Source organism: Amycolatopsis sp. lyj-109, assembly GCF_046548995.1.
Taxonomy (GTDB): Bacteria; Actinomycetota; Actinomycetes; order Mycobacteriales; family Pseudonocardiaceae; genus Amycolatopsis.
The window spans coordinates 111,848-166,856 of sequence record NZ_JAJPWR010000021.1 but is presented as its reverse complement, the minus strand read 5'-3'; the positions used below and the strand labels follow the sequence as shown (position 1 = coordinate 166,856).

The following is a 55,009-nucleotide window of genomic DNA, read 5'->3' as shown; positions in this document are numbered from 1 at the left end:
TCGTGAGTGGTAATTCGGGTTAGAACCCGAATTACCACTCACGACCACCAGCCACGGCAAACGGTGACCTTGTTCCCCCAGGTCACGCAAACAAGTGTCCCTGCAGTACTAGCACCGGACGGGCTGCGCGACCGGTTCCGGCTTCGGGCTCAGCACCCCGGCGAACACCGCCGCGAGCACGCACAGCACCACCGGCACCGCGAAGGTCACGTTCAACGGCATCCAGCGCGTCAGCCCGCCGATGACGGCCGGGCCCGCCAGCAGCCCGACGTACCCGAGGCCGACCACCCGGGCCATCAACGCGCCCGACGCCCGCGTGTCCAGGTTGCCCGCCGCCGTGAACAGCTGCGGGACACCGCCCGACAGACCCAGGCCGAACAGCGCCCAGCCGACCAGCGACAGCGGTACCCACGGCGCCGCCGCGGCCGTGGTCAGGCCCACCGCCGCCAGGATCGCGCCGTACCGGACGATCGCCGCCGGGCCGGCCCAGGCCGCGACGCGGTCGGTCAGGAACCGGCCGGTCGTCATCGCCACCGCGAACGCGCCGTACGCCAGCGCCGCCGTCGACGCCGAAGTGCCGAGCACCTTCTCCATGTGCAGCGCGGCCCAGTCGTTCGCGACGCCCTCCGACAGCATCAGCGCCAGCGCCAGCAGGCCGAGCAGCCAGACCGTGCGGCCCGGGGGCCTGCGCGTGACGACCGGCTCGGACGCGTCGGAAGAGGCGACGACGGCAGGCACATCAGCAGGTTCCATCAGGAATCGCGCCGACAGCACGGAAAGCAGCACGCACAGCAGGCCCGCGCCGGTCAGCGTCACCCCGGTGGGCACGCCCGCTTTGAGCGTCGCCGCGCCGATGACCGCGGCGATCGCGCCGCCGATCGACCACACCGCGTGGAACGCCGCCATGATCGGGCGCGGGTAGGCCCGTTCCACGACCACCGCGTGGGAGTTCATCCCGACGTCGATCGCACCGTTGCCGAAACCGAAGAAGATCAGCGACAGGCCCAATGCCCACCACGAGTTCGCGAACCCGGGCCCGCACACGCCGAGGCCGACCAGGATCCCGCCGGCCGGCACCAGCCGCCGGTGCCCGAGCCGGTCGACGAGCGGGCCGGCCACCTGCATGCCGGCGAACGCGGCGCCGCCGAGCACCAGCAGCAGCGCGCCCAGCGTGCTGTGCGAGATGCCGGTCGCGCGCTCGACGTTCGGGATGTGCACCACCCACATGCCCATCGCGAACCCGTTGAGGCCGAAGAACATGAAGGTCGCGAACCGGGCGGCGCGCGGGCGGGGCGGGACGGTCATCGGCTCTCCAGGGGGACGGCAACGTGCACCAGCACGCCGCGCTCGGTCAGCGCGGCCCGCAGGTCTTCGGGTGCGCCGGGGTCGGTGATCACGACGTCGGCGCGGTCGGCGGGACAGACGCAGGCGAACGCGGACCGGCCCCACTTGGCGCCGTCGGCGAGCACGATCGCCCGCGCCGAGACGTCGAGGGCGGCCCGCTTGACCTCGGCGTCGTCCAGGTCGAAGGCGGTGAGTCCCGAGCCGAGGTCGAACGCGCAGGGGCTCAGCACGGCGACGTCGAACCGCAGGGCCCGCAGCGACGCGCGCGTCAGCGGGCCGATCAGGGCCTGCTCCCCCGGCCGCGCTTCACCACCGGGCAGCAGCAGCCGGACGCCGGGGACCTCGGCCAGTTCCCGGGCCGCGTGCAGGGACAGCGGCATCACGGTGATCGGGCGCCCGCGCAGCAGCCGCGCCAGCTCCAGCGCCGTCGTGCCGCTGTCGAGGACGACGGTCTCGCCGTCGCGGATCAGCTCGGCCGCCGCGGCGGCGATGGCCCGCTTCGCCGCGATCCCGGCCGTCGCGCGCGCCGCGAACGGCGGCTCGACCCCGGACGGCTTGGCCGCGACCGCGCCGCCGTGCACCCGGCGCAGCACGCCCCGGGACGCCAGGTGGTCGAGGTCGCGGCGGACGGTCATCTCCGACGCCCCGGTCGCTTCGGCCAGCTCGGCGACACCCACCTGGGCGACATCGCGCAACCGCTCCACGATCACCTGCTGCCGCTCTGCGCTCTTCACGCCGTGATGTTCGCAATCCGGGCGCGCTCGCACAACCGGTTTGTTCGTTCGCTCACGCGGCATGTGCGAACCACCACTCTTGCGCAAACCGGCACTGGGGCATGATGGGCGGCGTGCACGCCGCCGAGACCACCGCGACCCCGTGACCGGGGGCTACCTGAAGGGCCGGATCCGCCGCGAAGACATCATCACGGCGGCGGCCGCGGCGTACGGCGAACTCGGTTACCACGGCTCGTCGTTGCGCGAGATCGCCAAGCGCGTCGGGATTTCGCACGCCGGCCTCCTCTATTACTTCCCCACCAAGGAAGCCCTGCTCGCCGCCGTCCTCGAACGCCGCGACGCCGAGGACTCCGAGCGCGAGCAGCTCACCGTGCCACCCGGCCTCGAGGTCCTGCGCCACTTCGTCGCGCTCGCCGAGCACAATGTCCGCCACCCGGGAATCGTCGACCTCTACTCGCGGCTCGCTGCCGAAGCGGTCGCCCCGGACCACCCGGCGCACGAGTACTTCGTCCGCCACTACCGGGCCGCGCGCGACGGCGTCCACGAGTCGTTCGAAGCCCTCGCCGCCCGCGGTGAGCTGCGGGACGGCGTCGAGCCCGCGTTGGCCGCGCTGACGTTCATCGCACTGATGGACGGCCTGCAGGTGCAGTGGCTGACCGTGCCCGGCGACGTCGACCTGGTCGGCTCGCTGCGCTTCTACCTGCAGAACCTGCTCTCCGTCCCGCTCTAAAGGGTTTTCGCATACGGGTCCCATCCCGCCGGCAGCAGCGGCGGGACGTCGACGGTGCTCGCCACCTCCACGGTCTGCCCGCGCGTCATGGATTCGTCGATGGCCAGCATCGCGTCGAGCACGTGGTAGGCCAGCTCGCCGGACGCGCGTTCCGGCGTGCCGGCCCGGATCGCCCGCGCCAGTTCCAGCGCGCCGGTGCCGCGCGAAGCCGCATGTCCTTGTGGCGCCAGCTCTTCCGGCTCGTCCCGGTCGAGCAGGTGCAGCCGGGTCGGCTCGTCGAACCGGTTGGGGTCCGGCAGCACGGCGGTGCCGAGCGTGCCGGTCAGCTCGGCCAGCGCGGGCCGCTTGAGCGCCGAGTCGAAGCTCAGGACCAGCTGGGCCGACGCGCGTTCGAACTCGACGAGCGCGGTGACGGTGGTCGCCACCGACACGGGGAACTCCGTGCCCGCCCGCGGCCCGGAGCCGACCACCCGGGTGTCGCGCGCCCGCCCGCCGGCCCCGGTGACGCGCCGGATCGGACCGAGCAGGTGCACCAGCGCCGTCAGGTAGTACGGGCCCATGTCGAGCAACGGCCCGCCGCCGGGCTGGAAGTAGAACTCCGGCGCCGGGTGCCAGCGTTCCGGGCCCGGCACCTGGAACAGCGCCAGCGCGGTCAGCGGACGCCCGATCCGGCCCGAATCCACGGCCTGCCGCGCGGTCTGCAACGCGGCGCCGAGCACGGTGTCGGGCGCGCTCGCCACGCGCAGGTTCTTCTCCCGGGCGCGATCGAGGAGCTTGCGGCCGGTCTGGCGGTCCAGCGCCAGTGGCTTCTCCGTCCACACGTGCTTGCCCGCCTCGAGCGCGGCGAGCCCGACGTCGGCGTGCGCGGCCGGGACGGTCAGGTTGACGACCAGCTCGACGTCCGGGTCGTCCAGCAGCTCGGCCACGGTGCCCGCGTGCGGGACGCCGTACTCGGCCGCCCGCGCGGCGGCGCGAGCCGTGTCGAGGTCGGCGACGCGCACCACGCGGACGTCCGGGAAGGCGGTGAGGTTCTCGAGGTAGCTGCCGCTGATGACGCCGGTGCCGATGATCCCGACACCGACCGGCCCGCCGGTCACCGGCCCGCGCCGGTCAGGAAGGCGTGGCTGGCGGCGATGGCCTCGAAGAGGTCGCCGTCGAAAGCGTCGAACTCGACCACACGCAGCGCATCCGGCGCGGCGGCCAGGATCTCGGCGAGCGGCACCTGGCCCTGGCCGGCCGGGACCTGGCCGGTGGCGTCGGTGGCGAGCCCGCCGTCCTTGACGTGGATGGCCCGCACCCGGTCGCCGAGCCGCCGCAGCAGGGCGGCCGCGTCTTCGCCGCCCGCGGTGGCCCAGTACGCGTCGACCTCGAGGGCGACCGCCGGGTCGAGCTGCTCGGCGAACACCTCGAAGGCGCTGCGGCCGTCGATCCGGGATTCCAGTTCCCACCAGTGGTTGTGGTAGCCGACGCGGATGCCGTGCTCGGCCGCGAGCTTCGCGGCGGCGTTGAGCGCCGCCGCCGTGGCCGCGATGTCGCCCGCGTCCTGCCACCGCTCGGGCGGCACGAACGGGTCGATCACCAGGCCGATGCCCAGTTCGGTGGCCGCGGCGAACACGGCGTGCTGGTCGGCGCCGAGCAGCTGCGCGTGCGCGGTCGGTGCGGTCAGGCCGTTGGCGGGCAGCCCGGCTCGCAGTGCTTCGGCGTTTTCGAGGACGCCGTACGGCTCGACCTGCGTGAAGCCGATCGCGGCGAGCCGGCGCAGGGTGCCGGCGGGATCGGCCGCGAAGGCGTCGCGGACCGAATACAGCTGCACGGAAGGCACGCTCATCACCGGCTTCTCCACTTCTCCGTGGCGGCCGTCCGCTACGGCTCCTCAATTTCTACCACTTGGTCAAAATTGCCACCAGGGGTTTCCCGGCGGGTCCACCGGACGGCGGCATGCGAGACCGTCCGTGCCCCGGCTCACGCGAACGGGCGTTTTGGCTGCCCCCGAATGGGGCAGTAACGCCAAGAGCAGGCAGCCAGGCCGATCCGGGAGGTGCCGCCAGTGGACAGGGCAGGGGACGAAAGGGACACGGGGGCAGCCGCCGGGCGCCCGGCGGCCCGTCGCGACCTGACGGACCTGTCCGAGGCCGCGCGCGACCTCGACCGGCGGATCGACCAGCACCTCGAGCGGCTGCGCCGCGAACGCGTCCAGCGCGCCGCCGACATCCCCGACCAGCGAGTGCGCCGGCTGGGGTAGCCGAACGGGCCACCTCGCGTTCACCGCGGGAACGCGGCCTACTACTCTGGGTGGCCCCCACGCCGCCCGCCGAAGTCCTGCGAGGTCGCCATGTCCGACACGTCGCCCGCACTGTCCCCGAGCCAGACGCCGGTGGGGGTCGACCCCGCCCGGCCGAGCATCGCGCGGATCTACGACGGGTTCCTCGGCGGCCACAACTTCTACGAAGTCGACCGCGCGGTGATGGAGAAGATCCGCGCGGCGGTCCCGGAAGCGGTGGACATCGCCCGCGGCAACCGCGGGTTCCACAACCGCGCACTGCGGATGCTGGCCAACCAGACGAAGATCCACCAGTACGTCGACTGCGGGTCCGGGCTGCCGACGGCCGAGAACACCCACCAGATCGTGCAGCGCATCGACAAGGACAACACGGTCGTCTACCTCGACAACGACCCGGTGGTCCTCGCCCACGGCCGCGCGCTGCTCGTCGAGAACGACTTCACGCACATGGTCGAGGCGGACATCTTCAAGCCGCAGGAAGTCCTGGGCCACGAAGAAGTCCTGGCGCACGTCGACTTCTCCGAGCCGGTCGCGCTGCTGCAGGTGGGCACGATGCACCACTACGAGGGCGACGGCGTCTTCGAGATCATGCGCGAGTACGTCGACGCGCTGCCGTCCGGCTCGTACGTGGTGCTGTCGCACTTCTTCGATCCCGAGGTGCCGGAGCTGACCGCGATCGCCAAGCGGATCGAGCAGATCCTCGTCCAGGGGCCGCTCGGCGCCGGGCGCTTCCGCACCCGCGCGGAGATCGAAGCCATGATGGCCGGCCTCGAGATCGTCCAGCCGAACGCGACGTCCGGCCCGGGCATGGCGGTCTGCGACGAGTGGTGGCCGGACGGCCCCCGGCTCACGCCGCTCAGCGGCTCGGCCCGGTGCGTCGCCGGGATCGTCGGCTACAAGCCGTAACGCCTCACCGGTCCGGTTCCTCGGCCGGCGCCTCCTCCGTCGGCACGACCCCGTCGCGCACCCACTTCAGCTTGACCTCGAACTGGCCCTGCAGCCCGGTGCGCGCGATCACGGCCCCGGCCTGGGCGTCGAGCTTGACGCCGAACTTGAGCTCGACCTCGTCCGGGCCGAGGTCGCGGAACTGGGCCAGCGCGGCGGAGGCGGCCGCACGGACCTCGCTCAGGGCGTGCTCGAAGGTCGTGGTCGCCTTGCGGAGCACCCCCGAAGGCACCGACGCCTGTTCCAGGCCCGGTTCCCCTTCGACCTCGACGACCACCGAACCGCCGTCGGCCAGCGGGAAACGCACGAACTCCTGCACCGGATCTCCTTCTCTCGCACGGATTCAGCACGGCAGGTCGAGCCATTGCTCCCGGCCGATGCCCCGGCGCACCTGTTCCAGCTCCCCGAGCAGGGTGTCCAGCCGGTCCGGGTGGGCCAGGTACTCCAGCACCGCCTGGTAGAACGCGCTGGTCATCGCCGAAGGCATCAGGTCCGACGCGTCGAAGCACAGGTCGGTGCCGTTGGCCAGGGTCGTCGCGATCCGCTGGGTCACCTCGCTGCGGTAGACGTCCGGGCCGGCAAGACGCTGGTGCACCGAGAACGTCGTCCCGCCGGACGGCCAGATCCGCTGCCCCCGCTCCCCGGCCAGGTAGACCATGAGCCGGCGCGCGGCCGGGGTGTCGTGGAACATCCCGGCGAGGTCGGCCGAGACCTCGGAGCGCGCGGGCTTCCCGGTGCCCGGGAACGGGAAGAACCGGAAGTCCCGGTCGGGCACGGGCGGCCCGGCCGGCCGCGGGATCGCCTGGTAGCCACCGATCGCGAACGAGCCGAGGTGCTCCAGCAGGCAGCCGGGCGGCTCGGCGAACAGGCCACGGCCGGCGTCGGCGAACGAGGTGAGCAGAGCCGCCGTGCTGCCACCCCGCACCGCGCCCGGCGCGAGGACCAGCGTGCCCCAGCTCTGCCACGCGGTGCGCACGACCTCGTCGGTCCAGGCCAGCTCACCGGCCGCCCACGTGCGGTATTCGTCCGGGGCCTGGTGCAGCAGGATGTCCTCGAGCCAGTCGGTGCCCGGGAACCCGGAGTTCGGCGGCGCCCCCATGCCGAGGCACCACGGCTGCTGCCCGGCGGCGGAAAGCCGCCGGGAGGTCGCCACGAGCGCGTCCCAGGTGGCCGGCGGGTCTTCCCGGAACCGGTCCGGGGCGTACCAGACGATGCTCTTCAGATCCGCCTTCACCACGACCGTGTACGTCGTGTTCCCGCCGAGCTGCTGCAGTTTCCGCCAAGGCAGGCTGTACGCGGTGGTCGCGTCCGCGTCGAGGACGCCGTCGAGGGGTTTCAGCTGCCCGGCACGCGCGTAGCCCGCCAGCTCGGCCGGGTTGGACAGCACCGCCACGTCGGGCGGGGTGCCCTGCTGCAGGTCCCCGCGCAGCACCTGGTTCTGCGCACGGGTGCCCTGGTAGCGCGTGGGAATCCCGGTCTCCCGGGTGAACCCGTCGAGGACCCGCAGGAACGCCGTCTGCTCGGCGCCGGTCCACGACCCCAGCACGGTCACCGGCTCCGCGCCGGTCCCGGCGGAGCACCCGGAGATCAGGAGCACGAGGGCCAGCGCCGCACCGGCACCGCGCTTCATCACGGCTCTTTCCTCCCGCGGAACCGGTATTCGTCGAGACGGGGCTGCAGGCCACCGGCCGCGAGGACGCCGATCCCCGCGCCCAGCACCGGGATCCCGTACCCGAGCACACCGTTCCAGCCCGGTTCGGTGAATCCCGGGCCCAGCAACGCCGATTCGTCCACGGCACCCGGAGGTGCGTCCGCGACGGCGGGCGGGACGGGTGTCCCGGCGGAGAACGCGGTCACCGTGTGGCCGCACGCGGCCGCTCCCTCGATCCCGCACTGGGCGGTCAGCACGTGGGCGAGGGTCCACCGGGCCCGGCCGGCGGCGGCCGCGGTGGCCGCGGACCGCGCGTCGACGGTGTGCTCCAGCGCGGCACCGCCGTCCCGGGCGTCGGCTTGGATGCCGAGCAGCAGCGCCGTTCCCGCGCCCAGCAGCACGCACGCCACCGTGGCGGCCAGCAGCGCGGTGTTCACCGTGCGCCGGAACCGCCGGGCGAGGAACCGCTGGGCCCAGACGAGCGTGGCGAGCAGCAGCACCAGCGGAACCGCCCACAGGGCCGTGATCGCGGGACCCAGCCAGTTCGCCCCGAGCTGCTGGTCGAGGGCGGCGCGCTGAGCGGCCTCGAGCGCGTCGAGCTGGGCGAGGATCCCGTTCTCCGGCGCGGTCAGCAGGTCCGACGCGGACTGCAGGTCGCTCGCGGCGAGCGGGCCGCCCGCGTCCTGCCGGAAGTGGGCATCGGCCCGCCCGATGAAGCCGTTGTACGACGGCAGCAGCCCTTCGATCAACCGCAGTGTCTGGCTACCTGCCTCGCCCGCCGCATTGTGCTCGGCGACCTGGGCGAGCTGCTGGCTTGCCCGGGCGATTTCGTCCTCGTACTGCTCGCTGGGGCCGGTCAGGCGCGCTTGCCGGGTCTCGAACGCGGCCACCGCGGCGCGGTGCGCGGCCACGATCGCGTCCTTGGCCAGCGACACCTCGAGCACCGCGGGAGCGGTCCGTTCCCGCACCTCGGCGATGCTGGACCGCACGCCGAGGAAGGTCGCCAGCGCCGTGCCCAGCAGCAGCACGCTTCCCGCCACGAGCCCGAGCCGCAGCCACCACAGGGTCTGCCGGGTGGTGCTGGTCGCCGTCACGAGGCGGCTCCCGGTTCGAACGGTTCACTACAGTGCCCGCACCAGTTCGCCGTCGGGGGTGCTTTATGTCCACAGTGGACGCACTCGCGCGGGACGCCGCCGGGTTCGGGCGGGGTGACCGCGGCCGCGGGTTCCGCCGCGCCGGGGTAGGCCGAGATGGTCGACCCGAGCACCGCGGAGAAGCCGTCGCGCGGGCGCACGGCGTCCTTGATCGTGACGGTGCCGTCGTCGCGCACGTCGATCAACCGGCCCAGGCGCTTGAGGATCTCCGCGTTGCCCAGCTCGGTCGCCAGCCGGACCGCGGTGCCCCATTCACGGGCCGCCACCACCCGGTCGTCGCGCTCGAAGGCGTCCCAGCCGGCCCGGACCGCGCGGCCCAGCTCGGCCTGCCCGGTGACGCGGGCGACGTCGTCGTCCGGCACGCTGGAAAGCGCCAGATCGTCGGTCAGGTAGCCGACGACGGCCTGCTGCTCCGCGACCGGCTCGTCGGCGAACAGCGTGACGGCGCCCAGCAACCGGTCCTCGTACCGGCTCAGCTCCGCCGTCTCGACGTCGAGGCAGAGGTGGTACTCGCGCAGTTCGTCGCCCCAGGCCCCGGTGGGCAGCTCGAGCACCTGGCCTACCTTGTGGCACTGCGCGGTGAGGTCGACTTCGGTCGGGAAGACCTGCTTGACGAACCGCAGCCGGCTGTAGGGCATCGTGGTCATCCGCAACCGGACGTCCGGCACGGTCCGGCCCATCGCCCGCTCGACCAGGCGCCGGAAGTCGCCGGCGAGCTCGGCCTCCTCGAGGACGGCGTCCGCGCTGCCGCGCAGGACCGACGCGATGCGCTGCAGGTCCCGCGGTTCCCAGTCGTCGCCGATGCCCCGGGCGTCACAAGCGAACCGGCCCCGGCACCGGTCGAGGGCGGCGTCCAGCGCCCCCCGGTGGTCGGACTCGTTCTTGCCGTCGGTGAGCAACACCGCGTGCCGGATGGCGGCCGGGGTCTTCCCGAACAGGTCACGGGCCAGATCAAGCCACGTGCTCATCGCCGTGCCACCCCCGGCGATCAGGCCGGACGCCGCGGCCTTCGCCTCGTGCCGGGTCCGCTCGCCGGCCACCGCCAGGGGCGGCTCGGCCGGGTAGACGAGCCGGGCGCGGCTGGTGCATTCGACCACCCCGAACAGCACGCCGTCGCGCAGCGAGCCGATGGCCGCCCGGCAGGCGTGCCGCGCGGCCTCGATCTTCGTCGGCGGCCAGTCCATCGAGCTGGAGCAGTCGACCAGCAGCAGCTCGGCGGTCGGCGGCGGCCCGGCGGCGGGGACACCGGCGTCGCCCACCCGCACGGTGAGCACGACGTCCATCCGGTCGTCCGAGGGCGCCAGGTACTTGTTCTGGCTCAGCTGGAGGGTGAACGACGGGCGGTCCCGCTCGGGCATGCGATCACCTTCTCGTCTTCGGCCGGACGGAGTTCGCGAGGTCGACCAGCACGCCGTGTTCGTTCCGGTCGCGCGCCCGCTCGGCGAGCCGGCGCAGGGACTGTTCCAGCAGTGACCGCAGGCCGCGTTCGGAGACGCGCTCGCCGAGGAGCGCGCCGCCGTCCCAGCCTTCACCGCCGTCGAGCCCGGTCAGCGCGGCTTCGCGGACCAAGGCCTCCAGCCGGTCCCGGGCTTCCTGGTCGAGGTACAGCTCGGGCAGCCGCCGGGCGGCGTCGGCGAAGTCGTCCCGGCTCGGTGGCCCGGACGGCAGGCGCCCGGCCCGGATCCGCACGGCGGCGATCCGCGCGGCGTCGTAGTGGCGCGAGATCGGCGGCACGGCGTCGAGCAGGGCGACCGCGGTGTCGCGGCCGTGCGTGCGCAGGTGGCAGCGGGCCAGGCCGAAGGCGGCGCTGACCTGGCCGTGGTCGCGGTACCACACCGAGCGGTAGCAGCGCTCGGCCTGCTCGGTCTGCCCGCGCAGTTCGGCGCAGAACCCGAGCGCCAGCTTCGGGGCGATCTCGCCGGGCCAGCTGCGGTGCACCCGGTCGAACGCGGCCGTCGCCTGCTCGGTGTCGTCGCGGGCCAGTGCCAGGAGCCCGTGGTGCCACGCCGCCCGCCAGTCACGGGCGGCCTCGGTCCCGAGCTGTTCTTCGGCCTTCGCCAAGGCCGCGGCCGCGGCGCGCGCGTCCCCCAGCGCGACCTGTGCCCGCGTCCTGGCGAACTCGATCTCGACCGACGGCGCGCCGAACATCGCCAGCTTGCCCAGCCAGCGGTCCGGCCCGGGCGCACCCGCGACGGCGATGAACTCGGCCGCGGCGTCCTCGGGGGCGACCCGTGGGATCGGCAGCCGGCCGGCGCCGTCGGCGGCACCCGGCAGACCAAGCTCCAGCCGGCCATCCGGAGATCCCCCCTCCAGGTCACTTTCACGTGAAAGTGCCCCCTTGGCGGGGGTGTTGGCCCAGTGGTCGAGGCCGGGTACCGCGCCGAGGCCGTCGTCGAGCAGTTCCGCGGTGTCCTCGAACAGCGCCGACGGCGCCGGCCGTGGCCGTTCGTCGCGCAGCGAAAGGATTTCCCGGCGCACGCCGTCGAGCTGCTCGGCCATTTCCGACGCCGTGGCGAACCGCCGTTCGAACGGCGCGACGGCGCGTTCGAGCACGCGGTGGAGCGAGTCCAGTCCACCGGCGACCCGGTCCGGGTCGATGTCTTCGGCCGCGGCTTCGAGCAGCACCTGCAGCGTCCGGCCCACGGTGTGCAGGTCCGACCGCACGGTCAGGCCGTGCCGGGCGAGCTCGTGCGCCGGCGCCTGGAACCCTTCGGTGCCGACGCTCGGCCCGGCCGGTTCGTCGAGTGAGCGGGCCGCGCCGAGGTCGATGACCTTGACCCGTTTGTCGCCGTGGATCACGTTCTCCGGCTTCATGTCGCAGTAGAGCAGGCCTTCGCCGTGGAGATAGTCCAGGGCGCCGAGGATCGCCCGGCCGTAGACGATCACGTGCTCGACGCGCGGCGGCGGCCCCTGCTTCAGCAGGTCCCGCAGCGACCGGCCGCCGACGTACTCCATCACCAGGTAGGTGTCCGGTTCACCGCCGCCCGGCGGCACGTGCTCGACGAAGTCGCTGATCCGGACGATGTTCGGGTGGTCGAGCCGGACCAGCACGTCGCGCTCGACCCGCGCCATCGCACGCAGCACGGCGCTGCCGCTGTTGATCACGCCCTTGAGCGCGACGTGCTGGCCGGCGAGCGCGGTGTCGGCGGCCAGGTACACCCAGCCGAGCCCGCCCCGGGCGAAGCAGCCGAGGACGTCGTAGCGGTCGCCGACCCGCTCGCCGCGGTTCAGCTTCGGCAGGAAGGAAAAGGGCTCGCCGCAGTTTTCGCAGAACCCCTTGGCGAACGCCGGTTCGCCGGCGAAGGCGCGGCCGACGGGGTACCCGCAGTGGCCGCAGAACCGGTGCTGCTCGGGGTAGTCCGGGTTGGCGAGGACGAGCTTCTCCGGGTCCGGCACCTCGATCGCAGGCAGCGACTGGAAGTCCGCCTCGCCGCTCCAGAGTTCACCGCTGCGCCCGAGTTCACCACTGCGCCGGGTGCTCTCCGTGGCCGACGCCGCCGGTGGCTCGGCGGGCACCCGGCGGTGGCCGCACACCTCGCAGAACCCGATCGGCCCGACCGGACGGCCGTGGCACCACGCCGTTTCCGCCGTCATGCGCCCTCCAGCCGGCGGCGGACCGCCTGCACATACCGCTCGACCAGCCCGGCGGCGGCTTCCGGCTCGTCCGGCCTCGTGGTCAGCGCCGTCATGGCCGGGCGGTACAGCTCGGCCAGTTCTTCGTCCTCCATCAGGCCCGCATCGGTCGCTTTCGCGTTGTAGCCGCGCAGCCGTCCGTGCAGTTCGTCGTGCCGCGCGGCCAGCGCGTCGAGCTCGGCGTACAACCGCACCAGCGCCCACCGGGCCGCTTCCGCGTCCCGCTCGGTCGCCGCCAGGGCCCGCCGCACGCGGCCCGGTTCGATCCGCTCGCCCGCCGAGCGCAGTGCGGCCAGCCGCAGGCGCAGGTCGGCGGAACTGCCGGGCACCGCCACGCGCGAACCGAGCCGGGCGGCCCGTTCCCGCGTGCGGTCCTCCTCGTGCTCCACCATGTCGACCAGCAACGCCAGCCGGTCCAGCCGGCGCGCGTTCCGCTCGTGCTCCCAGCGCCGGGCCAGGCGCACGCCGGGCGAGTCTGGCCCGCTGAACTGGACCAGCACGGTCGCGCCCTTGTCCACCAGCGGCCGCACCACGTCGGTGAGCACTTCCTCCGGCGCGCGGGCGTCTTCGACGCCGGTCACCGCCACCGCGACGTCCTCCGGGTTGGTCGCCAGCACGGTGAGGACCTCGCCGGTGCTGATGCCGGCGCTGACGTGCTCGGCCACCTCGCCGGCGGTCTTGCCGGTCGCGTCCACGATCGCGGCGAGCCGCTCGCCGGAGACCGGGGATCCCCGGCGTTCGCGCCGCACCTGCGCCAGGAAGCCCTCCCGGACGGCGGAGTCGCGGTCCCCGATCACCACGATCAGCGGGCCGGCCGACGGCCGCGGCGGCTCGCCCACCCACCGGGCGACGTCCGGCACGTGCCGGACGATCACCTCGACCGGGATCAGGTAGGCGAGCCCCGCGCGTTCGTCGGTGTACTCGGTGACCACCATGCCGAGCACCGCGCCGGTCGCCTTGTCGATCACGCCGGCGCCGCTGAACCCGCGCCGCACGCGCTCGCCGGGCAGCGGCGAGTTGAGCTGGATCCACTCCCCGGCGGCGCCGGCCGGACCGGCCAGTTCGGCGTTGTTCACCCAGACGCCGTAGCGGTGCGGAGCCGGGAAGCCGTAGGTGTGGACCACCCGGTCGCGGACGGCACCGAGCCGCACCAAGGGAGCGCCGGGCACGTGGGGGAACGCTTCGACGAGGTCGAGCAGCGCGATGTCACCCCGGCCGTCCTCCGACGGCGGCACCCAGCAGCCGGGCCGCACGGCGGCGAGCGTCTCGGGCATTCCGGCCAGCCCGACGAACCGCACCAGCACGTGCGCCCCCGAAAGCGCTTCCTCCCCCGCGGCCTGCACGACGTGCGCGCAGGTGAGCACCGTGGATTCGCCCAGCAGCATCCCGGCGCCCAGTGCCCGGCCCGACGAGTGCACCAAGCACACTCGCCACGGTTCCGGATCCCCCGCGCGCCCCTCGGCAGAACCGTTGTGCTCCCTCACCGGGTGCGACCTTACGACCCGGCACCGACACTCCGGGGCGGGTTAGCCCGCTTACCCCCGCAGATCACCCGATCGGCCGCCGAACTCCGCGTGGCCGTGGGGAACTCACGAACCCGCGACGACGTTCGGTGAGTGGTGTCAGGCGATCGTGCGCAACCGGCGGAGGGCGAAGAAAACCAGCGCCGCCGCCAGGAGCACGAAGATCCCGGTCTCGATGCCCTGGAACAGCCAGAACCGGTCCCCCGGCTGGTACCGCAGCCAGTTGGTCGCGCCGGGGCCGGCCTCGGTGTCGAGGCAGCCGCCGGGCGGGCACGGGCCGATCTGGGCGTTCGGCAGCACCAGCTCCCCGGCCGCGTTGCGGACACCGAGGTCCATCACCCAGTCGCCCGACGCCGGATTCGGCGTCTGGCTTCCGCCCGGGGCGAACGTGAGGTTCTGCGCGGGCAGATACCGCGGCCGGGCGAAGACCTCGATCGCGACACGGACCACCGCGAACCCGACCAGGGCGATTCCCATGGCGGGCAGGACTTTCCGCCAGTACGTCCCGGCGAAGACGCCCAGCGCGAGCGCGAACAGCGTGTACGCGACCGGGACGATCCCCTGCACGTCGAACGACAGGTAGGTCAGCCGGCCGGCGCTCGCGCCGACCAGCGGCTCGAACCACCAGGACACCCCCAGCGCGTACCCGACCGCGAGCACGGCGGTGATCGCCCCGACCAGGCCGAACTTGGCCAGCGCCCAGTGCAGGCGGCTGACTCCCTGCGTCCACACCAGACGGTGGGTGCCCTGCTCGACCTCCCGCGCGACCAGCGGCGCGCCGAAGAACACGCCGACCAGCACCGGCAGCACCACGAACAGCACGGCGATCAGCATCATGCCGCCGAAATCCTGCTGGAACTGGTGGCTGAGGCTTTCGCAGCGCGAAGTCGCCTCGGTCTGCGTCATCAACGACGCGCTGCCGAACGTGGACCGGCACGCGCCGAGGCCGAGGCTGTCGTACTTCGCGTGCATCGTCAGGCCCGTGGGCACCATGATCGCCGCGAGCGCGGCCAGGGCGGCGAGGGTGAACAGCGCCTGCTTGCGGTGCTGCCGCCAGATCAGCCAGATCACGCCGGCACCTCCCACGCGGACGCGGGGACGCGGGTCTCCGCCTCGGCGAGGTGCGCCAGCACCACGTCTTCCAGGGTCACTTCGTGCTCCGTCCACAGTGGATCGATCGGGCCGTCGCCGCGGCGGACCAGCAGCGTCGACTGGCGTTCGGTGTGGCTCGCGCGGACCACCTCCGCCACGCCGGCGATGGACTCACTGCCGGCCCGCGGGCCGGTCAGCGTGCAGAAGCCGGTGAGCAGGTCGTCGACCGGGCCCGCCAGCCGGACCTGGGAGCGCTGCAGGACGATCAGGTGATCGCAGCTGCGTTCGAGGTCGGCGAGCAGGTGCGAGGACAGCAGGACGGTCGTCTCGCTGTCGGCCACGGCACCCATCAGCGTCTGCATGAACTCGCGGCGCGCGAGCGGGTCGAGGCTGGCGATGGGTTCGTCGAGCAGCAGCAGCCGCGGCCGTTTGGCCAGCGCCAAGGCCAGGGCGACCTGGGCGCGTTGCCCGCCGGACAGCTTGCCCACCGGCTTGTCCGGTGGGATGCCGAGCATGGCCAGCCGGTCGCGGGCCAGCGCGGCGTCCCAGCGGCGGCGGTTGAGCTTGCCGCCCATGATGACGAGCTCCGCCGCGGTGAAGTCGCGGTAGAGCGGAGTGTCCTGCGCGACGAACCCGATGTCTTCGAGCGCGGATCGCGGCGCACGCCCGAAGACGCGCACCTCGCCCGCGTCGGGTTTCAGCAGGCCGACGGCCAGGTGCAGCAGCGTCGTCTTGCCCGCGCCGTTCGGGCCGACCAGCGCGGCGATCCGCCCGGCAGGCACCTCCAGCGCGCAGTCGCGCAACGCCCAGGTGCGGCCGTAGCGCTTGCCCAGCGCCTCGGCTTCCACCGCCAGTTCCATTCCGGACTCCCTACGACAGGTCGTGCGGCACCCGGGTGCCGCGGATCGTGGTCTCGATGAGGGCGGCGATGTCGTCGGGCGACAGCCCCGCGGTTTCGGCGCGCTCCAGCCAGGCCACCAGCTCGTCGCGCAACTGCGCCTGGTGGCCCAGCGAAGGCCCGGCCAGGCTGCCGGTGACGAACGTGCCGACCCCCGGCTTGCCTTCGGCCAGCCCCTCCAGCACGAGCTCGCGGTAGGCCTTGAGCACGGTGTTCGGGTTGATCGCCAGCGCCTCGGCCACGTCACGCACCTTCGGCAGCTGGTCGCCGGGCCGCAGCAGGCCGACGCGCAGCGCCTGCTTCACCTGGACGACGAGCTGCATGTACGTGGCAACCCGGGAACGGCCGTCGAGGACGAACTCGATCACCCTGCCCACCCTCCTATTGTCTTACGACATTAAGACAACACCTGCCGGTGTACGACTGTCAAGGCACTAGGGTCTCGATCGACGGACGCACACCGGCACCGGGAGGCAGGCATGTCGTTGTTGGACGGGCTGAGCAAGGCGATCGCGGGCGGGGCGATCGAGATCGTCGACCTGACCGCTCCCCTGAGCTCGAGCACGCCGATCCTGCGGCTGCCGGAGCCGTTCGCCAACACGATCCCGTTCCGGCTGGAGGAGATCAGCCGCTACGACGAGCGCGGCCCGCGGTGGTACTGGAACGACATCCACACCGGCGAGCACACCGGCACCCACCTGGACGTCCCGGTGCACTGGGTGTCCGGAAAGGACGGTCACGACGTCTCGCAGGTACCACTGAAGACACTGGTGGCGCCGGCGGTCGTGCTCGACTTCTCCGCCCGGGTGGCCGAGGACCCGGACTTCCTGCTCTCGATCGACGACGTCCGCGCCTGGACGGCCGAGCACGGGCCGCTGCCCGACGGCGGCTGGCTGCTCTACCGCACCGGCTGGGACACCCGCAGCGGCGACCAGGAGGAGTTCCTCAACGCCGACGAAGCCGGCTCGCACACCCCCGGCGTCGCACCCGGGTGCGCGCGCTGGCTCGCCGAGGAAACGCCGATCACCGGGCTCGGCGTGGAAACGGTCGGCACCGACGCGGGACAGGCCCCCGGGCTCGAGCCGATGTTCCCCTGCCACGAGCTGCTGCTGGGCGCCGGGAAGCACGGCCTGACGCAGTTGCAGAACCTCGCGGCGCTGCCGCCGACCGGCGTGCTGCTGCTGGTCTCCCCGCTGCCGATCGTCGGCGGCTCGGGCAGCCCCGCCCGCGTGCTGGCCCTGGCCGAGCGGTGAACGTCGCCGAACTGGTCGGCCGGACGTTGGCCGGCCTCGGCGTCGGCACGGCGTTCGGCGTGGTGGGCAGCGGCAACTTCGAGGTGACCAACGCGCTGCGGGCGGGCGGCGTCCGGTTCGTCGCCGCCCGCCACGAGGGCGGCGCGGCGAGCATGGCCGACGCGTACGCCCGGATGAGCGGCAAGGTGTCGGTGCTGTCGCTGCACCAGGGCTGCGGCCTGACCAACGCGGTCACCGGGATCACCGAGGCGGCCAAGAGCCGCACGCCGATGCTGGTGCTCACGGCCGACTCCGCGGCCGCCTCGGTCCTGTCGAACTTCCGCATCGACCAGGACGGCCTGGCCGCGGCGGTCGGCGCGGTGCCGGAGCGCGTGCACTCGCCCGGGAGCGCGGTGGCCGACACGGTGCGGGCGTTCCGCACGGCACGCCAGCAGCGCCGGACGGTGGTGCTGAACCTGCCGCTCGACGTCCAGGCCGCATCGGCGCCCTCCTCGCCTGCTTTGCCCGACATCTCCGGCCCCGCTCCCGTGCGACCGGACGACGCTTCGGTGGCCGCGTTGGCGGATCTCCTGGCGGCCGCCGAGCGGCCGGTGTTCATCGCCGGCCGCGGCGCCCGCTCGAGCCGAGAGCCGTTGCGAGAGTTGGCTTCACGGTGCGGCGCGCTGCTGGCGACGTCCGCCGTGGCGCACGGTCTGTTCCACGACGATCCGTTCGCACTGGGCATCTCGGGCGGCTTCGCGTCCCCGGCGGCGGCCGAGCTGATCGTGGGCGCCGACCTGGTCGTCGGCTGGGGTTGCGCGCTGAACATGTGGACGACCCGCCACGGCAAGCTGCTCAGCCCACACGCGAAGCTGGTCCAGGTCGACGTGGAGCAGGCAGCGCTCGGTGCACACCGCCCGATCGACCTGGGCGTCGTCGGCGACGTCGCCTGCACCGCCGTCGATGTGCTCCCCTTGGCGCCGGAACGCGCGGGTTACCGCACCGACGAGGTGGCGGCCCGGATCGCGGCGGGACGCTGGAACGACGTCGAGCACGAGGACCTGTCCGGCGACGGCCGGATCGACCCGCGCACGCTGAGCAGGCTCCTGGACGAGCTGCTGCCGTCCGAGCGGATCGTCTCGATCGACTCGGGCAATTTCATGGGCTACCCGAGCGCATACCTGTCGGTGCCCGACGAGCAGGGGTTCTGCTTCACCCAGGCGTTCCAGAGCATCGGCCTCGGCCTCGGTACGGCGATCGGAGCGGCCCTGGCCCGCCCGGACCGCCTGCCGGTCCTGGGCACCGGCGACGGCGGCTTCCACATGGCACTGTCCGAACTGGACACCGCGGTCCGCCTGGGCCTGCCCTTGGTGGTGATCGTCTACAACGACGCGGCGTACGGAGCGGAGATCCACCACTTCGGCGACGCGGACATGACCACGGTCCGCTTCCCCGACTCCGACCTGGCGGCCATCGCCCGCGGCTTCGGCTGCACGGGCGTCACGGTGCGCTCGTCCGCGGATCTGCCGGCGGTGCGCGAGTGGCTGGCGGGACCGCGTCCGGCCCCGTTGGTGATCGACGCCAAGATCGCCGACGACGGCGGATCATGGTGGCTGGCGGAGGCATTCCGCCACTGACCCACCCTTGACACGGCTCCGGCGGCCCTGAATGCTGACCGAGTTGTCTTATAGTCGTAGGACAGTGGGGGAACTACTCGAGGAGCTCAGGTGCGACTCTTCCTGGCCGTACTCGCGGCCGCCATGCTGCTCGTCTCACCGGCGGACGCGGCCCAGCCGCGCCCCGACCCGGCGGCTGCCGTGCTGGCGGCGTTCGAGAGCCACGCGATCGTGGCGAAGTCCAGCCCGGACGTGGGAACGTTCGTGTTCGACCTGATCCGCGACCCGAGATTTCCGGGCCGGGTCGACGACATAGCGGTGGAGTGCGGCAACGCGCGTCTCCAGCCGGTGCTGGACGCGTACATCGCCGGGTCGGCGGTCCCGGAGATCAGCCACGTGTGGCGGGACACGACGCAGCCGAGCTGCGGCTTCTCGACGTTTTACGAGCAGCTGTTCGCCTTGGTCCGGCAGGTCAACACGACGTTGCCCGCGTCGCGGAAGATCCGGGTGCTGGCAACGGATCCGCCGATCGACTGGAGCCACGTCCGGTCGCCGGCGGACCTGGAGCCGTTCCTGGACCGGGACGCCTCGATCGTGTCGGTGGTGAAGACACAGGTGCTGCAGAAGAACCGGAAGGCGTTGATGTTGTTCGGCTTGGGTCACTTGACCCACGACGGAGGCAGCGGCGCGGTGGCCCAACTGGAACGCGAGTACCCGGGGGCGGCGTACGTGATCGCGGACCACCGCGGGTTCACGACGGACAACGCGCGCCTCGAGCAGCGGCTGGGTTCGTGGTCGGCTTTGGTGCCGCTGAAGGGTTCGTGGCTGGGATCGTTGGAGACGACGTACTTCCCGGTCAACCGGGACTACCCGCCGGGCACGCGGGGCTATCCGGGGGTGGATGCGTACCTGTACGAAGGCCCGGCGGATCTCTTGCTGCGCGAGCCGTTGTCGGCCCGGGCCGTCCTGGACGCGGACTACCTGGCCGAGCTCCGCCGCCGGGCCACGGCGATAGATGCACCGCCGGATTCGATCGAGTGGCCGGAGACGTTCTTCGAGCGGGAGCGAACGTCGGGAGTCCTGCTGCGCGGCTAATCAGTGTCGCACGGCTGAGGTTCGTCGACAGCGGCCCGCCTCAAGCGCCCCAAGGCGGCCTTGGTTGCGTCAGACGACGCTGTCGGCGAATTCGGGCGGGTGCGCCGAGGCCGATTCGGCGGCCAACTCACCCCCCGGAACGGCCAACTCGCCCCCCGCAGCGGCCAACTCGCCCAGCTCCCCGGCGTGTTGGCCGTTCCGGCCACTGAGTTGGCCGCTGCGGTCGGCGTATTGGCCGCTGCGGCCGGCACGAACCCAAATTCGCCAACAGCGGCGGCGTCACGGCTAACGCGACCAGGATTCCAGCGCGATCAACGTCTTCGTCCCCGTCACCTGGTGGTGCCGGCGGATCTCGTCGATCGTCTTCTGCAGGTGGGCCATGTCCCGGACCCGCAGCCACACCAGCGCGTCCGGGTCGCCCGCGATCGTGAACACCGCCTGGGCCTCCGGCATCCGCGTGGTCGTCCGGAGGATCTCGGCCACCTTCGTGTTGCCCACGAACCGCAGCTCGGTGAACGCCTCGATCCCCCAGCCCAGTTTCGCGTGGTCGACCTGGACCGTGAAGCCGGTGATCACCCCGCTCTCCCGCAGCCGGTCGATGCGCCGCTTGACCGCCGCCGTGGAGAGCGTGACGCGGCCGGCGATGTCGGACAGCGTGCGGCGGGCGTCCTCGCGCAGCAGGCCGAGGATCTCGTGGTCGGTGACGTCGAGCAGCTCTTCGGGCATGCGTCAAAGCCTAAGCTCACGCAAAAATCGGCGTCAAATTCAACCGAAGCGCGAAAAACCTTGCGCGCGGATCAGTAAAGTGACCATGCCTGTTGCGTCGCTGTGGCCCACGTCGCAGTCTGCCCCGAAGCGCACCGAGGCGAAGGGAGCCGCGCCGTGGAGACGTTCACGCTGGAGGACCGCTACCTGCGGGAAGCGGGGACCGTGCACCTGACCGGGGTGCAGGCCCTGGTCCGGCTGCTGTTCGACCGCGTCCGCCACGACCGTGCCCGCGGCGGCGACCCCGCCGTCTTCGTCTCGGGCTACGAGGGCTCGCCGCTGGCCGGCTACGACCTCGAGCTCGGCCGCCGCGCGACGCTGCTGGAGAAGCACGACGTCGTGCACCGGCCCGGCCTCAACGAAGAGCTGGCCGCGACGTCGGTCATGGGCAGCCAGCTCGTCGCCGGGGCCGGCGGGCAGCGGGGCGTCACCGGTTTCTGGTACGGCAAGGCGCCCGGGCTCGACCGCGCCTCCGACGCTCTCCGCCACGCCAACCTGGCCGGCACCGATCCGCGCGGCGGCGCGGTCGCGCTCGTCGGGGACGATCCCAACGCGAAGTCCTCCACCGTTCCCTGCGCGTCCGAGCTCGCCCTCGCCGACCTGGCCATTCCGATCCTCTACCCCACCGATTCCCAGGACGTCCTCGAGCTCGGCATGCACGCGGTCGAGCTGTCGCGCGCGGCCGGGGTGTGGACGTCGCTGAAGGTCGTCGCCAACGTCGCCGACGCGTCCGGCACGGCGACCGTCAGTCCGCAGTGGAGCGCCCCGAAGATCGCCAAGGCCTACCGGCACCGGCCGACGTCACGGCTGCTCGGCACCAGCCTCGCCGAGCTGGAGCGCAGCTTGTTCACCGTCCGGCTGCCCCTGGTCACGGAGTACCTGCGCGCGAGCGAGATCAACCGAATCACGCAACGCGGGCGGGCCGACCGGATCGGCATCGTGTCCGCCGGCAAGTCCTATCTGGACGTCCAGCAGGCGCTGCGCACCCTCGGCCTCGACACCCAGGCGCAGGAGAAGCACGGCATCCGCATCCTCAAGCTCGGCGCGATCCACCCCCTCGAGCCCGCGATCGTCCGCGAGTTCGCGGACGGCCTCGACGAGATCATCGTCGTCGAGGAGAAGCGCGCCTTCGTCGAGACCGCGCTCAAAGAGATCCTCTACGGCCTCCCCGGCGCGCCGAGGATCACCGGCAAGAAGGACCTCGACGGCCGCACGCTGTTCACCGAACTGGGCGAGCTGGACCCGGACGGCGTCGCGGCCGGGCTGGCCCGCCGGCTACCCGAGGACATCCCGTCGGTCGAGGCCTACCGGGGACGCCGGCGCCGCGAGCGCATCGCCGTCCCGCTGCTCGCTCGCACGCCGTATTTCTGCTCGGGCTGCCCGCACAACTCGTCGACGAAGGTCCCGGAAGGCACCCTCGTCGGCGGCGGCATCGGCTGCCACACCATGGCCTTGTTCATGGAGCCCGACCAGGTCGGCACCGTCCTGGGCGTGACGCAGATGGGCGGCGAAGGCACCCAGTGGATCGGCATGGCGCCGTTCGTCGAGGCGGAGCACTTCGTCCAGAACATCGGCGACGGCACGTTCACCCACTCCGGCAGCCTCGCCGTGCGCGCGGCGGTCGCGGCCGGCGTGAACATCACCTACAAGCTGCTCTACAACTCCGCCGTGGCGATGACCGGCGGCCAGGACGCGGTCGGCGCGCTGCCCGTCGAGAAGGTCGCCCAGCTGCTGCTCGTCGAGGGCGCGAAGCGGGTCGTGATCACCAGCGACGCACCGGCGAAACACCGGCGGCTGCCGCCCGGCGTCGAGGTCCGCGACCGCACCGAACTCCTGCGCACGCAAGAGGAACTGGCTGCGATCAAGGGCGTCACCGTGCTGATCCACGAGCAGGAGTGCGCGGCCGAAAAGCGCCGGAAGCGCCGGCGCGGCAAGCAGACCGCCCCCGCGACGCGCGTGGTCGTCAACGAACGCGTCTGCGAAGGCTGCGGCGACTGCGGCACCAAGTCGAACTGCCTGTCCGTGCAGCCGGTGGCGACCGAGTTCGGCCGCAAGACCGCGATCCACCAGTCGTCGTGCAACGTCGACTACTCCTGCCTCGCCGGGGACTGCCCGTCGTTCGTCACCGTGGTGCCGTCCGGCCGGAAGCAGCGCCGGAAGGCCGCCGAGCTCGCCGCCGACGCCGTCCCGGCGGCGCCGGAGACCGCCGCGAAGGACTTCACCGTGCGGATCACCGGGATCGGCGGCACCGGTGTGGTCACCGTGACGCAGATCCTCGCCACCGCCGCGGTGCTCGACGGACGGCACGTCCGCACGCTCGACCAGACCGGGCTCGCGCAGAAGGGCGGCGCGGTCGTCTCCGACCTCAAGGTGACGGCGGAACTCGTCGAACAGGCCCCGAAGCTCGCCGCCGGCGAGTGCGACCTCTACCTCGCCTGCGACGCGCTGGTCGGGGCGGACGCGGCGAACCTCGGGGTCGCCGATCCGGCCCGCACGACCGCCGTCGTCTCCACCACCGAGGTCCCGACCGGCCGGATGGTCGTCGACACGACGGTGTCCTTCCCGGACGCCGGCAGCGTGCTCGCGCCCATCGAAACCGCCGCGTCGCGCACGGTTTCGCTGGACGCGCGCGGCCTGGCCGAGGAGTTCTTCGACGACGACCAGTTCGCCAACGTGCTGCAGCTCGGCGCGGCCTACCAGACCGGCGCGATCCCGCTGCCCGCGTCGGTGATCGAACGCGCCATCGAACTGAACGGCACCCAGGTCGCCGCGAACCTGCAGGCGTTCCGGCGCGGCCGCCTGCTCGTGGCCGAGCCCGCGGTGGAAGCCCCGAAGGCCGTGACGGCCACCAAGCCCGGCGCCGCGCGGGCCCTGGTGCACGCCGAGCCCGGTTCCGAGCTGGCGCGGCTGCTCGACATCCGGATCCCCGACCTGGTCGCCTACCAGGACAAGGCCTACGCCCGCGCCTACGCGGAGTTCGTCGAGCGGGTGCGGGTGCTGGAGGGCGGGCCGACCGAGATCACCGAGGCCGTCGCGAAGCACCTGTACAAGCTGATGGCGTACAAGGACGAGTACGAGGTCGCCCGGCTGTCGCTGGACCCGGCGTTCACGGACGGCCTCGAAGAGCAGTTCGGCGCGGGCACGCGGTACGCCTACCGGCTGCACCCGCCGGTGCTGCGGGCGCTCGGGATGAAGCGCAAGATCAGCCTCGGCCCGTGGTTCCGCCCGGCGTTCCGGCTGCTCCACGCGCTGCGCCGGGTGCGCGGGACCCGCTTCGACCCGTTCGGCCGCGCCGAGGTCCGGCGGGTGGAGCGCGAGCTGATCGAGGACTACCGCAGCGTGGTCCTGCAGGCGTTCCGCACCGAGGACCGGGCACGGGCGCTGGCGCTGGCCGAGCTGCCCGATCTCGTCCGCGGCTACGAGGACGTCAAGCTGGCCGCCGTGGCCCGGTACCGCGAGCGGCAGGCCGAAGTCCTCACGCCCGCAGGTAGCTGAGCATCGCCTGGGCGCCGTCGGAGACGCGCAGCTTCGTGCTGACGTCCCCGGCGTGCTGCCGGGCCGCGGCGGTGCCGATGCCGAGCAGCCGTCCGATCGTCGGCACCGAATGGCCCTCGGCCAGCAACGCCACGACCTCGCGCTCGCGGGCGGTCAGCGTCGCCACGGGGTCGCCGGGCCGGGGCCGGGACAGCTGGACCGCCACCACGTCGCGGTCCAGGACGGTGCCGCCGGCCGCGACGCGCCGCAGCGCGTCGAGGAACTCCTCGGGTCTGCCGACGCGCTCCTTGAGCAGGTACCCCGCTCCCCCGCCGCCGGCGGCCAGGAGGTCGCCCGCGTAGCCGTCTTCGACGAACGCCGACAGCGCGAGGATCGCCAGACCGGGGACCCGGCGCCGGGCCTCGAGGGCGGCTTGCAGCCCTTCGTCGGTGTACGTCGGCGGCATCCGGACGTCGACGACGGCCAGGTCCGGTTCCTCGCTCTCCACCGACGCCACCAGGTCGCCGGGGTGGTCGACGGCGGCGGTGACCTCGAACCCCTCGCTGCGCAGGAGCAGCACCAGCCCCTCCCGCAGCAGGGCGTCGTCCTCCGCGATCACGATCCGCACGACGGCTGCCTCCTCGCGTCCACGTCGCCCCCTGCCTGGATGCACGGATACGCGAGGGAAAGCGTTCAGCTCTGGCCGGACCAGCCGCTCAGCCGGGTCAGCAGCCGTTCCAGGACCTCGGGGTCCGCGGCCACCGGATCGCCGGAGACGGGCTCGTCGACGAGCGTCCGGCGGTCCTGGCGCCGGGGCAGGCGCACCTGCCGCGCGCTCATCCCGCCCGGCAGCGCCAGTTCGCACCAGGTGGTGCGGCCGCCGCCCTCGGCGGGCTCGACGCCCAGCCGCTCGCCGGGCCGCGCCTGCGGGTCCGGCCGGCCGGGGATGTCGTCGTCCACCTCGATCGAGAGCACGTCGGCCCGTAGCCGCAGCCTCACCGTCACGAAGGCGGGGGCCTTCGGGTTTCCGGCTTCGACCACGGCTCCGACCAGCCGTTTCGCGGTGGCGGTCACCTGCTCCAGCATCGGCAGCAGGGACCAGTCGGTGAGAATCAGGCGGACGAACAGCTCGGTGACCGGCAGTGCGCTGGGCTGCGCGACGAGCCGGATGTCGTCCATCTGGGAGGTGTGCGCGCTCAAACCCGACCTTCCTCGCCCAGGTGCGACCCGTGCCGCACCGCGTCAGTCCGCCCGCCGCGGCACGCTACCGCCCTGGCCGGTCGGGACCGCCGTCGGGGCCACGGGTGCGAGGTCGGCGCGCCGGCCGCGCGCACTCCGCCGCGGCCGGGCGCCTGGTGCCGGTCAGACCCGGGCCGCAACCCACAGTTCGTCGATGGCACGTTCCGCCGCCGCGAGGCTCTCCTCGGCGAGCGGGACGAGGTCGGCCATCGCCGGGCGCACCGGCGCCAGCGTCAGCTCCGCCGTGATGAAGCGCGGCTCCAGCCCGGTGAGGGAGACGCCGTGGGGCAGCCACTGCTGGGCGTGGTCCCAGCCTTCGCGGGGCGTGCCTTCGCCGTAGCCGCCGCCCCGGCTGGCCAGCACGACGAACTCGCGGCCGCCGAGCAGGCCGGCGTAGGTCTCGGTGTCGACCGAGAGCCCCGGGGCGATGAGGTGGTCGACCCAGGTCTTGACGCTGCTCGGCGGCCCGAAGTTGTACAGCGGCAGGCCCAGCAGGACGGTGTCGGCCGCCTTCACCTCGCCGACGATCTCGAGGGTCCGCGCCCAGGCCGCCGCCTGCTCCGGCGTGTGCTCCTCGGCCGGCGTCCGGTCGGCCAGCGCGCCCGCCGCGTCGAGGTGCGGGAGGGGGTGCGCGCCCAGGTCGCGGTAGGTGACCGTGCCGTCCGGGTGCGCGGAGCGCCACGCCGCCGCGGCCCGCGCGCTGAGCCGGCGGCTCACCGAGGCCTCGCCCTGGATGCTCGAGTCGATGTGCAGGAGATGAGCCATGTCGTTAGCCGCCCATAGATCGTTGGTGTAAGACAAACTATTGATACCACATCGACCATTGGGTTGCCCATATACTGGGCGCATGACCCAGCTCCCGGTCGTCAACCAGCCCCCGCACCGCTGCGGCGCGCTGGTCGACCACCTCGCGCGCCGGCTTCGGCTGCGCAGCGAATCGGTGCTGGCCCCGCTCGGCCTCCGGCCGCGTCACCTGATCACCCTCACGGTGCTGCGCGATGGCGGCGGCAGCTCGCAACAGCACCTGGCGAAGACGCTGGAGATGGACAGCACGAACGTGGTGACCCTGCTCAACGAGCTGGAGACCGAGAACCTGATCGAGCGGCGCCGGTCACCCGTGGACCGCCGCCGGCACCTGGTCGAGCTGACGGATGTGGGCGCGAAGCTGCTGGCGCGCGCAGAATTCGCCTTGACAGCGGTCGAGGACGAGGTGTTCAGCGGGCTGAGCGACGATCAGCGCGAGACGCTCTACACGCTTTTGCAGCAGGCGACGAGCAAGACGGGCGTGGAAGCCTGCCGGGAGACGCCACCCTGCTGAGGTCGGGCGACGTCCGGCGTCAGAGGGGCTCTTGGTACAGGGCCAGGACCCGCTGCAGCTGCGCTATCCGCCGCTGAGCGTCCTCCAGCTGACTTTCGAGCTTCTCCCGCCGGCGGCGCTCGTATTCGGCCCGGGTGAAGTGCAGCTCCATGAAGTCGACGACGCGGCCCAGCTGCTGCCGGCTGTCCTTCGACTCGGCGGCGACGAGCTCGACCTGCTCTTCGGCCTGGCGTCTGGCCTCGTTGATCTCGGCCAGCTCGGCTTTCATGTTCTCGATGTGCTCGCGTTCGCGGTCGTGCAGGACGTGCAGGTCCTGCTCGCGCCGGACATCGCCCGGCGAGACCACCGCTCCGGCGGCTGTCCGGCCGGCGCGCAACCGCTCCAGGTCGGCCTCCAGCTGCCGGCACTTGGTCTCCTCGCGGGCCAGCCGCGCCGCCAGGTCCTGCTCCCGCCGCCGCAGGTCGGACACTTCCTGGCGCGCCTCGACGAGGCGGTCGCCCAGGTCACGGGAGACGTCGTCGAAGTCGTTCCGGACGACGACCAGATCGAGCTCCTGCGGGGTTTCCAGCCGTGCCCGGGCTCGCTGCCACGGCTCGAGAGCGTCGCTGGGCAACCCGCACGCGAGCAGGATCGTCACCAGCTGGTGCTCGCGCGGCAACCGGGTCCCGTTGAACAGGTCGGTCATGGTCGATTTGGCCAGCGACTTCGGCCGGTTCGACGACGACCTGGCCAGCTCGTCGTAGGTCATCCCCGAGCGTGATCTGACCTGCCGCAGCAAGCCGGCGAAGTCGGCGACGCTGTTCGCCTGGCCCGGGACCAGATCGCCGAACAGGCTGGATGACGGGGATAAGACCACATCAACCGGTCGCGCCGGCGCGCCGGGGTGTTACGCGTTCCGTTCCGGACTGTCCCCTCTCGTTCGCATCGTTCCGGCTTCGTTCGCATCGCTGGGGAACACGGGTCCGGCACGGTCTTCTGTAGCCATGAACTCCTCGAGCACCAGAACCGGCACCACGAGCTCCACCGACCTGTTCGCCTTCCTGAAGTGGGTGATGAGCTCCCGGGCACGATCGAAGGACATGCGCAAGCTGCTCTGCGTCGCCGCGGGTATCGCGGTGGTGCTCATCGGCGCGCTCGCCGTGGGCGTGGCCGCGTCCGGCCTGTCGTCCGCTGCCGCCAGTGTGCTCTGCGGTGCCGCGGGCTACGGGTTCCGGGCTCGCAGGAGCCCCCGTCACCACGTCGTCACCGAGGCGGACTGTCCTCCGGCGAAAAGAGGCGCGGCATGAAGGCGAGCATCAGCGCCGACCAGACCACGTGCGTCAGCAGCGGCGCCTGCACCCCGCCCGACCGGCCGCGCTGCCACGCGAACACCGTGCCCATCACCGCCGATGCCAGCACCAGCGCCGGGTTCCGGGTCGCCGTCGTCGAAAGCACGTACACCGCGGTGGAAACCCGTGCTCCCGCCGCGTCGTACAGCGCGCCGCGGAAGAACACCTCCTCCGCCGCTCCCGTGAGCAACGTCGTCGCCGCCACCGAGGCTGTCGAGCCGCGGCGGGCGTGGTCCAGCACTCCGGTGATCGCCCGGCGCAACGGCGGGATGCGCCGGGCCACCAGCGCGCACCCGTAGAACACGCCGAACGCGCCCACGCCCGCCGCGACGGGCCGGACGACGTCGTGGCGACCGCGGTGCACCGGTCCGGCCGCCTGGGCTCCGGCGAGCCAGGTCGCCGCGACCGACGCCGTGAGCACGTGGAAGCGGCGGGATCCGGGGCGACTGGCCAACGACGCGCCGAGCAGGCCGGATCCGGCGGCGGTCACCGCGGCGAGGAACGGCTTCACGCCGTCCGCCGGCTCTTCGCGCGCTCGCCCAACGCTTGCAGGACGGCCTCGTCGTAGCCCATCGGCTCGAACTCGACGATCCGGCGGATGGTGTCGTCCCGGACCACTACCTCGTTGGTCATCGAGTCGATCAGGGCCCGCCCGGTCGTGACGTCGATGTCCGTGACCAGCGACAACCAGAACGACGACAGGCGCGGGGAGAGCAGCGGCACCGGCACGATCAGCAACGGCCGGCCCTCGATCGCTGCCACCCGCTGCAGCATGTCGCGGTAGGCCAGCACTTCGGGACCGCCGATGTCGAACGCCCGGCCCGCGGCCTCCGGGTGGTCGAGGACGCCGACGAGGTACCGGACGACGTCGGCGACCGCGATCGGCTGCGTGCGGGTCCTCACCCAGCGCGGCGTCACCATCGCCGGCAGGTGCTCGACCAGCTGCCTCGTCAGCTCCCACGACGTGCCGCCGTGGCCGATCACGATCCCCGCGCGCAGCACCGTCACCGGCACACCGGTCTCCCCCAGCAACCGCTCGACCTCGCGCCGGCTGGCCAGGTGTTCGGACAGCGCATCGTCGTCGTCGCCGAGCCCGCCGAGGTAGACGATCCGGCGCAGGCACGCACCCTCGGCCGCCCGGGCGAACGCGCGCGCGGCGTCGGCGTCGCGGCGCTTGAAGTCCGCACTGTCGAGTGAATGCACGAGGTAGTACGCGGCTTCGGCGCCCTTGAGCGCGTCCCGCAGCGAGCCGACGTCGGCGACGTCGCCGCGGACGGCTGTCCCGGCGCCGCGGTACTTCGCGGGGTGGCGGGTCATCGCGAGCACCTCGTGCCCGGCTGCCTCGAGCTCCGGGCACAACCGGCTGCCGACGAACCCCGACGCCCCGGCCACCAGCACCCGCATGCCCGCGACGTTAGCCGGGACGGCCCTCGCGCGCAGATCGTCCGCCCCCGGCGAAGCAGACCGCGGCGACGACCCCCGCGCACCCGATCAGCTGCGCCCACCCGGGCGTCTCCCCGAGCAGGCCGATGCCGAGCAGCACCGCGCCGACCGGCTGCAGCAGCATCAGCGTCGCGCCGGTGGTGGCGGACATCCGGGGCAGCGCGGCGGAGATGAGCAGCCAGCCCGCCAGCTGGCCGATGACGGCGAGCGCGACCAGCCAGCCGAACGCGGGCAAGCCCGGCGTGAGGTCGAGCGTCCCGGTCGGGACGCCGAGCACGACCGCGACCACGCCGGCCGAGACCGTGGCGAGCACCAGCGAGTGCGCCTGCGTGCCGGTGCCGCCGCTGAGCCGGATCAGGAAGAGGTAGCCGGCGTACCCGGCGCCGGCCAGCAGCGCCGCGACGGCGCCGGTGGCCGGGTCCGGGCCGAAGGACCCGGTGCCGGCGAACCCGCCGGCCAGCACGATCCCGGCGAGCAGCACGGGCACCGCGACGAGGAATCGCTTCGACGGCCGCTCGGCCAGGAACGCGAACGCCAGCAGCGGCACGATCACCACCTGGACGGCGAGGAGCACGGTCGCGATGCCGGCGCCGACCCGCGGGATCGCTTCGCCCCAGAGCACGAAGTCCAGGCCGAGACCGGTCCCGGCCAGCAGCGGGAGGAGCACGCGACGGCGCGGCGCCGGGCCGGCCTTCCGCCGTTCGCGCCCGGCCAGCAGGAGCAGTACGGGCAGGGCGAGCAGGCAGCGCCAGAACGCGCTCGTGCTGCCGCTGACGTGCGAAACCTTGATGAAGACCGACGACAACGAGATGCAGAAGCTGCCGAGCGCGGCGAGCAGCCGCGGGTCGAAGCGGTCGGTGAACGTCGGGGCGGGGCGACTGGCGGTCGTGAGCACGCCTCCAGCGTGCGGACGGTAACTGTCAAGGACAAGCGAATGTTTCTGCGGTGAATTCGGTAGCATCGCTACCGTGTTCGGACTGGAGCGGATGCGGGCGCTGCACGCGGTTGCGACCTACGGCTCGGTCGCCGCGGCGGCCGAGTCCTTGCACGTGACGCCGTCCGGGGTGTCGCAGCAGCTGGCGAAGCTCGAACGGGAAGCCGGGCAGCGGCTGCTGGAGCCGCGCGGCCGCGGCGTGCGGCTGACGAAGGCGGGCCAGGTGCTGGCCGGGCACGCGGAGCGGATCCTCGCGCAGGTCGCCGAGGCGAAGGCGGACCTGGAGCTGCTGCGCGAGGACGTCATCGGCCCGCTGCGGATCGGCGCGATCCCGACGACGGTCCACGCGCTGCTGCCGCCGGCGCTGGCCACCCTCGCGGCACAGCACCCGCGGCTGGCGGTGACGCTGCACGAGGGCGAGGCCGAGCAGACGCTGCCCCGCGTGCTGGCCGGCGATCTCGACGTCGGGGTGCTGGAGAGCTGGGAAGACCGGCCGACGGTGATCCCGCCGTCGACGACGCGGATCGCGTTGTTCTCCGACGTCGCGGACCTCGCCCTGCCGGCCGGCCATCGGCTGGCCCACCGCAAGGCGGTCGACCTGTCCGAAGTGGACGACCTGCCGTGGATCGGCTGGAGCGCCGGGTCCGGGTGCTACGAGTGGCTGGTGCAGGTGCTGCGCAACCAGCGGCTGGAGCCGCGGATCAGCTGCACGGTCGGCGGCTACCCGACCCAGCTGGCCCTGGTGGCGGGCAACATCGGCGCGGCGCTGGTGCCTCGGCTGGCCCGCGACCGGCTGCCCGAGGGGGTGCGGATCCTCACCACGCGGCCGGCGTTGAGCCGCACGATCCACGCGGTCTGCCGGGCGGGCGAAGAGGACCGCGGGGCGGTGCGGGCGTGCCTGGACGCGCTACGGGCCGCCTCGGCGAGGTTCGAAAGCGCGGGCCGTCCGGTGGGCCGGGTCACCGGCTGAGCCGGGCCACCATCTCGGTCACCAGCCGGCCCGGACGCCGGTGGTGCACCAGGAAGATCTCCCGCACCGGCCGGGCGTCCACCGCGTCGCGGACTTCGACCCGGTCCGCGCCCACTCGCTCCAGCACGGTCTCCGGCACGAACGCGATGCCCAGCCCGGCCTCCACCAGCGCCACGATCACCTGGTAGTCCCGGGTTTCGTACGCCACGCGCAGCCGGACGCCGGCGGCCTCGGCCAGCTGCTCCAGACACGCCCGGTTGGGTACGCCCGGGCCGCCGGAGATCCAGTCCTCCGCGGCCAGCGCCCGCAGGGTGAGCCGGCGGGTGCGGGCCTTCGCGTGCCCCTTCGGCAGGATCAGCCGGAACCGCTCCGAACGCAGCAGCGACCGCTGCAGACCGCGCGGGTCGGGCAGCGGTGCGCCGGGATAGCGGTGGGTGATCAGCAGGTCGAGCTCGCGGGAGCTGACCAGGCCGTACCCGTCCGGCGGCTCGAGGTCCAGCAGCCGCAGCGCCACGCCGGGGTGGTCGCGGCGGAAGCCGGCCAGCGCGGCGGGCACCAGGGTCATGCCCGCGCTCGCGAACGTGCCGACCGTGAGTTCCTCGTCGAGCAGCGCCCGGACCGTCCGCTCGGCGGTGCGCAGCTCCCCGACGATCGCCTCGGCGTGGACGAGCAGCGCCTCCCCGACCGGCGTGAGCGTGACGCCACGGGCGTGGCGGTCCAGCAGGCGGGCACCGACGTCGCGCTCCAGCTTGGCCAGCTGCTGCGAGACGGCGGACGGGGTGAAGGAAAGCCGTTGCGCGGCCGCGGCGATCGAGCCGGCGTGCGCTACTTCGGCCAGCACGGCCAGGCGGTGGGCGTCGAGCACGGAAGCCTCCAGCCGTAAGTTCTGCTAACTCCAGCATAGGAGACGTCGCTGGTGCTTACGGTGGCCCGCGCGCATGCTGGAGCCCATGATCAGCACTGCGGATGTGGAACAGGCGGCCGCGCGCATCGAGGGCCGGATCCGCCGGACTCCGGTGCTCGCCGCGGACGAAGGCGTGTGGCTCAAGCTGGAGCAGTTGCAGCACACCGGGTCGTTCAAGGCCCGCGGCGCCTTCAACCGGATCATCGCCGCGGGCGAGCAAGCCGGCGTCGTGGCCGCGTCGGGCGGCAACGCCGGTCTGGCCGTCGCCTACGCCGCCCGGGAATTCGGTCTCCCGGCACGGGTCTACGTCCCGGCGACCGCGCCCGCGGTGAAGGTCGTGAAACTGCGGCAGCTCGGTGCGGCCGTCGAACTGGCCGGCGAGAAGTACGCCGACGCCTACGACGCGGCCGTCAAGCACGCGGCGGACTCGGGCGAACTCTTCTGCCACGCCTACGACCAGCCCGACATCTGTGCCGGACAGGGCACCCTCGGCCTCGAACTGCTGGACCAGGCGGGCGACCTGGACACGATCCTCGTCGCGGTCGGCGGCGGCGGGCTGCTGGCCGGCGTCGCCGCCGCGGTCGAGGGCCGGGCGCGCGTGGTCGGCGTCGAACCGCGCACGATCCCGACGCTGCACTCGGCACTGGCCGCCGGTGAGCCGGTCCCGGTCGACGTCTCCGGCGTCGCCGTCGACTCGCTCGGCGCGACCAGGCTCGGCGACATCGCCTTCGCGGTCGCCACCCGCACGGACGCCGGCTCGGTGCTGGTGGCCGACGCCGCGATCGCCGACGCGCGGGCGGCGCTGTGGGACCGCTACCGCCTGGCCGTCGAACCCGGCGGGGCGACCGCGTTCGCCGCCCTGCTCTCCGGCGCCTACCGGCCCGCGCCGGGAGAGCGGGTCGCCGTTCTGCTCTGCGGCGCCAACACCGACCCCGCCACGCTCACTTCCCCGACAGCCGCGCCACCACCGGGGCGAACTCCTCGAGGAACGCGCCGTTGACGCTGAAGTAGGACACGCCCTGCTCCTCGCGACGGCGTTCGAGCTCCGCCACCATGTCGTCGACGTCGCCGCGGAGCAGGCCGAGGGAGTCGTGCTCGATGAGCGTCTCGGCGTCGACGCCGATGAAGCCGCGGATCCACGGCGGTACCTCGGTGCCGACGACCCAGATGTTCATCGCGAACTCGATGTCGCGGTCACCGGCCGCCGAACGGACTTCCCCGACGTGCCCGGTCATTTCTTCCCGGGTGGTCAGGACACCGCCGGCCATCGTGACGATGTCGGCCTTGAGCCCGGCGAGGCGGCGCACCTTCGGCCCGCCGGCGGCAATCATCACCGGCGTGTGCCCGTCGCCGTCGAGCCGCCGGACGTGGTCGATCGTCTCGGAAATCGAGTCGAGCCGGTCCTGCCCCGAACCGTACGGCAGCCCGAGTTCTTCGGCCTGCTGCCGCATTTCCGGCCGTCCGGTGCCGAGGCCGAGCTCGAACCGGCCGCCCGTGACGACGGTCAGGCTGTGCGCCTCCCAGGCCGCCGCCCGTGCGGTGCGCAGCGGACTGGCCAGCACGAACGAGCCGACCCGCAGTTCGGTCGTCGCTGCGGCGGCCGCGGCGAGGGCCGCGGTCGGCGTCGGCATGTTCACGTTGTCCGGGCACAGCAGCGTCGCATAGCCGAGCTCTTCGGCGCGGCGAGCGGTCGCGAGCCACTGCGCTCCGCCCCCGGTCGCGCCCGCGACCACGCCGAACCGGAACGCCTTCTGCGGCATCGGAACACCCCCACATCGTTGGTCCTTCGATCAAACCACCGGTGCGCCCGGCCGTGCCACCACGGCCGGGCGCACACCCGGCATCAGCCGCGCTGGTACTCCTCCCAGGTGACCTTCGTGACCTGCGGCCCGTCGTCGGAGCCGCGGCCGGCGAGGCCGTTCATGCCCAGGTAGTAGTCACCGGTCTGGTGCTGCGCACCCGACGACAGGTCCGGGTCGGAGACCGCCATCGCGTGGATGTGGTAGTCGAAGCCCTGCGCGGGCGTGCGGTACCACGCCGCGAACCCGACGTTGCGCAGCGCCTTCAGCAGGGTGGTGCGGTTGGTCGACGACATACCGGACACCGAGATGTCCATCGCGCCGCCGCCGTCGTGCGTCCCGGCCGAAGCGTCGACGCCACCGGCGTTGTACGAGCCCTGGGTCAGGGTGACCTGGAAGCCCGCTTTTCCTTCCGCCGCAACGAGCATCGCCTTGGTGCGGGTGTTGAGGGTCTTGCCGTGGTAGGTCACCTGGCTGCCCGCGGAAATCGGGTTCGTGACCGTGTACCGGCCTTCGCCCAGCTTCTCCAGCGAGGTCTTGCCCGGCAGGCCGGAAGCGTCGAGACCGGTGTAGCCCAGCGACTTCTGGTACTGCGAGTACGCCGTGATCGTGGTGGTGCCGAAGTAGCCGTCGACGTACTGGCTGTCCAGCAGCCCCTTCGCCTGCAGCGCCTGCTCGACGAGCAGGACGCTGTCGTGGGCGCCCGGGGTCAGGGTGTCGTCGGCGCGGCGCGGGTCGATCTGGGCCGCCTTCAGCACGGCCTCCATGTTCGCACCGGGCAGCACCGTCGTGGCCGCAGTCTCGGCCTGAGCCGGTGCGGCCACGGCGAACGTGGCGGCGGTGAGCGCCGTGAGTACGGCGGCCTTCGTGAACATCCTTGTCCTCCATGGGTTCGGAATCTCTACGGCCATGAGGATCACGCAACCGGATACAAGGGACGTACAAACCGGATCCGCCCAGCCCGGGCCGTTTGTGACGCCCGAGCCGCCGTCGATACGGTACGGGGGTAGGGCCTAGGTGATCGTCACGGCATGTAATCCCAGCCACATTCGGACGCATTCCCACTGGTCCAGCCGTACCAATCACCGTCACGGAGAGTTTCCGTGCCCCCGCCCTGGACTCTTCCGTGCTCGTTTCGTAACCTGTTTGAGATCTCGCGGCCCCCGGTCGTCCCCCGACGGCGACGCGAGATCGCCGCCGATACCCCCTGTCGGGTGCCGGACCCCACCGCGGGCTCTTCCTGTTGCGGTCGAGCGCGCCCTGGGCACGGGCGAGACCCCCGCTCGCCGTCCCGGTCCCCGCCGGCGGCCGATCAGCAAAGGAGACCCGCGCGAGAATGCGTTCGCATCCCGTCAAGCGCGTGGTGTCAGGTGCCCTCGCCGCGGCCTCGGTGATCACCCTCGTCACCATGGCCCAGCCGGTGGCCATCGCCGCCCCCGTCCCCGTCCTCCAGGCGCCCCCCGCCGGGTCGGACGCCCTCGCCAAGTACCGCGACCTCGCGGCGCAGGCGGAAAAGCTCAACGAGGACCTGCTCCGCGCCCAGGACGACCTGACCGCGAAGCAGGGCCAGCTCGACAAGGCCAGCGCCGACGTCGAGGCCGCGAAGAACGCCGGCGCCCAGGCCATCGAGGCCAAGCGGCAGTACCAGTCCGAAGTGGACAAGTTCGCCGGCGCCTCGTTCACCGGCGGCGTCCAGATGAACAAGCTGTCGGCGCTGCTGGCCGGGACGTCCACGCAGGACTTCCTGGACCGCTCGGCGGCGCTCGAGGTCATCGCGACCGACAAGAACGCCGCGATGGCCAACCTCGGCGGCGCGGCGGCCAAGGCCACGGCGGCCGAGAAGTCGGCCGCCGACGCGGCGAAACGGGCGCAGGACGCCCGGGACGCGGCGGCGAAGCTGGCTTCGGACATCGAGGCCAAGAAGAAGGACCTGCAGGGCCAGATCGACCAGATCGAGGCGCAGAGCCGGAGCCTCAGCACCGCGGACAAGGCCGCTCAGAAGGACACCGGCGGTGCGGCGCCGAACGTCAAGGCGCCCACCGCGGCGGCACAGGCCGCGGTCAACGCGGCGCTCAGCAAGCTCGGCAGCGCCTACGTCTGGGGCGCCACCGGGCCGAGCACGTTCGACTGCTCCGGCCTGATGCAGTGGGCGTACAAGCAGGCCGGCATCACCCTGCCGCGGAACTCCGCGGCACAGGCGGGCTTCGGCGCTTCGGTGTCGCGCGACCAGCTTCAGCCGGGCGACCTGGTCGCCTACTACTCCCCCGTGTCCCACATCGGGATGTACATCGGCAACGGCAAGATGGTGCACGCGCCGACGAGCGGCGACGTCGTCAAGATCTCGCCGCTGATGAGCGAGTACGCGGGAGCCACGCGCCCCACGGCCTGACGTTCGGACAGTGCCCCGTTCCCGCGAAGTGTAGAAATCGCGGAACGGGGCACTTTTCGCGCATGGACGAGAACCCTGACGCCGCCACCGTCGAAGCCGTCGGCAAGGTGACCGAGGCGCTCGAGACGATCGAGCGCGCCCGCGGGCACCTCTACTCCTTCCACCAGCTGACCGGGAGCGCGGACCTGGCCCTCGGCGAGGCCGTGGAGCAGCTCGAAAAGGCCGGCCACGGCGAGTGGGCACGGCGGATCTCCGAAGAGCTCATCGGGCTCAACGTAGTACCCGATCGGTGGACTTTCCAGGTCGTCGAGGAGTACGACGACGGCTACTACAAGGCGTGCCGCGACCTTGAGCGTGAGCTGCTCACTTCGCTCACCGGAGGGCGCCGCCACCTGCACGAACAGCAGATGAAGGACGACCGCCGGACGCACGGGCGACCGGGCCACGAGGCGGGCGGCCCGAGCACGCCCCCGGCCGGCACGTGACCGGCGACTGTCGGACCCCTGCGCTACAGTCGAACGCAGGCGAACAAATGTTCGATTGGAGTTGACATGACCGACCAGGTGGAACCGAACCCGGAGAAGGACCCGAGCGACTGGACCACCGGCGACGAGCCGATGACCGGGCCGCAGAAGTCGTACCTGCAGACGCTCGCGCAGGAAGCCGGCGAAGAGGTGCCGGACGGCCTGACGAAGGCGGAGGCGTCCGAGCGGATCGACGCCCTGCAGAAGACGACCGGCCGCGGCACGTGAGGCTTCACCGCGAGCGGGGATCCACCGGGCAGTTCGGCGGTCACATCCCCGCTCCGCCGCCGCGCGGCGCCCTCCCTCGACCGCAGACAGCCGCCTCGACGAATGAAGGCTCGCGGACCGGGTATCTCCTGGGCATGTCCCAGCCGAACGAACAGCAACCCGAGATCGCGCGGCCCGGCACCCCGGATCCCGGCCGTGCCGAAGACCGGCTCTACCGCCCCGGCGAGGGCGAACCGCCGGACAGTCCCGAAGAGGCCCGCGGTGTCGGAGCGAAAGTGATCGGTGAGCTACGGGCGCGTCGCGAAAGCTGAGCGTTCAGGCGGCTTCCGGCAGCGCTGCGCCCGTGACGCGGAACAGGAACTCGGCGTTGGAACCGGTCTTGCGGAGCTGCTCCAGCAGCTGCTCGATCGCGTGCGGCCCCGGCAACGCCCGCCGGACCTCGCGCATGGCCGCCAGTTCACCCGGGGTGACCAGCAGTTCCTCACGCCGGGTGCCGGAGGCCGCCACGTCGACCGCCGGGAAGATGCGTCGCTCGGCCGTCTTGCGATCGAGCTTGAGCTCGGCGTTGCCGGTGCTCTTCAGCTCCTCGAAGAACACCGTGTCCGCCAGGGAACCGGTTTCCACCAGTGCCGACGCGATGATCGTGAGCGAGCCGCCGCCCTCGATGTTCCGGGCGGCGCCGAGGATGCGCTTCATCGGCTGCACCGCGGCCGCGTCGACGCCGCCCGACAGCGTGCGGCCGGACGGGCGGGCCGAAAGGTTGTACGCGCGGCCGAGCCGGGTCAGCGAGTCGAGCAGCAGGACGACGTCTTCGCCGTGCTCCACCAAGCGTTTCGCGCGCTCGACGGCGAGTTCCGCCACCGCCACGTGCTCGGCGGGCGGACGGTCGAAAGTGGACGCGATCACCTCGCCGCGCACGGTGCGGCTCAGCTCGGTGACCTCTTCCGGTCGTTCGTCGGCGAGCAGGACCAGCAGCCGGCAGTCGGGGTGGTTGACCGACAGCCCGTGGCCGATTTCCTGCAGCACCGTGGTTTTCCCGGCTTTCGGCGGTGAAACGACCAGAGCGCGCTGCCCCCGGCCGAGCGGGGTGACGAGGTCGATGACGCGCGGCAGCAGCCGCGTCGGGGTGGTTTCGAGCAGCAGCCGGCGGTCCGGGTGCACCGGCACGAGGTCGGCGAAACGCGGGCGCGGTTCGTGCGGGTCGCGGTCGTTGACGCTGGTGATCTTCTCCGTGGTACCGGCGATTTCGTCGCCAGGACGCAGGTTGTGCTTACGTACCAGGGAAAGCGGGATGGCGACGTCGTCGGGCGTGGGCCGGTAGCCGGGCCGGACGAACGGGGTTTTGCCGGACAGGTCGAGGATTCCGTGAAAAGACATGGGTTTCTCCAGAGGTGACGATGGGCCTGCGCACGGACGGCGAGGCCGGGAAGAAGGAAGAGGCCGACTGGCCTGGTTCCGGGAAGCTGCCTCCGGGCGGCCGAGGGGCCGACATCCGCGAGGAGCACCTCCACTGTAGCGACACATCCCACGAAGCACAATCCCACGAAGCACAAGGGGTAAGACTTCGTGGCGATGGGTAGTCCACCGGAGAGCCCGCTGAAACGGGGGAACCGCGGCTGAACGATGGGAGCGGATCGTGTATCGACATACCCCGGAAACTGGCGTCGATACGGGCGAGAGCACCGACGCCGACCAAGCCGGGACCACGGCCCCGGAGCACTTCACCGCCGGAGTCGTGGTCGCCTCGACCTTCGAAGAACTGGCGCCGGCCCTGCCCAACGAGATGGCCGGCCTGCGCCGCAAGCTGATCCACTGGCTGGGCGCGTTCCCCCTCGACCCGGACAGCCGGCACGACATCACGCTGGCAACGTACGAAGCCCTGGCCAACGTCGCGACCCACGCCTACCCGGACGGCTACGGCTGGGCCCGCTTGCAGGCCCGCCGCGAGGGCGACGCGATCACGGTGACGGTGACGGACACCGGCTGCGGCATCCCGGCCACGCGCCCGCGCGTGGCGGGCCTGCGCACCTCAGGTGGCCGCGGCCTGCTGCTGATCGACCAGGTGACGGACCAGTCCGACATAGACACCAGCGGTACGGGAACGACGGTCCGCATGACGTGGCGCCCGGCGGCCCTCCGGGACGCAGGCTAGTACTGCAGGGCGAGATCTTTGTTCGGTGCGGCCGAAGACAGCCTGCCAGGACAATCCTGGACGTCAACCTGCCAATCTGCCGCAGCTCGTCGTGAGTGGTAATTCGGGTTAGAACCCGAATTACCACTCACGACCACCAGCCACGGCAAACGGTGACCTTGGTTCCCCAGGTCACGCACACAAGTGTCCCTGTAGTACTAGCGGCGCAGGCGCAGGTCCGGCCACGGCGGCCGGTGCACCATGGCGACGCCGGCGAGGGTCGCGGCGACCAGTCCGACGCCGATACCGAGCAGCGCGACGCGCGTGGCGTCCACCGCCGGCTCCCAGCGGGCCTGGCCTTCGCGGACGGTGAACACCCCGACCGGCCGGTGGACGGGGATCACCGTGGTTCCGTCCGGGGTGTCGTACGGGTCGCCGAAGATGCGGGAGTCGGTCATGCCGCCATCGAACCGAAAACCGCTGCCGCTGACAAGATCGGACAGAACCCTGTCGCTTCCGTGACCGCCTGCTTACGATCAGCAGGGGGAGCTGTTCGTCGCTCGTCCTTTGTGGACTCAGGAGGCGCCGTGCGCAGGATCGCCCTTCTCGCCGCGATTTCCGTGGCCGCGGCCGTCGTCGGCTCCGCTCCGGGTGCCGCCGGGGCCGGGCGCACGTGGTTCACCTCGTGGGCGCAGTCGCAGGACGGCCGGGCCGACACCGCGGTCACCGCCCGGTCACTGCGGATGATCACCCATCTCAGCCAGGGCGGCGACGCGGCGCGCGTCCGGTTCCAGAACACCTTCGGCACCGGGCCGCTGACCATCGCGCACGCCACGGCCGGGCCGAGCGCGGGCGGCGCCGCCGTCTCCATCTCGCGTGACCTGACCTTCGCCGGCCGTCCCGCGGTCACGATTCCCGCCGGCGGTGAGGTCTGGAGCGACGAGACCAGGCTCGCGACGCGGCCGGACTCGGACCTCGCGGTGAGCATGTCGGTCGAGGGCACCGCCGTGCCCGGCCGCCACGGCGCGGCCCTGCGCGACAACTACCTGACGCCGCCGGGCTCGGGCGACCACACCGCCGACGTCTCCGGCGAGGCTTTCACGGCCACGGTCGGATCGACGTACGTCGTCAGCGCCGTCGACGTGCACAACGCGGCCTTGCAGGGCGTCGTCGTCCCGTTCGGCAGCTCCGTCGTCGACGGCATCGGCAGCACGCCGGGCACGAACCGCCGGTGGACCGACGACCTGGCGCGGCGGATCGTGGCCTCCGCCGCGCCGCTCGCCGTCGCCAACGCCGGCGTCTCGGGGACGACGAGCGCCCGGACCTGTCCGGGGATGCCGCCGTCGGTCGCGGGCCTGGACGCGGCGAGCCGGCTGGACCGGGACGTCCTGGCCCTGCACGGCGTCACGGCGGTCATCTACTACTACGGCACCAACGACCTGGCGTACGGCTGCGACGCGGCGACGATCCTCGACAGCTACCGCGCGGTCTTCGCGCGGCTGCGGGCGGCGGGCATCGCGGTGTACGTCACACCGAGCACACCCCGGCCGGGGTACGACGACCAGGCGAACCTGGCCCGGCACGAGATCGCATTGTTCGTGCAGCGCTGGAACACCTGCGGCGGCACGTGTTCGGGGGTGGTGGACTTCGACACGGTGCTGAAGGACCCGCTGAAGCCGAACAGCATCCTGCCGGCGTACGACAACGGCGACGGCATCCACGCGAACGCGGCCGGTCAGCAGGCCCTTTCCGACTTCGTCTCGCTGCCGATGCTCACCCGATCCGGGCTGGAAGTCCACACGATGAGGTGACTCGGCGAGTCGGACCGGCGGGACTGTGCGCGCCGGTCAGCAGAGTACGTCCGGTGATGAACGAGTCGATGGACGACGCCGGGTGCTGCCTGCTGTCGGTGGCCTGGAACGTCGCCCCTTTGGCCGGTGGACCGCCCGACGGACCGCCCGACGGACCGCCCGGCTCCCGACGCGGTGAACTGCGGCGCACGGTGGAGGCGGTGTGCCGGACCGCGGGCCGCGGCGCCCGCGAGTGGGCAGCGCGGCACGGGGCGGGGACGGAAGCGGAGTACCGGCCGTTCCTGCAGCTCGCCGACGTCGCCTACGAGATCGCGACGCTGTTGCTGCTGGTGGAGGACTTCCTGGTGCCGGATCTGGGCCGTGAGCACCGGCGCTGGGCGGAGATCGAGGAGCTGACCACCCGGCTGACGGAGCTGTCCGAGTGGACGGCGGCGTTCCTCTTGTCAGGCGCACCCTTACGCCTGTAAGGTCGCGCCTGACAAGGAGGTTTTCGATGAGTACTGCGGTGTTCGCGCGCTGTTCGTTTTGTTCGAAGCCCAACACGGAGGTCGAGACGCTGGTGGCCGGCCCGGGCGTGTTCATCTGCGACGGCTGCGTCCAGTTGTGCGTGTCGGTGATCGACGGCAAGCCGGCGGACGCGCCGCTGATCGCACCGTGGGAGCACGACCTGCCGCTTCCGCAGGTCCTGTCGAACCTCGCCCCGGTATCGGCGGCGAGCACCCAGGTCCAGGAGAACCTGGCGGCGTGGGTGGGCAAGGCCCGGGCCCTGGGCGGCACGTGGTCCCAGATCGGCGAGGCATTGGGGATGACCCGCCAGTCGGCGTGGGAGCGGTTCGCCTAGAGCTTGACACCCACTCCGGCGTAAAGGCCGTCTTCTTCGGGATCGACGGCGGCGGCGAGCCGGTCGGGCCGCCAGTTCCCGGACGTGGTCAGCCCGGGTTCGACGAGCTCGAAGCCGTCGAAGAGCGCAAGGACCTCGGATTTCGTCCGTGGGTGGATGCGGTCCTGGGTCTTGCGCATGGTTTCGGCCACCCGCGGATCGCTCAAGACGGCGAAGTCGTTGGTGAGATGGGTGAGCGCCAGGTAGCTCCCGGGCGCAAGCGCATCCCGGTAGGCGGCGAACACCCCGCGGACCTCGGGCAGGTAGTGCCCCAGGGTGATGGCCAGCAACCCGACGGGCCGGCGGAGATCGAGCAGCCGGTCCACCTGTTCGGACTTCAGCACGGCCTCGGTGTCGGTGGCATCGGCTTCGAGGGCCTCGGCGCCGGGGTTGCCCTTGAGAAGCATGAGACTGTGCGCCACGGCAACGGGTTCGTAGTCGACGTAGACGACCTTGGCGCCGGGATCGACCTCCTGGGCGACTTCGTGCACGTTGCCGACGGTGGGGATGCCGGAGCCGAGGTCGAGGAACTGCCGGATGCCCTGGTCGAGGAGGAACCGCACCACCCGCCCGAGAAAGGCCCGGTTCCGCCTGGCCACGGAGCCGACCTGAGGCTGGATGGCCTCGAGTTTCCAGGCCACCTCCCGATCGGGCGCGAGGTTGTGCGCCCCGCCGAGCAGGTAGTCGTAGATCCGGGCGGCACTGGGCCGGGAGAGATCCGCGCCGGCCGGAATCCAGTCGGCGCCTTCCTGATCGGTCATGGTCGTCCCCCTCGAGTCGGCCCGCCTAACCTTAGCGGGCCGAGCCGCTCCAGGGTCACCACCGGACGTCGGAGCGCGGTCCGGCGGCGCGAAATCGTTTCCTGCGAAGACTTTCCGGGGCTCAGTGGGCCGGTGTCATCTGGGGGAGCCGGGGGACGGGCAGGAGAGGCGCTTCCGGCGCGGCCGGCCGGCCGGTGAGGAAGGCGCGCCTGGCGTCGGCGAAGCCGTGGCGGTCGTCGAAGATGTCGTGGCTCATTTCGGCGAGTTCCCGGATCCGGTAGGTTTCCAGCGGCCGGCGTTGCTCATCGGCTTCCCGGGCCGCCCGTTTCCGGCTGAGCAGCGCCTGGGTTCGTCCGTCGGCGGCGAGTTCGGTGGCGTAATCCAGCACGGCGGCGGTGAAATCGTCGCGGCCGGCGGCGAGGTGGTCGACGAGCCCGATTTCGGCGGCGCCGGCGGCGGTGATCGGCTCGCAGTCGATGGTCAGCCGGCGGGCCTGTTCTTCGCCGGCCCGGCGAGGCAGCACGTAGGTCCAGTACTCCGAGCCGTACAGGCCCATCTTCCGGTAGTGCGGGTTGAGCAGGACGCCGTCCCGGGCGATCACCTTGTCGGCACCGAGGGCCAGCACGACTCCGCCCGCACCCGCGTCGCCGGCGAGCGCGGCGACCACGAGCTGGTCGGTGCAGTCGATGATTTCCCGGCAGAGGTCGTCGATCGCGGTGATGTTGCGCCAGGCCTCCGCCGCGGGATTCGGCTGGGCGTCGATGACACCCAGGTGTATCCCGTTGGAGAACACCTCGCCGCCGGCCAGGACCAGCACGTCGGTGTCCTGCGCGGCGGCGTGGCGCAGGGCCGCGGTGAGCCGGCGGCACTGGGTGGTGGACATTGCGCCGTTGTAGAACGCGAAGCGCACCAAGCCGACGTTGCCCACCCGCCGGTAGCCGATTTCCCGGAGGCTCGGCGGAACGGAGGCCGGCGGCGCCTCGCGCACGCTGTCCCCGAGGGCGAGCGCGGCGGGCAGCTTGACGGTCGTGCCCGGGGCCCCGGGCGCCAGCCGCCGCGCGTGCCCGATCCACAGGGCGCCGTCTCCGGTGCGGACCAGCACGGCACCCTGCCGGCGTGCCGGAATGGTGCCCGGCTCGCCGGGACCCGCCTCTCCGCGGTGGGCGTCGAACACCGCGACCGGCACCCCGGCCAGTTCGGTGTGCACGCCGGGCCGGCCGTCCGCGGCGCGGATGCGGCGCAGGATGTGCTCGGTCGGGTCGCCCCAGGAGAAGGCCCGGTCGGCCTGCCGGACCAGGGGACGGGCCGCGTTCACTCGGCGGGTTTGGCGTCGTGGCGTGAACCCGGGGTCTTCGGCCTTGGTCACGACCTCGTCGATCAGGCTGAGCGCGGCGTCGGACACCTCGGTGTTGTAGAGGGTGCTCTTGCGCGGCGGATCGGCCGGCATCCGGAACACCCGGGTGCCCCAGATCGGACCACCGTCGAGGTCCTCGGTCGCCTGCAGGGCGGTAACGCCCCAGGTGGGCGCGGCGTCCATGATCGCCCAGTCGAGCGCGGACGGGCCGCGGTCCCCTTCCGGACCGGGATGGATGATGATCGTGCGGTAGCGCCGCCAGACCACCTCGGGAACCCGCTGCCGCAGGAACGGGCAGATGATCAACGCAGGATCGACCCCGGCCGCGGCGGCGGCGATCTCCGGTGGGTCCTGCACGATCCGGACCGTGACGCGGTGGCCACGGGCACGCAGCCCGAGCCAAGCGCGCTGACTGAGTCCATTGAACGCCGAGCACAGCAATAAGATCTTCAACGGGCCTCCGCTCGTTGATACCTTTGGTGGTGGGCGACGAGACGACCGATCGACGTTACCCGACCCGGCGCCGAAGCCGACGCGGCCAACGGTGTAGGCGCATTCGGCCAACCGGGCTGTCGAAGCCGTTTCTGTCAGTGAATTCAGGTCCGGCGGCGTGGGTCGCCGTCCGGAAAAAACATTTGCGGCGGTTTTCTGGAGATATTTCTCCGCGATTCGGGAGTGTGCTCGGCGCAAAGTTCGACGCAGCGCCACTTCGCGGCGACTGCCGGGACGGACGTCTGCCAGGCGGCCCGGTCGCCGGCTCACGCGTGCTCCGGCGACACGAGCTCGGCCCGCGTGCGACAGTGCACGCAGACCGAAGAACAGTGCACTCACACGTAATAAGAGGCCCGGATACGGGTTTATCCTCTGCCGAGAAGGCGACAGCAAGACTCATCGCACCGGGGAGAACAATGGCATTCCGAAAGATCATGACAATCGCTCTCACCTCACTGGCACTCGTCGGCACCAGTCTGACGACCCCGGCATCCGCCGCGCCGACGACCGTCGACTCGCTGGCCGAATGCCCGCCGGGGTACGGATGTCTGTACAAGGGCTGGACCTGGGAAAGCCATCCCTTTGTCTACTTTCACTACGGGTACTACAACCTGACGGGAGTTTCAGGACGCTGGCGTTCCTACAACAACCAGACCGACGCCGCGACCATGTGGCTCTGCGCTGGGCTCAACGGCACGAACTGTCCGATCGAGTGGGAGCTGGATCCCGGCGACACGCTTGACATGGACAACATGCAGGTCGTCAAGTCGATCAAACTCCAGCGGTAGGCGGGTGCCGGCCCGGGATCAAAACTCTTGCCGAGCGACTCCGCCGTCCCGGCCGGCCGGGACGGTTCGGGCCGCTTCCGTCGCGCACAGCCGGCGGAACTCACGCGGAGACAGACCGTAAGCGCCGCGAAAGACCTGACTGAAATGCGCTGGGCTGTTGAACCCCCACCGGGCCGCGATCACGGTGATCGGGCGCTGGCTCAGGCGAGGTTCGGCGAGTTCGCGACGGCATTGCTCCAGGCGCCGCCGGCGGATCCAGCCGGCGACGGTGTGCCCGTCCTGGTGGAACAGGCTGTGCAGGTAGCGCAGCGAGATGTGGTGTGCCGCGGCGATCGTGTCCGGGGTCAGGTGCGCGTCGCCCAGGTTCTCCCGGATGAAGGCATGGATCCGGGCCATCAGGGCTCGCCGCCGGGCGTGCGGTGGCACGACACCCTGTGCGTCCAGCGCGTGCGCCAGCGCCACCGTCAGCACATCGACCGCCAGGGTCGACAACCGTTCGGCGTCGGACGTGCTGAATTCGTGCATGTGCCGGGCGAGCTGGAGCAGGAACTGCGATGACAGCGCAGCGACTCCCTCGGCGCCCTCGAGCCGAACCGCGCTCAGTTGTCGCAGGTCCTTGGCGGGAAAAGGAAGCAGTGAGCGCGGAAAACGCAGGTGCAGCAACTGACTCAGCGGAAAATCCGGCGCGAACTCGGCCCCAAAGGGACGCAGGGTGTCGTACAGCCTCAGATCCCCTACTCCGTACTGGACACTCCGGCCGTCCTGAGCGACCACGCCACCGCCGCGTACGAAGCAGCTCAGCTTCACCACCTCGGGATCTGCCTGGCGAGCGAGCTTGGGTGCCTGGCGGAGGGAGTGCGGCATCGTGGTCATCAACGTCGCCTGCACGGAACCGAACTCGCTGATACCCACCTGCGCCTGAAAGCCCCGTTCCCGCTGCGGATCACAACGGAGATCCCGGATTCCCCAAAGCTTCGAATTCACCTCGCGCCAGAAGTCGAACCGTTCGCCCTCCGATACCTCCGCCGTGCTGATCACATCCATGCTTCCCCCGAGTTCTGTCACCGTGTCGTCGCAGGACCGAACCAGCTGCCATACCCGAGGCTACCGATGGCCGTGCCGCCCGCCGGGGGCGTGGCTCGGCGAAGACCTCGCCGCCGTGGGCTTCGCGAGCAGAGCCGGTACGCGAATTACTCCACTCGGGTGCACCCGGCGCGTTGGTCTCAACCGCCGACCGTTCCGGGCGTGAAGGGGATGACATGACCCGCTGACGAGGGAGGACCACATGATGTCGAACGTCCGGAAGACGGCCATCGGCGCCGTTCTGGTGGCGGCCGGGCTCGCTGCGGCCCCGGCCGCGCAAGCGGCGACCGCGAGCCAGGCCGTGAGCGCCGGCTGCCCGGGTGCGTACTTCTGCTTCTACTTCAACAGCAACTACGGCGGCGCACACGCCGACTACCTGCGCTCGGACGGGGACCTCGGCAACGAGCTGTTCAACAAGGTCGGCACCTCCAGCAACGGCTTGAACGTCCAGGTGAAGAACAACGCCGCGTCGGCCTACAACAACTGGAGCTACCTCGCGACGGTCTACTACAACAGCGGTTGCAACGGCAGCGTCGCGTCGCAGTCGTTCGGCCCGTACTCCTCCGGGAACTTCAACTCCACCATGAAGAACAACAACGCGAGCTTCAGGTGGCCGACGAGCTTCGGCGAATACTTCGACTGCGCCAACCGCGACCAGTTCTAGCCACCCGGACCGGGGCCGCGCACGCCGGCGCGGCCCCGGTCGCGAACCCGGAGGTCCAGCCGTGCTCACACTCGGCCGCTTGGGCGCCTTCGCCTTGGCAATGGCGATCGTCGCGGGCTGCTCGGGGACACCGGCCGCCCCGGCCGAATTCGGGGCGGCCGATCTGGCTGCCGCGCTCGGCCGGATCCCCCGCGACCTGTCGACCGTGCACGGCCTCGACCTCCCGCTCGACAAGTCGCAGCTCACCCCGGTCGAGGAACTGGAAATCGTCAAGGCGCGAAACACCCTGATCGAACACTGCCTCGCCGGCCACGAGCTCACGTACGCCTTCCCGCCGGTCGATCCCGAGCGGGACGCCGCCAAGCCCCGGCGGCACGGTCTCGTCGACGCGGCCGAAGCGGCAACCTATGGCTACCGCGACCCGGCCGTCTTCACGCCACGGCGTGCTGACGGACGGCAACAGCCACCGCCGGAGGTCGTCGCAGTGATCACCGGTACGAGCGACCGCCGTGGTGTTCCGCCCGGCGGCTGTGCGGGCGAAGCCGACCGGACTCTCACACCGGACGCCAAGCCTGGTCAGGAACCGGTGAGTTTCGGGCTGAGCCAGCGCAGTTACGAGATCACCCGGACCACGCCGCCGGTCACCGCGGCCGCGGCGGCGTGGTCGCGGTGCATGGCCGAGGCCGGTCTCCGGTACGCCGACCCCCAAGCCGCGATCGATGATCCCGCGTTCCGCGCCGGCCGCGCCTCGGCGCAGGAGATCGCCGTCGCCACGCGGGACGTGCACTGCAAGGAGCGGACCGGCTGGGTCCGGACGTGGGTCGCGGTCGAGCGAGTGGTGCAGGACGCGCTCATCCCGTACCAGGCCGCCGACCTGGCGCGCGAGCAGCAGCACAAGGAACGGCAACTCGCGGCCGCCCGCAAGATCACCGGGTGACGGCACTCCTGGGGCCCAGCCGATCGCTGTTCCCGAGCCGGCAGCGCGGCGCGCGGCTGGTTCTCGTCCCACGTCCTCGCAGTTGATGAAGTCGAGAGGGAATCACGGCTACGGATGTGCTCAGCGCCGGAGGGCTGCGGCCAGCGCGGTGACGTCGACTTTCTGCGGCCGTGGCAGCCAGGTCGGTTGGTCGGCGCCGCGGGGTGAGAGCACGTTCGCATAGTGGTGCGGGGTGCGGGACAGCGTGATGTTCTCGGTGACGCCCTGGTAAATCCCGAGCGGGGTGAGCGAGGTGAAGAGCTGGGGGTCGAGGAGCTCGTGTTCGCCGCCGCTGCCGACGGCTCGGTGGACGTAGTCCCAGTCGAAGAAGCCGAGGGTGACCGCCCACATGGCGGCGCGGGTGAGGGAGACGTGGACGCGGTAGCTGCCGCCTTCGGTGGCGCGGCGGGCGAGGGCGGCCATGGCGCCGGTCGCGCCGAGCCAGGCGACGAGGTAGTCGTTGATGATCGACGTCGGGGGCAGCTTCGGTTCCTCGAGGCTGCCTTCCGCGGCGACCATGCCGGTGACGGTGCCGGCGACCTGGTCGAAGCCGACGCGCGTGGCCCAGGGGCCGGTTTCGCCGTGGCAGCTGGCGGTGACGTGGATGAGGCCGGGCCGGACGGCGAAGGCCTGTCCGGCGTCGACGCCGAGTTCGGTGAGCAGGCCGGGGCGGCGGTTGGCGAAGAAGATGTCCGCGTCGCGGAGCAGGGCTCTCAGGGTTTCCCGGCCGTCGGGCCCGCGAACGTTGAGGCGGGTCGAGCGCATGCCCACGTTGGCGGTGGCGATGAGGGGATCCTGCTCGAACTCAGCGACGCGCCAGACGTTGAGCACGTCCGCTCCGAGGGAGGCCAGGGAGCGGCCGATACCGGCGCCCGCGATGACGTGCCCCATGCCCAGTGCGCGGATCCCGGACAAGGGGTGGGTGCCCCATTCCGGCAGCGGTTCGGGTGGGGTGTCGGCGACCTTCTCGATGTCGATCAGCGGCCGGGACGCGAGGTGTTCGAACACCGGCTCGGCGACGAACTCCTCGACGCTGCGGACCTTGGCGAACACGATCCCGTGCTCTTCGCCGAGCGCTTCCAGCTCGTCGGCGGTGTGCCGGGCGATGGCGCGGCCGAGGGCCTCGGGGTTGTCGGCGCAGTCCAGGACGGCGAGCATTTTCGACTTCAGGCCGGGGTAGATGTTGGGCGGGATGACGTGGCGGCCGTCGCGGGTGGGGTAGAAGCCGAAGTAGGCGAAGACGCTGCGGTCGGGCAAGTCGGCCGGGTAGCCGTTGAGGGTCTCCCACTTCATTTCCGACGCCGGGGCGAGGCGGCGGATGGCCTGGCCGAGGTCGACGGTGATGTCCTGGCCGAGGCCGGTGCGCATCCGCCACAGCTTCGCGGCGATCACCGACTGCTGCGCCAGCGCGACGGCGGCCGCACCGCCGATGCGGATGCTGCTCGGCATCAGCGGGTCGCGTTTGAGGAAGGTGATGCTGCCACCGCTGTCGTCCGGGGTGAGGCCGAGCGGTGCGAGGATGGCGCGGAGTTCCGCGTGCGGGTCGAACTCGTCGCCGGTGGCGCGGTCGTGGACGGCTTTCAGCATGGCTTCGCGGAGCAGCCGCGGGTCGGTCGTTTCCACTGTGGACTCTCCGGTCAGGCGGGCAGCAGGGTGGTCGGGACGTCGACGTGGCGGGCGCGCAGGAACTCGCCGAGGGACTTGCCGATCTGGTCGAGGGCGAGGTTGGCCGAGCCGGACGGCGGGAAGTAGCCGCGCAGCACGAAGGAGATGCCGTGCAGGTTCGGCTGTTCGTAACGCTCGATGGCCACGGTGTCCGGGCAGCTCAGCAGCTCGCGGAGCCTTGCGACGGTGAGGAACGCCGCCAGCCACGGCCACGCGGCCGCGTCGCGGGCCCAGACGCCGAGGTTGGCGTTGGCGCCCTTGTCGCCGGTGCGCGCGTAGGCGACCTGTCCGAAGGGGACGGTCCGAACCGGACCGAACGACGCCGGATCCGTGGTGCTCGCCGCGGTTTCGGGCTGGCCGGTGAACGGGGCGGTGTTCGGCGGGGGAGCGATGTCGAGCACCCGGCCGTCCGGCAGGTGCACCTGGTGGTGCAGATCGGCCTGGCGCACCAGGCCCGGCCAGTAGTCGATGCGCGGCTGCCCCGCCATCGAGTACATCTGAGTCATGTCGATGTAGAAGCCGGGGATGCTTCCGAGGCCGTAGGAACAGAACTGGTTCAGGAACCCGGACACCGTTTTCGCGTCCGGTGCGGCGACCGCGACCTGCACCGCGACGGTGGCCTGCCACTGGTTCCGCGGATCGGGAACCGGCTGCCCGCAGACGAAGAAGTGCAGTTCCCCCACGGGGTGGTCCTGCCGCGCCCGCTCGGCCTGGGCCTTCAGCACGTCGATCTTCACGTCGACGTCCAGGCCGGTAGGGAACAGCCAGGTCGCGCCGCGGTAGCCGCGCTGAAAGTTGACGCCGACCTTGGTCGTTTCCGGCGCGGCGCTGCCCCGGGCGCCGGTGACGCGGACCCGGTCTGGGCCGTCCTGGGCCAGTTCGAGGGAGTCGGTGTGCCAGGTGACGTCGGGGTTGAGGTAACGCGGGCCCTGGATCTCGTACATCAGCTGCGCGGTGACGGTGTCGACGGTGACCGCCCCACCGTCCTCCGGTCGCTTGGTGATCACGGCGCTCCCGTCCCCGGCGACCTCGGCGATCGGGAACCCGGGCAGGGTGTTGTCCTCGATGCCGGTGAACCCGGCGAAGTTGCCGCCGGTGGCCTGTGGGCCGCACTCGATGATGTGCGCGGCGGCCGTCGCGCCGGCGATCTTGTCCAGTTCGTCGCGGTCCCAGCCGTGCCACCACGCGGCCGGCCCGGTCACCAGCGAGGCGTCGGCGACGCGGCCGGTGATCACGATGTCGGCGCCTGCGTCGAGCGCGGTCTTGATGCCCCAGGCGCCGAGGTAGGCGTTGACGGCGAGCAGTTCGCCGGGGTCGCGGTCGAGTACCGCGCCGGTTTCGAGGTGGCCGAGCTGCCCGTCGGCGATCAGGTCCTTCGCGGTGTCGGTGAGGTCGTCGCCGGTCACATGAGCGACCTTCAGATCCAGCCCCTGTGCGGCGACTTCGGTGCGGATCGCCTCCGCCAGGCCCGCGGGGTGGTAGATGCCCGCGTTCGTCACCACCTTGATCCGCTTCCCGGCGATCGCGGACAGCTGCGGTCGGAGCTGCCGCAGGAAGTACTCGGAGAAGAATCCTCGCCGGGCTTGGCGGTTCTCGTGAAAGCCGGCGACCACCATCGACATGGTGATCTCGGCCATCGAATCACCGATCACGACGTCCGGGTCGCCGTGCACGGCTTCCTCGAACGCGGAGAACCGGTCGCCCATCGCGCCGGAGAAGTTCGCTATCCGGACCGGACGTGCCATCCCGGCCACCTCATTTCGTCGACACCTGTCGTCGAAATCGACGCTACTGTTATCGTGGACACGTGTCAACGAACGAAGCCCTGCGGGCCCCCGCGCGCACCGACAGCGCCGATCCCCGGGCCGCCCGGGTCCGCGACCTCCTGCGCCGGGCCGCGTTCGAACTCATCGAGGAATGCCGGGTGGAGAAGATCTCCGTCAGCGACATCACGCAGCGCGCCGGCGTCAGCCGCCAGGTCTTCTACCAGCACTTCCGCGACCGCGACGACGCCGTTTCGGCGGCGGTGGCCGCCTCGCTGGCGGCCGTGGCCGCGGAGACGGCGGGCGAGCAGCCGGTGGCCCTGCTCCACCGCCTGTGCGACTACACCGCCGAGCACGCCGACCTGTACCGCAACCTCTATCCCAGTGCCGCTTCCCAGCAGACGGCCGACGCCTATCGGGCCCTGATCCGTCCGGCGTGCGCACGGCTGGCGGCCGGTCTTTCGCGGCGGCCCGCCGACGCTCTCGCGGACTTCCTGGTCGGCGGCATCATCGAAATCACCCGGCAACAGGACGACGGCTCCAGCAGCACTACCGCCGCCAGGGCGAACGATCTTCGTGCTCGGATCGACGCCTGCCTTGAAGCTGTCGGCATTCAGATGAGCTGAGGGTGGTGGCGGCGACGTCTCGGATCGTCGACCGCCACGGGAGGAGCCATCCAGGCAACCATCGTCCGATGACGATTGCCGCGATCTGTCGCATGTGGAGTGCGACCCCGCCGTCGGCCGGTGCTGACGCCTGCTCCGGTTTCGCCGAGTCGCATCCGGAGGGGTGCTCTGGCCGGATGTCGTTCCGGTGAGTTCGGTCCGAAGGTCGAGAGCATCGATGCACGGATCAGTCCTTCGCCCGTGCGGACCGCGGCTCCTGCCCTCTGGGGTGCCCGTCCGGTCGGCGGCACGGGCCGCTCCGCGCGCGATCCTGGACGGGGCGAACGAGGGAGGGGGCGTGGGCAACCAGGAGCATCGCGAAACGGACCGGAAGAGTCCGCGGCCGCTGGTCGCCGTCGAACGGCTCGAGACCGGCCCGCCGGTGCGCGCCGGCGGGCCGATGGACCCGCGGACGATCACCGCGCTCCAGGGCGGCGCCGGGAACCAGGCGGTCAGCGCGCTGCTGGGCGCCGAGGTCCGTGGCCGCCGTCCGGCCCCACCGCCGGAGGCGCCGCCGGCCGCCCCGGCGAAGCCGGAGCTCGAGGACGTCCACGTTCCGCCTCCGGTTTCTCCGGTGAAGCCCGTCGCGGTCCCGGAGCTGCCCCCGTCGGCCCGGCCCTCGAAGGTGCCGGCACCCCCGTCCGCCGTGCACCACGGGGTCGGCATGCGACGTCCGGCGCAGCCGACGGCCGTCACCGCACCACCAGCGCCGGCGGGCACTGAGCAGGTCGTGGCCGCCGTCGCCGAGGCCGGCGCGGAAGGCCAGGCGACGTTGGCTGCCGCAGTCGACGAGCAGCTCGCGCTCATCGAGACCACGGTCGAGGACCAGCAGGAGACGATCGAGCAGGAGACCACGGGTGAACTCGCGTCGGTGGAGGCCGGGTTCACCGCGGCCGAGGGCCAGGTCACGACCGCCATTTCCGCTGCCCAGCAGCGGATGCGCCAAGCCGGACAGACCGAGCAGGCGCGGCTGACGACCTGGTCCACCGAGGCCGGCCGCCGGCTCGACGAGGGCTACACGACGCGCACCGGGCAGATCCGCACCCTCGGGGCGACCAAGGGCAGTGAGGCCGTCACCGCCGCGAACACGTCCGCCGCCGACACACGCACCCAGGTCGACGGCCTCGCTGCGCAGGCGCGCACGCGTGGTGCGCAGCGAGCGGCGTCGCCCGGTGGCGCCGACGCCGAGGGAACCCAGGCCAGGGCGGCGGCCGCGCGCGAGGTCGCCGCCGACACCGCCACCCGGATCTCCGAGTCACTCGGCGACACCGTGACGCAGCTGCGCGACCTCGGGCCGGAGACCCGGTCTCAGCTGGTCGAGCAGGCCAACGAGATCGCCGAACGGATCCGCACCCAGCTGCCGACGATCACCGCCGCGCTCACCCAGACCACCGAAGGCGCCGGCAGCCAGCTCGGCCAGGCGATTTCTGCGGGCTGCTCGTCGCTCACCCGGCTCGGCGCCGACGTTGCGGGGCAGCTCGCCGCGATGCGCTCGTCGGTCACGCAGGCGATCCGGGAACAGGTCGACCTGACCAAGACCTCCGTGCGTGACGCCGGTGCCCAGGCCGTCTCGGCCGGGCAGGCGCAGCACGACCAGGCCGCGCAGGGCGGCGCGGCGCTGCTCGACAACATCCTCGGCGGAATCGCCGATCGCCGCGTCCGCCGCGCCGCCGCCGCACGGCTGGCCGGTGAGCTGAGTGCCAAGGTGCGGCAGGGTTTCGGGGACACCGAGCAGCAGGCCCGGGTCGCGCTCGCCGAGATCGCCCAGGCGTTCAGCACGACCGCGGGCGAGGCACTGGACGCGGTCCGTACGGCGGCGGGGCAAGCACGTGAGCAGGCCGCACAGACCGCAGCCGACGGGAAGGTGAGCGCCGACGGCCAGGCCGCGTCGCTGGCCGAAGAGCTGGCCCGGCTGGTGTCCGGCGCGCAGCAGTCCGGCGACCAGACGATCACCGGCGCGTTCGCGAGCCTGGACCGCACCATCGCCGACCTCGACGCCCGGTTCGGGCAGGCGCTCGGGCAGTTCCGCGAGGCGCTGGCCCACCGTGCCGCGGAGGCGACCGGGCGCGCCCGGGAGCCGTTGAGCACGCTTGATGGCCGGATGGACCAGGCGATGCGCGAGGCGGAGGAGGCCACCCATCGCAGCTGGCTGGAGAACGCGGTGCGCAGCGTGCCGTGGGGTATGGTCGCCGGCCTGGTCGTCGGGCTGCTGGTCACCATCGCGGTGGTCGCGCTCCTCGGAACGGGTATCGGCGCGCTGATCCTGGCCGGCGCGCTGGCGGGCGCGCTGTCCGCGGCGGCGACCACGCTCACCGACAACGCCGTGCACGGCCGCGACACCAACTGGTCCGAGCTCGGCAGGCAGATGGTCGTCGGCGCGATCTTCGGTGCCATCGGCGGCGCGATCGGCGGCGGCGTCAGCGGCGCGCTCGGCGCAGCCGTCGAGCGGCAGCTGATCACCCAGGCCGGCGCGCTGGCCATCGGCAAGGCCGCGAACGTCATCACCGGCGCGACGCTCGGCATCGTCAACAACGTCGTCGCGGGCCGTCCGTGGCATGAGGGTCTGCTGGTCAACATCGGGATGTCGCTGGCCCTTTCCTACGGTCCGGGCGGGCGGTTCATCGAGAACGTCACCAGCAGCGCCCGCGGTGCGATGGTCGACAGCGGGCACGCGTTCAACGTCACGCCCGCGGAGATCAACGCCTCCTCCGCGCGGATGCAGGCCCGGGCGGA

55 protein-coding genes (1 of these 55 only partly in view) are annotated in these 55,009 nt (G+C 71.9%); 24 read left to right on the top strand and 31 right to left on the bottom strand.

Features of this window, described 5'->3' with window-relative positions; genetic code table 11:
• Nucleotides 1–108: 108 nt before the first annotated feature.
• A complete protein-coding gene (locus ACLJQF_RS36945; RefSeq protein WP_410614916.1) occupies nucleotides 109–1,305 on the bottom strand; it encodes an MFS transporter in 1,197 nt (398 codons plus the stop codon).
• The gene (locus ACLJQF_RS36940) at nucleotides 1,302–2,078 is read right to left on the bottom strand and encodes a DeoR/GlpR family DNA-binding transcription regulator (protein WP_410614915.1); all 777 of its coding nucleotides are present in this window, start codon (nucleotides 2,076–2,078) and stop codon (nucleotides 1,302–1,304) included. Before ACLJQF_RS36940 ends, ACLJQF_RS36945 begins: the two co-directional genes overlap by 4 nt.
• A 142-nt stretch (nucleotides 2,079–2,220) precedes the next feature.
• Between ACLJQF_RS36940 and ACLJQF_RS36935 the strand changes: the two genes are divergently transcribed.
• A complete protein-coding gene (locus tag ACLJQF_RS36935) occupies nucleotides 2,221–2,808 on the top strand; it encodes a TetR/AcrR family transcriptional regulator (RefSeq protein WP_410614914.1) in 588 nt (195 codons plus the stop codon).
• On the opposite strand, the gene ACLJQF_RS36930 is transcribed toward ACLJQF_RS36935, so the two are convergent.
• Nucleotides 2,805–3,905 (bottom strand): Gfo/Idh/MocA family protein, encoded by a 1,101-nt coding sequence (locus ACLJQF_RS36930; RefSeq protein ID WP_410614913.1) that lies wholly within the window; start codon nucleotides 3,903–3,905, stop codon nucleotides 2,805–2,807. The two genes, ACLJQF_RS36935 and ACLJQF_RS36930, sit on opposite strands and share 4 nt — an antisense overlap.
• Nucleotides 3,902–4,636, bottom strand: coding sequence for a sugar phosphate isomerase/epimerase family protein (locus ACLJQF_RS36925; RefSeq protein WP_410614912.1), 735 nt, complete (start codon nucleotides 4,634–4,636; stop codon nucleotides 3,902–3,904). The genes ACLJQF_RS36930 and ACLJQF_RS36925 overlap by 4 nt, the downstream gene beginning before the upstream one ends.
• A gap of 219 nt (nucleotides 4,637–4,855) precedes the next feature.
• Here ACLJQF_RS36925 and ACLJQF_RS36920 point away from each other — a divergent pair, with 219 nt between their 5' ends.
• Both ACLJQF_RS36920 and ACLJQF_RS36915 read left to right on the top strand, forming a co-directional pair.
• Nucleotides 4,856–5,050, top strand: a complete 195-nt coding sequence (locus tag ACLJQF_RS36920) for a hypothetical protein (protein WP_410614911.1) — start codon at nucleotides 4,856–4,858, stop codon at nucleotides 5,048–5,050.
• Between the two features lie 90 nt (nucleotides 5,051–5,140).
• Nucleotides 5,141–5,995: an SAM-dependent methyltransferase gene (locus ACLJQF_RS36915; RefSeq protein ID WP_410614910.1), complete on the top strand. Its 855-nt coding sequence runs from the start codon at nucleotides 5,141–5,143 to the stop codon at nucleotides 5,993–5,995.
• A gap of 4 nt (nucleotides 5,996–5,999) precedes the next feature.
• On the opposite strand, the gene ACLJQF_RS36910 is transcribed toward ACLJQF_RS36915, so the two are convergent.
• From ACLJQF_RS36910 to ACLJQF_RS36870, 9 genes are all read right to left on the bottom strand, one after another.
• Nucleotides 6,000–6,353, bottom strand: a complete 354-nt coding sequence (locus ACLJQF_RS36910; RefSeq protein WP_410614909.1) for a CU044_2847 family protein — start codon at nucleotides 6,351–6,353, stop codon at nucleotides 6,000–6,002.
• Nucleotides 6,354–6,377: 24 nt separating this feature from the next.
• Nucleotides 6,378–7,664: an ABC transporter substrate-binding protein gene (locus ACLJQF_RS36905; RefSeq protein WP_410614908.1), complete on the bottom strand. Its 1,287-nt coding sequence runs from the start codon at nucleotides 7,662–7,664 to the stop codon at nucleotides 6,378–6,380.
• A complete protein-coding gene (locus tag ACLJQF_RS36900) occupies nucleotides 7,664–8,779 on the bottom strand; it encodes a hypothetical protein (RefSeq protein WP_410614907.1) in 1,116 nt (371 codons plus the stop codon). The genes ACLJQF_RS36905 and ACLJQF_RS36900 overlap by 1 nt, the downstream gene beginning before the upstream one ends.
• A complete protein-coding gene (locus ACLJQF_RS36895; RefSeq protein WP_410614906.1) occupies nucleotides 8,776–10,197 on the bottom strand; it encodes a vWA domain-containing protein in 1,422 nt (473 codons plus the stop codon). The genes ACLJQF_RS36900 and ACLJQF_RS36895 overlap by 4 nt, the downstream gene beginning before the upstream one ends.
• A gap of 4 nt (nucleotides 10,198–10,201) precedes the next feature.
• Nucleotides 10,202–12,433: a tetratricopeptide repeat protein gene (locus ACLJQF_RS36890; protein WP_410614905.1), complete on the bottom strand. Its 2,232-nt coding sequence runs from the start codon at nucleotides 12,431–12,433 to the stop codon at nucleotides 10,202–10,204.
• Entirely contained in the window at nucleotides 12,430–13,956 is a 1,527-nt protein-coding gene (locus tag ACLJQF_RS36885) for a trypsin-like peptidase domain-containing protein (protein WP_410614904.1), read from the bottom strand. The genes ACLJQF_RS36890 and ACLJQF_RS36885 overlap by 4 nt, the downstream gene beginning before the upstream one ends.
• Before the next feature lie 138 nt (nucleotides 13,957–14,094).
• Nucleotides 14,095–15,066 carry an ABC transporter permease gene (locus ACLJQF_RS36880; RefSeq protein ID WP_410614903.1) on the bottom strand — a complete coding sequence of 324 codons (972 nt, stop codon included), beginning with the start codon at nucleotides 15,064–15,066 and terminating at the stop codon, nucleotides 14,095–14,097.
• A complete protein-coding gene (locus tag ACLJQF_RS36875) occupies nucleotides 15,063–15,947 on the bottom strand; it encodes an ABC transporter ATP-binding protein (protein WP_410614902.1) in 885 nt (294 codons plus the stop codon). Before ACLJQF_RS36875 ends, ACLJQF_RS36880 begins: the two co-directional genes overlap by 4 nt.
• 10 nt (nucleotides 15,948–15,957) lie before the next feature.
• Nucleotides 15,958–16,353, bottom strand: coding sequence for a GntR family transcriptional regulator (locus ACLJQF_RS36870; RefSeq protein ID WP_410614921.1), 396 nt, complete (start codon nucleotides 16,351–16,353; stop codon nucleotides 15,958–15,960).
• A gap of 111 nt (nucleotides 16,354–16,464) precedes the next feature.
• Here ACLJQF_RS36870 and ACLJQF_RS36865 point away from each other — a divergent pair, with 111 nt between their 5' ends.
• The 3 genes from ACLJQF_RS36865 to ACLJQF_RS36855 all read left to right on the top strand — a co-directional run bounded on the left by ACLJQF_RS36865 (nucleotide 16,465) and on the right by ACLJQF_RS36855 (nucleotide 19,928).
• Nucleotides 16,465–17,238 (top strand): cyclase family protein, encoded by a 774-nt coding sequence (locus tag ACLJQF_RS36865; protein WP_410614901.1) that lies wholly within the window; start codon nucleotides 16,465–16,467, stop codon nucleotides 17,236–17,238.
• Complete coding sequence (locus ACLJQF_RS36860) at nucleotides 17,235–18,854, top strand: thiamine pyrophosphate-binding protein (protein WP_410614900.1); 1,620 nt, start codon at nucleotides 17,235–17,237, stop codon at nucleotides 18,852–18,854. Before ACLJQF_RS36865 ends, ACLJQF_RS36860 begins: the two co-directional genes overlap by 4 nt.
• 90 nt (nucleotides 18,855–18,944) lie before the next feature.
• Entirely contained in the window at nucleotides 18,945–19,928 is a 984-nt protein-coding gene (locus ACLJQF_RS36855; protein ID WP_410614899.1) for a hypothetical protein, read from the top strand.
• 285 nt (nucleotides 19,929–20,213) lie between these two features.
• Here ACLJQF_RS36855 and ACLJQF_RS36850 read toward each other — a convergent pair whose 3' ends face one another.
• The gene (locus ACLJQF_RS36850) at nucleotides 20,214–20,654 is read right to left on the bottom strand and encodes an Lrp/AsnC family transcriptional regulator (protein WP_410614898.1); all 441 of its coding nucleotides are present in this window, start codon (nucleotides 20,652–20,654) and stop codon (nucleotides 20,214–20,216) included.
• A 156-nt stretch (nucleotides 20,655–20,810) separates the two neighbouring features.
• Between ACLJQF_RS36850 and ACLJQF_RS36845 the strand changes: the two genes are divergently transcribed.
• Nucleotides 20,811–24,188, top strand: a complete 3,378-nt coding sequence (locus ACLJQF_RS36845) for an indolepyruvate ferredoxin oxidoreductase family protein (RefSeq protein ID WP_410614897.1) — start codon at nucleotides 20,811–20,813, stop codon at nucleotides 24,186–24,188.
• Here ACLJQF_RS36845 and ACLJQF_RS36840 read toward each other — a convergent pair.
• The 3 genes from ACLJQF_RS36840 to ACLJQF_RS36830 all read right to left on the bottom strand — a co-directional run bounded on the left by ACLJQF_RS36840 (nucleotide 24,169) and on the right by ACLJQF_RS36830 (nucleotide 26,171).
• Nucleotides 24,169–24,795 (bottom strand): response regulator, encoded by a 627-nt coding sequence (locus ACLJQF_RS36840; RefSeq protein ID WP_410614896.1) that lies wholly within the window; start codon nucleotides 24,793–24,795, stop codon nucleotides 24,169–24,171. The two genes, ACLJQF_RS36845 and ACLJQF_RS36840, sit on opposite strands and share 20 nt — an antisense overlap.
• Before the next feature lie 65 nt (nucleotides 24,796–24,860).
• Nucleotides 24,861–25,367 (bottom strand): ATP-binding protein, encoded by a 507-nt coding sequence (locus ACLJQF_RS36835; protein ID WP_410614895.1) that lies wholly within the window; start codon nucleotides 25,365–25,367, stop codon nucleotides 24,861–24,863.
• Nucleotides 25,368–25,529: 162 nt separating this feature from the next.
• Entirely contained in the window at nucleotides 25,530–26,171 is a 642-nt protein-coding gene (locus ACLJQF_RS36830) for an FMN-dependent NADH-azoreductase (protein ID WP_410614894.1), read from the bottom strand.
• Between the two features lie 82 nt (nucleotides 26,172–26,253).
• Between ACLJQF_RS36830 and ACLJQF_RS36825 the strand changes: the two genes are divergently transcribed.
• The gene (locus ACLJQF_RS36825) at nucleotides 26,254–26,724 is read left to right on the top strand and encodes a MarR family winged helix-turn-helix transcriptional regulator (RefSeq protein ID WP_410614893.1); all 471 of its coding nucleotides are present in this window, start codon (nucleotides 26,254–26,256) and stop codon (nucleotides 26,722–26,724) included.
• Nucleotides 26,725–26,743: 19 nt separating this feature from the next.
• Here the strand turns inward: ACLJQF_RS36825 and ACLJQF_RS36820 are convergent, their stop codons facing one another.
• Complete coding sequence (locus ACLJQF_RS36820) at nucleotides 26,744–27,580, bottom strand: helix-turn-helix domain-containing protein (RefSeq protein WP_410614892.1); 837 nt, start codon at nucleotides 27,578–27,580, stop codon at nucleotides 26,744–26,746.
• Nucleotides 27,581–27,707: 127 nt separating this feature from the next.
• Between ACLJQF_RS36820 and ACLJQF_RS36815 the strand changes: the two genes are divergently transcribed.
• A complete protein-coding gene (locus ACLJQF_RS36815) occupies nucleotides 27,708–28,010 on the top strand; it encodes a hypothetical protein (RefSeq protein WP_410614891.1) in 303 nt (100 codons plus the stop codon).
• Here the strand turns inward: ACLJQF_RS36815 and ACLJQF_RS36810 are convergent.
• Genes ACLJQF_RS36810 through ACLJQF_RS36800 form a run of 3 tightly spaced genes read right to left on the bottom strand, consistent with a single transcriptional unit; the run spans nucleotide 27,967 to nucleotide 30,390 of the window.
• Complete coding sequence (locus ACLJQF_RS36810) at nucleotides 27,967–28,563, bottom strand: CPBP family intramembrane glutamic endopeptidase (RefSeq protein ID WP_410614890.1); 597 nt, start codon at nucleotides 28,561–28,563, stop codon at nucleotides 27,967–27,969. The genes ACLJQF_RS36815 and ACLJQF_RS36810 overlap by 44 nt on opposite strands.
• Entirely contained in the window at nucleotides 28,560–29,456 is an 897-nt protein-coding gene (locus ACLJQF_RS36805; protein ID WP_410614889.1) for an NAD(P)H-binding protein, read from the bottom strand. The genes ACLJQF_RS36810 and ACLJQF_RS36805 overlap by 4 nt, the downstream gene beginning before the upstream one ends.
• Before the next feature lie 10 nt (nucleotides 29,457–29,466).
• Complete coding sequence (locus ACLJQF_RS36800) at nucleotides 29,467–30,390, bottom strand: DMT family transporter (RefSeq protein WP_410614888.1); 924 nt, start codon at nucleotides 30,388–30,390, stop codon at nucleotides 29,467–29,469.
• A 73-nt stretch (nucleotides 30,391–30,463) separates the two neighbouring features.
• On the opposite strand from ACLJQF_RS36800, the gene ACLJQF_RS36795 reads away from it, so the two are divergent.
• Nucleotides 30,464–31,399: a LysR family transcriptional regulator gene (locus ACLJQF_RS36795; protein ID WP_410614887.1), complete on the top strand. Its 936-nt coding sequence runs from the start codon at nucleotides 30,464–30,466 to the stop codon at nucleotides 31,397–31,399.
• On the opposite strand, the gene ACLJQF_RS36790 is transcribed toward ACLJQF_RS36795, so the two are convergent.
• Entirely contained in the window at nucleotides 31,389–32,264 is an 876-nt protein-coding gene (locus ACLJQF_RS36790) for a LysR substrate-binding domain-containing protein (protein WP_410614886.1), read from the bottom strand. The two genes, ACLJQF_RS36795 and ACLJQF_RS36790, sit on opposite strands and share 11 nt — an antisense overlap.
• An 85-nt stretch (nucleotides 32,265–32,349) precedes the next feature.
• Here ACLJQF_RS36790 and ACLJQF_RS36785 point away from each other — a divergent pair, with 85 nt between their 5' ends.
• The gene (locus ACLJQF_RS36785; RefSeq protein ID WP_410614885.1) at nucleotides 32,350–33,303 is read left to right on the top strand and encodes a threonine/serine dehydratase; all 954 of its coding nucleotides are present in this window, start codon (nucleotides 32,350–32,352) and stop codon (nucleotides 33,301–33,303) included.
• Here ACLJQF_RS36785 and ACLJQF_RS36780 read toward each other — a convergent pair.
• Both ACLJQF_RS36780 and ACLJQF_RS36775 read right to left on the bottom strand, forming a co-directional pair.
• A complete protein-coding gene (locus ACLJQF_RS36780; protein WP_410614884.1) occupies nucleotides 33,245–34,063 on the bottom strand; it encodes an LLM class flavin-dependent oxidoreductase in 819 nt (272 codons plus the stop codon). The genes ACLJQF_RS36785 and ACLJQF_RS36780 overlap by 59 nt on opposite strands.
• An 83-nt stretch (nucleotides 34,064–34,146) precedes the next feature.
• Nucleotides 34,147–34,977: a peptidoglycan-binding domain-containing protein gene (locus ACLJQF_RS36775; protein WP_410614883.1), complete on the bottom strand. Its 831-nt coding sequence runs from the start codon at nucleotides 34,975–34,977 to the stop codon at nucleotides 34,147–34,149.
• 461 nt (nucleotides 34,978–35,438) lie between these two features.
• Between ACLJQF_RS36775 and ACLJQF_RS36770 the strand changes: the two genes are divergently transcribed.
• From ACLJQF_RS36770 to ACLJQF_RS36755, 4 genes are all read left to right on the top strand, one after another.
• Complete coding sequence (locus ACLJQF_RS36770; protein WP_410614882.1) at nucleotides 35,439–36,491, top strand: NlpC/P60 family protein; 1,053 nt, start codon at nucleotides 35,439–35,441, stop codon at nucleotides 36,489–36,491.
• A gap of 62 nt (nucleotides 36,492–36,553) precedes the next feature.
• On the top strand, nucleotides 36,554–36,976 hold the full coding sequence (locus tag ACLJQF_RS36765) for a hypothetical protein (protein WP_410614881.1): 423 nt from the start codon (nucleotides 36,554–36,556) through the stop codon (nucleotides 36,974–36,976).
• 66 nt (nucleotides 36,977–37,042) lie between these two features.
• The gene (locus tag ACLJQF_RS36760; RefSeq protein ID WP_410614880.1) at nucleotides 37,043–37,243 is read left to right on the top strand and encodes a DUF3072 domain-containing protein; all 201 of its coding nucleotides are present in this window, start codon (nucleotides 37,043–37,045) and stop codon (nucleotides 37,241–37,243) included.
• Nucleotides 37,244–37,377: 134 nt separating this feature from the next.
• Nucleotides 37,378–37,554 carry a hypothetical protein gene (locus tag ACLJQF_RS36755; protein WP_410614879.1) on the top strand — a complete coding sequence of 59 codons (177 nt, stop codon included), beginning with the start codon at nucleotides 37,378–37,380 and terminating at the stop codon, nucleotides 37,552–37,554.
• A 4-nt stretch (nucleotides 37,555–37,558) separates the two neighbouring features.
• Here the strand turns inward: ACLJQF_RS36755 and rho are convergent, their stop codons facing one another.
• The gene (gene rho, locus ACLJQF_RS36750; protein ID WP_410614878.1) at nucleotides 37,559–38,620 is read right to left on the bottom strand and encodes a transcription termination factor Rho; all 1,062 of its coding nucleotides are present in this window, start codon (nucleotides 38,618–38,620) and stop codon (nucleotides 37,559–37,561) included.
• A gap of 259 nt (nucleotides 38,621–38,879) precedes the next feature.
• Between rho and ACLJQF_RS36745 the strand changes: the two genes are divergently transcribed.
• Nucleotides 38,880–39,395, top strand: a complete 516-nt coding sequence (locus ACLJQF_RS36745; protein WP_410614877.1) for an ATP-binding protein — start codon at nucleotides 38,880–38,882, stop codon at nucleotides 39,393–39,395.
• Nucleotides 39,396–39,592: 197 nt separating this feature from the next.
• Here the strand turns inward: ACLJQF_RS36745 and ACLJQF_RS36740 are convergent, their stop codons facing one another.
• Nucleotides 39,593–39,832, bottom strand: coding sequence for a hypothetical protein (locus tag ACLJQF_RS36740; RefSeq protein WP_410614876.1), 240 nt, complete (start codon nucleotides 39,830–39,832; stop codon nucleotides 39,593–39,595).
• 129 nt (nucleotides 39,833–39,961) lie between these two features.
• Here ACLJQF_RS36740 and ACLJQF_RS36735 point away from each other — a divergent pair, with 129 nt between their 5' ends.
• Genes ACLJQF_RS36735 through ACLJQF_RS36725 form a run of 3 tightly spaced genes read left to right on the top strand, consistent with a single transcriptional unit; the run spans nucleotide 39,962 to nucleotide 42,026 of the window.
• Nucleotides 39,962–41,185, top strand: a complete 1,224-nt coding sequence (locus ACLJQF_RS36735) for a GDSL-type esterase/lipase family protein (RefSeq protein ID WP_410614875.1) — start codon at nucleotides 39,962–39,964, stop codon at nucleotides 41,183–41,185.
• A 56-nt stretch (nucleotides 41,186–41,241) separates the two neighbouring features.
• Nucleotides 41,242–41,652, top strand: coding sequence for a hypothetical protein (locus tag ACLJQF_RS36730; protein WP_410614920.1), 411 nt, complete (start codon nucleotides 41,242–41,244; stop codon nucleotides 41,650–41,652).
• 26 nt (nucleotides 41,653–41,678) lie between these two features.
• Nucleotides 41,679–42,026: a ClpX C4-type zinc finger protein gene (locus ACLJQF_RS36725; RefSeq protein WP_410614874.1), complete on the top strand. Its 348-nt coding sequence runs from the start codon at nucleotides 41,679–41,681 to the stop codon at nucleotides 42,024–42,026.
• Here the strand turns inward: ACLJQF_RS36725 and ACLJQF_RS36720 are convergent.
• Together ACLJQF_RS36720 and ACLJQF_RS36715 are read right to left on the bottom strand one after the other, a co-directional pair.
• Entirely contained in the window at nucleotides 42,023–42,826 is an 804-nt protein-coding gene (locus tag ACLJQF_RS36720) for an SAM-dependent methyltransferase (RefSeq protein WP_410614873.1), read from the bottom strand. The genes ACLJQF_RS36725 and ACLJQF_RS36720 overlap by 4 nt on opposite strands.
• A gap of 121 nt (nucleotides 42,827–42,947) precedes the next feature.
• Nucleotides 42,948–44,633 carry an enoyl-CoA hydratase-related protein gene (locus ACLJQF_RS36715; protein WP_410614872.1) on the bottom strand — a complete coding sequence of 562 codons (1,686 nt, stop codon included), beginning with the start codon at nucleotides 44,631–44,633 and terminating at the stop codon, nucleotides 42,948–42,950.
• A gap of 455 nt (nucleotides 44,634–45,088) precedes the next feature.
• On the opposite strand from ACLJQF_RS36715, the gene ACLJQF_RS36710 reads away from it, so the two are divergent.
• The gene (locus ACLJQF_RS36710; protein WP_410614871.1) at nucleotides 45,089–45,460 is read left to right on the top strand and encodes a hypothetical protein; all 372 of its coding nucleotides are present in this window, start codon (nucleotides 45,089–45,091) and stop codon (nucleotides 45,458–45,460) included.
• 18 nt (nucleotides 45,461–45,478) lie between these two features.
• Here ACLJQF_RS36710 and ACLJQF_RS36705 read toward each other — a convergent pair whose 3' ends face one another.
• Entirely contained in the window at nucleotides 45,479–46,504 is a 1,026-nt protein-coding gene (locus tag ACLJQF_RS36705) for a helix-turn-helix domain-containing protein (RefSeq protein WP_410614870.1), read from the bottom strand.
• A 241-nt stretch (nucleotides 46,505–46,745) separates the two neighbouring features.
• On the opposite strand from ACLJQF_RS36705, the gene ACLJQF_RS36700 reads away from it, so the two are divergent.
• On the top strand, nucleotides 46,746–47,207 hold the full coding sequence (locus ACLJQF_RS36700) for a peptidase inhibitor family I36 protein (protein WP_410614869.1): 462 nt from the start codon (nucleotides 46,746–46,748) through the stop codon (nucleotides 47,205–47,207).
• A gap of 61 nt (nucleotides 47,208–47,268) precedes the next feature.
• Nucleotides 47,269–48,144 carry a hypothetical protein gene (locus ACLJQF_RS36695; protein ID WP_410614868.1) on the top strand — a complete coding sequence of 292 codons (876 nt, stop codon included), beginning with the start codon at nucleotides 47,269–47,271 and terminating at the stop codon, nucleotides 48,142–48,144.
• A 120-nt stretch (nucleotides 48,145–48,264) separates the two neighbouring features.
• Here ACLJQF_RS36695 and ACLJQF_RS36690 read toward each other — a convergent pair whose 3' ends face one another.
• Both ACLJQF_RS36690 and ACLJQF_RS36685 read right to left on the bottom strand, forming a co-directional pair.
• Nucleotides 48,265–49,806 carry a CoA transferase gene (locus ACLJQF_RS36690; RefSeq protein ID WP_410614867.1) on the bottom strand — a complete coding sequence of 514 codons (1,542 nt, stop codon included), beginning with the start codon at nucleotides 49,804–49,806 and terminating at the stop codon, nucleotides 48,265–48,267.
• A 14-nt stretch (nucleotides 49,807–49,820) separates the two neighbouring features.
• The gene (locus ACLJQF_RS36685; RefSeq protein ID WP_410614866.1) at nucleotides 49,821–51,593 is read right to left on the bottom strand and encodes an acyclic terpene utilization AtuA family protein; all 1,773 of its coding nucleotides are present in this window, start codon (nucleotides 51,591–51,593) and stop codon (nucleotides 49,821–49,823) included.
• 62 nt (nucleotides 51,594–51,655) lie between these two features.
• On the opposite strand from ACLJQF_RS36685, the gene ACLJQF_RS36680 reads away from it, so the two are divergent.
• Nucleotides 51,656–52,237: a TetR/AcrR family transcriptional regulator gene (locus ACLJQF_RS36680; RefSeq protein WP_410614865.1), complete on the top strand. Its 582-nt coding sequence runs from the start codon at nucleotides 51,656–51,658 to the stop codon at nucleotides 52,235–52,237.
• Between the two features lie 337 nt (nucleotides 52,238–52,574).
• Nucleotides 52,575–55,009 carry the 5' portion of a hypothetical protein gene (locus ACLJQF_RS36675; RefSeq protein WP_410614864.1) on the top strand. The gene runs 1,672 nt beyond the window's last position, so only the first 2,435 of its 4,107 coding nucleotides appear in the window; it begins with the start codon at nucleotides 52,575–52,577; the stop codon falls past the right edge of the window.

Coding starts and splice junctions, on each gene's coding strand:
- ACLJQF_RS36945 (WP_410614916.1), bottom strand. CDS start 1,305: ATGACCGTCCCGCCCCGCCCGCGCGCCGCCCGGTTCGCGACCTTCATG.
- ACLJQF_RS36925 (WP_410614912.1), bottom strand. CDS start 4,636: ATGAGCGTGCCTTCCGTGCAGCTGTATTCGGTCCGCGACGCCTTCGCG.
- ACLJQF_RS36915 (WP_410614910.1), top strand. CDS start 5,141: ATGTCCGACACGTCGCCCGCACTGTCCCCGAGCCAGACGCCGGTGGGG.
- ACLJQF_RS36905 (WP_410614908.1), bottom strand. CDS start 7,664: ATGAAGCGCGGTGCCGGTGCGGCGCTGGCCCTCGTGCTCCTGATCTCC.
- ACLJQF_RS36895 (WP_410614906.1), bottom strand. CDS start 10,197: ATGCCCGAGCGGGACCGCCCGTCGTTCACCCTCCAGCTGAGCCAGAAC.
- ACLJQF_RS36890 (WP_410614905.1), bottom strand. CDS start 12,433: ATGACGGCGGAAACGGCGTGGTGCCACGGCCGTCCGGTCGGGCCGATC.
- ACLJQF_RS36875 (WP_410614902.1), bottom strand. CDS start 15,947: ATGGAACTGGCGGTGGAAGCCGAGGCGCTGGGCAAGCGCTACGGCCGC.
- ACLJQF_RS36865 (WP_410614901.1), top strand. CDS start 16,465: ATGTCGTTGTTGGACGGGCTGAGCAAGGCGATCGCGGGCGGGGCGATC.
- ACLJQF_RS36850 (WP_410614898.1), bottom strand. CDS start 20,654: ATGCCCGAAGAGCTGCTCGACGTCACCGACCACGAGATCCTCGGCCTG.
- ACLJQF_RS36830 (WP_410614894.1), bottom strand. CDS start 26,171: ATGGCTCATCTCCTGCACATCGACTCGAGCATCCAGGGCGAGGCCTCG.
- ACLJQF_RS36825 (WP_410614893.1), top strand. CDS start 26,254: ATGACCCAGCTCCCGGTCGTCAACCAGCCCCCGCACCGCTGCGGCGCG.
- ACLJQF_RS36815 (WP_410614891.1), top strand. CDS start 27,708: ATGAACTCCTCGAGCACCAGAACCGGCACCACGAGCTCCACCGACCTG.
- ACLJQF_RS36805 (WP_410614889.1), bottom strand. CDS start 29,456: ATGCGGGTGCTGGTGGCCGGGGCGTCGGGGTTCGTCGGCAGCCGGTTG.
- ACLJQF_RS36785 (WP_410614885.1), top strand. CDS start 32,350: ATGATCAGCACTGCGGATGTGGAACAGGCGGCCGCGCGCATCGAGGGC.
- ACLJQF_RS36780 (WP_410614884.1), bottom strand. CDS start 34,063: ATGCCGCAGAAGGCGTTCCGGTTCGGCGTGGTCGCGGGCGCGACCGGG.
- ACLJQF_RS36775 (WP_410614883.1), bottom strand. CDS start 34,977: ATGTTCACGAAGGCCGCCGTACTCACGGCGCTCACCGCCGCCACGTTC.
- ACLJQF_RS36770 (WP_410614882.1), top strand. CDS start 35,439: ATGCGTTCGCATCCCGTCAAGCGCGTGGTGTCAGGTGCCCTCGCCGCG.
- ACLJQF_RS36765 (WP_410614881.1), top strand. CDS start 36,554: ATGGACGAGAACCCTGACGCCGCCACCGTCGAAGCCGTCGGCAAGGTG.
- ACLJQF_RS36760 (WP_410614880.1), top strand. CDS start 37,043: ATGACCGACCAGGTGGAACCGAACCCGGAGAAGGACCCGAGCGACTGG.
- ACLJQF_RS36755 (WP_410614879.1), top strand. CDS start 37,378: ATGTCCCAGCCGAACGAACAGCAACCCGAGATCGCGCGGCCCGGCACC.
- rho (WP_410614878.1), bottom strand. CDS start 38,620: ATGTCTTTTCACGGAATCCTCGACCTGTCCGGCAAAACCCCGTTCGTC.
- ACLJQF_RS36740 (WP_410614876.1), bottom strand. CDS start 39,832: ATGACCGACTCCCGCATCTTCGGCGACCCGTACGACACCCCGGACGGA.
- ACLJQF_RS36730 (WP_410614920.1), top strand. CDS start 41,242: ATGAACGAGTCGATGGACGACGCCGGGTGCTGCCTGCTGTCGGTGGCC.
- ACLJQF_RS36725 (WP_410614874.1), top strand. CDS start 41,679: ATGAGTACTGCGGTGTTCGCGCGCTGTTCGTTTTGTTCGAAGCCCAAC.
- ACLJQF_RS36720 (WP_410614873.1), bottom strand. CDS start 42,826: ATGACCGATCAGGAAGGCGCCGACTGGATTCCGGCCGGCGCGGATCTC.
- ACLJQF_RS36710 (WP_410614871.1), top strand. CDS start 45,089: ATGGCATTCCGAAAGATCATGACAATCGCTCTCACCTCACTGGCACTC.
- ACLJQF_RS36705 (WP_410614870.1), bottom strand. CDS start 46,504: ATGGATGTGATCAGCACGGCGGAGGTATCGGAGGGCGAACGGTTCGAC.
- ACLJQF_RS36700 (WP_410614869.1), top strand. CDS start 46,746: ATGATGTCGAACGTCCGGAAGACGGCCATCGGCGCCGTTCTGGTGGCG.
- ACLJQF_RS36685 (WP_410614866.1), bottom strand. CDS start 51,593: ATGGCACGTCCGGTCCGGATAGCGAACTTCTCCGGCGCGATGGGCGAC.